The following is a 56,691-nucleotide window of genomic DNA, read 5'->3' on the forward strand; positions in this document are numbered from 1 at the left end:
GATCGCCCTGCTGGTGCTGTTGCTGCTGGGCATGCAGGCGGCCGGCCATGTGGCGCTGCGGGCCTTTGGCGAGCGCGCCGGCATGGTGCTGACGGGCGTGTTCGGCGGCGTGGTCTCCAGCACCGCCACCATCGCCACGATGGGGGCCAAGGCCCGCCACGGCGAGCTGCCCGCACGGGCTGCGCTGACGGCGGCCGTGGCCTCCACGGTGGCCACCTGGACCCAGGCCGAGCTGATCCTGCTCACCCAGTCGCCCGAACTGGCCTGGCATCTGGCGGCCCCCGCCGCACTGGGCACGCTGATGGCCGCGGCCGGCACCCTGACCCTGATCTGGCACGCCACGCCCGACGCCGGCCCCGCGGGGCCAGTGGCGGGTGCGCGCGTGCTGCAGCTGCGCGAGGCCCTGCTGGTGGCCGGTGCACTGGCCGGCGTGTCCTGGCTGGTGCGGGCCGCCTCGCAATGGCTGGGGCCCGAGGCTGTCGTGGCCAGCGCCTCGCTCTCCGGCATGGTCGACGCCCATGCCAGTGCGGCGGCGCTGGGCGGGCTCTACAGCAGCGGTGACCTGGACCTGGCCACGGCCAAAGTCGGTGTCGTCGCGGTGATCACCGCCAACTCGGTGTCGCGGGCGGTGGTGGCGGCCTCGGCCGGTGGGCGCCAATTCGCCCTGCCGGTGGCCGCCACCCTGTTGAGCTCAGCCGCGGCCAGCTGGCTGGGCTGGTGGCTGACCCGCGCTCTCTGAGCCGTCCGCCCTGCGGGACAACGCAGGTCTCAGCGGAACTCGCGCTGACGCAGCCACTTGGTGGCCACCCACTTCTCGCCCGCCTGCACCGGCGCACCGCCGTGCAGCGTGCGGGTGGCGGCGTCCGGCCGCGGGTAGCTGAAGAACACCGCATGGCCCTTGATGGGCGCCACTTCCAGCCCCACGTCCGGGAAGGTGGTGGCGCCGCCCCCGTCGGGCGTGTTCAGGTACATCACCAGCGTGGCCAGGCGCTGCCCGCCACGCGAGAGGATGGTGCTGGCCCCCGGCTGGTGCGGGTCAAAGTAGTCGTGGTGCGGCAGGTACTGGGCCCCCGGCCGGTAGCGCAACACCTGCAGGCCCTCGCCATGGCTGACCGGCCAGTGGACCAGTGCGGCGATGCGCGCCTCGATCCGCTCGCACAGCGCGCTCTCGCCACGCTCGAAGAACATGCCTTCGCTGGTGCGGGCGCTGTTGACCTCGCTGCCCCCGGTATCGGCCACCACGGTCTCGGAACGGGCCAGGCGGCTGTTGGCCAAGGCCACCAGACCGTCGCATTCCTCGTCGGACAGAAAGCCGCCCAGCACGACCACCCGTGGCAGGGCCAGCGTCGCCAGCACGTCCACGGTGCGGTCCGGCAGCACCAGCCGGTTGGGCGCAGTGGACAGCTCGATGTGCGGCATGCCGTCCGGCCCCGCCTCGTCACCTTCCACGTCTTGCAACATGCCCTGCAGCGCCGCCAGGGCGATGGCCCGCTCCCAGCCGCTGGCCTGCATGGCCTGCAGCACGTCGTCTGTCCGGCAGCCGGCCTGGAGCTGCTCGCGTATCCAGTCGCGCAGCTCCGGCGTCACGGTCTGCGAGCTCATGCGGCGTCCTTGCGCCGGAACACCAGCCGGTCGGGGTCGGAGGCGGCGGCGTCGAAGCCATAGCCCTCGCTGGCAAACCCCTGCAGCGCCGCCACCTGGGTGATGCGGTGCTGGATCGCAAACCGGGCCATCAGGCCACGGGCCCGCTTGGCGTGGAAGCTGATGACCTTCCAGCGGCCGCCCTTCCAGTCCTCGAACACGCAGTCCACCACCCGCGCCTGCAGCACCTTGCGGTCCACGGCCTTGAAGTACTCCTGCGAGGCCAGGTTGACGACCACCGGCGCCGGCCCCTCGCCCAACTGCTCGTTGAGGGTTCGGCTGAGCCTGTCACCCCAGTAGCCATACAGGTTCTTCGCGCCGGGCGTGGCCAGCGGGATGCCCATCTCCAGCCGGTAGGGCTGCAGCCGGTCCAGCGGCCGCAGCAGACCGTACAGACCGGAGAGGATCACCAGGTGCTGCTGGGCCCAGCCCAGGTCGTCGACCGACAGGCTGGCCGCGTCCAGCCCCTCATAGACATCCCCATTGAAGGCCAGCACCGCGGGCTTGCTGTTGCGCTCGGTGAAGCGCGTGGACCAGGCGCCGTAGCGGGCCACGTTGAGCTGGGCCAGCGGGTCGGACAGGTCCATCAGCGAGGCCACCTCCTGCACGCTCTTGGTCTTGAGCACGTCGATCAGGGTGGCCGCTTCCTTGACGAAGCGGGGCCGGCTGGCCAGGGCCGCCACCTCGGGCGGCACGGGGGTCTCGTAATCCAGGGTTTTGGCAGGCGAAATCAGGAACAGCATGTCGTCGTCAGGCTCAGGGCGAACAGGTGTCTTCGTCGGCGTCGTCGGCCGCGCCGGGCACACCGGCGCGCGGCCGGGCCGGGGCGGCGCCCAGGGCTTCGGCCCAGGTGCGGTGCGGGATGTGGCTGGTCAGCCGGTGCAGGGCGCAGTTCAGCAGGTGGCCGTTGATCTCGTGGCCCACGCCTTCGGCGATGTCGATCGTTGCATCGCCCTGCAGTTCGGCCAGCCGGTCGATGGCGGCCCGGGCGTGCGCCACCGGGATCACCGGATCGGCCTCGCCATGCAGGAAATGCAGCGTCGTCAGGGCCGGTGCCACACTGGGCAGCGCGGCATAACGGCCGGAGAAGGCCAGCACCCGGCCGGCCAGGCCATCGTGGGCCTGTGCCAGCTCCAACGCCATGATGGCCCCCTGGGAAAAGCCCCAGAGCGCAGTGGCCGCCTCGCCAACCCCCAGCGCTTGCTGGGTCTGGCGCAGCCAGTTGGCCAGGGCCGGCAGCGCGGCCGCCACCCGTTCCGGCCGGTTGGCCTCGGTCACGTCCCGCAGCGAGAACCACTGCCGCGCCTGGCCGGAAGAGTCCACATCCAGCGGCTCGAAACCATCCGGCGCCACGATGGCCGCCTGCGGAAAGGCCCGCTGCAGATGGGCGGCCAGCGGGGCCATGCCCGCAGCACTGTCGCCCACACCGTGCAGCAGCACCATCAGCTGCGCGGGCGCCCCCTGGGCCGGTAGCCATTGCAAAGTCTTGCTCATGGCGCGATTGTCTCCGGGCCGCGGGAACCGAGTGGGGGCTGGGGCCATGCCTGCGGGCCCCCGCTGCAGCGCCGGAGCGACAAACCTAAAATGGCTGTTTCGACGCGACACGCCCCAGACATGACCCGCAAGCTCTTCGTCACCACCGCCCTGCCCTACGCCAATGCGCCCTTCCACATCGGGCACATGATGGAGTACATCCAGGCCGACATCTGGGTGCGGTTCCAGCGCATGCAAGGGTCGGAGGTGCACTTCGTCGGCGCCGACGATGCGCACGGCGCGCCGATCATGATCGCCGCCGAGAAGGCCGGCATCACGCCGCAGCAGTTCGTGGCCCAGGTGGCCGCCGGCCGGTCGAAGTACCTCAACGGCTTCCACATCGCCTTCGACAACTGGCACTCCACCGACGGCCCGGAGAACCACCAGCTCGCGCAGGACATCTACCGCGCGCTGCGCGACGCCGGCCTAGTGGACGTGAAGCTGATCGAGCAGTTCTACGACCCCGAGAAGGGCATGTTCCTGCCCGACCGCTTCATCAAGGGCGAATGTCCCAAGTGCGGCGCGGCCGACCAGTACGGCGACTCCTGCGAGGTCTGCGGCGCGGTCTACGCCCCCACCGAGCTGAAGAACCCGTACTCGGCCCTGTCGGGCGCGACGCCGGTGCTCAAGACCTCGGACCACTACTTCTTCCGCCTCTCGGACCCGCGCTGCGTCGAGTTCCTGGAACAGTGGACCGGCACGCCCGGCCGCCTGCAGCCCGAGGTGCTCAACAAGATCAAGGAATGGTTCACCAAGGACGAAGAGGGCCAGGGTGGCCTGGGCGACTGGGACATCAGCCGCGATGCGCCCTACTTCGGCATTGAGATCCCGGACGCGCCGGGCAAGTACTTCTACGTCTGGCTGGACGCCCCGATCGGCTACCTGGCCTCGCTGAAGAACTACTTCGGCAAGAAGGGCATCGACTACGACGCCTTCTTCGCCGACCCGGCGGTGGAGCAGATCCACTTCATCGGCAAGGACATCACCTACTTCCACACCCTGTTCTGGCCGGCGATGCTGCACTTCAGCGGCCGCAAGACGCCCGACAAGATCAACGTGCACGGCTTCATCACGGTCAACGGCGGCCAGAAGATGAGCAAGAGCCGCGGCACCGGCATCAGCCCGTTGAAGTACCTGGACCTGGGCCTGCACCCCGAGTGGCTGCGCTACTACATCGCCGCCAAGCTCAACAGCCGGGTCGAGGACATCGACTTCAACCCCGAGGACTTCGTCGCCCGGGTCAACTCGGATCTGGTGGGCAAGTACATCAACATCGCCTCGCGCGCGGCCGGCTTCCTGAGCAAGCGCTTCGAGGGCACGCTCTCGGCCGACCTGGGCGTGGAAGGCCGCGCCCTGCTGGACGCGCTGCGCGCCCAGCGGCCCGCCATCACCGAGCTGTACGAAGAGCGCGAGTACGGCAAGGCCCTGCGCGAGGTCATGGCCCTGGCCGACAAGGTCAACGAGTACGTGGACACCCACAAGCCCTGGGAGCTGGCCAAGAAGCCGGAGAACGCGGCGGCGCTGCACGACGTCTGCAGCACCTGCATCGAAGCCTTCCGTCTGCTGACCATCTACCTGAAGCCGGTGCTGCCGGCCCTGGCCGAGAAGGTCGAGGCCTTCCTGCAGGTCGCGCCGATGAACTTCGAGGACATCGAGCGCGCGCTGGGCGCCCACACCATCGGCACCTACCAGCACCTGATGCAGCGTGTTGACGCCCAGTTGCTCGACGAACTGCTGGCGCCGCCGCCCGCGCCCAAGCTCATCCCGGGTGGCGAGGAGCTGGCCCCCGAGATCAAGATCGACGACTTCAGCAAGGTCGACCTGCGCATCGCCAAGATCGTCAAGGCCGAGGCGGTGGAAGGCAGCGACAAGCTGCTGCGCCTGACGCTGGACGTGGGCGAAGGCCAGACGCGCAACGTCTTCAGCGGCATCAAGAGCGCCTACAAGCCGGAAGACCTGGAAGGCAAGCTGACCGTGATGGTGGCCAACCTGGCCCCGCGCAAGATGAAGTTCGGCGTCAGCGAAGGCATGGTGCTGGCCGCCAGCCACGCCGACGAGAAGGCCCACCCCGGCATCTTCGTGCTGGAGCCCTTCCCCGGCGCCCAACCGGGCATGCGGGTGCGCTGAGCCCCGGCGTCCCTCAGCCCGCGCCGGGCATCGCCGGCGGCGGGTGCCCCCGGCGGCGCCAGCGCCGCCGCTGGGTGATGCGCACAGCAACCATGCGGGGGTCGGCGCGGGCCGCCTCCGGGTTCCTCAAGCCGACGGATGGTGCGGGCGCGTTGGGCACTATCACCTGTTTATGGGAGTTGACGCCCGCCGCCGCGGGCCCAAGCATACGCGCCATCTTCCGCTTCCAGCGAGACCGCGCAGACTGCCATGGGTGCTGCACAGTGTCAGAGGGAAACGCCGGCGCTGCAATGGCTGTCATCGCAGCTGGCGGGGCGCTTTCGGGCTGCCTTCCTGCGGGAAGCGCTGGCGGACGACGCCTGGCTGTCCCAGGTCGATCTGGACCTGATGGTCTTCGGCGACGTGCCCGGCTTCCGACCGGAGCGACGGTTCGCGCCCGACGGCACGGCCATCGACCTGGCCTGGTACCCCGCGGCCTGGCTCTCGCAGCCCGAGCGTCTGGCCGCGGCCGGGCTGGCCGCGCACCGTCTGAAGAGTGCCCGGCTGCTGTGGGATGTGACCGGCGACGCCCTGCCCTGCCGTCAGGCCTTTGAAGACCGTCTGTACCAGCCGGCGGTGCATCGGCAGCGCATTGAGGTGCTGCTGGACATCGGCCACCTCACGGTGCGCGAGATCGGTGTCACCTGGGACGAGCCGCCCCTGGCGCTGTTCTGGCTGCAGATGGCGCATGCCAGCTGCCTGGCCGCGCTGGCCGATGCCAGCCGGCTCGGCTGCCCCAACATCTTCACCCGGCCGTTCGCGCACCTGCCGGCCATCGAACAGGCCTGCGGTGCCGCCCTCCGTGACCAGATGGTCAACACCCTGCGGCTGGACAGTGACCCGGCCGAGGCAGAGACCGCCGTGCGCGCCCTGCACGCCCAGGTGAGCGAACGCTACGCCCAGCCCCGCTGGCCCGAGGCCATGCGGGACGTCACGCGGGCCGAGTACGCCTACCACCTGTCCGCCGAGGAACTGGCCTGGCGCCTGGCCGTCGCCCGCGAGATGGTCGCGCAAGGCCAACCCGAGGCGGCGGTGTACTACCTGCGTTTCTGGGCCTACGCGCTGGTGCGGCTGGCGATGGTCTGGCACCGCGCCGCCGAGGGTCAGGACATCGCCTTTCTGCGCCCGGAGCAGCCCGTGCGTCCCGATCTGGCGCGGCACAGCCCGGAGCTGCTGCCGCTGCTGAGCACCGCGCTCGGCGGCCCCCTCGCCCTGCGCGAGCTCCAGTCGGCGCTGGCTCGGCTGCTGTCGCTGCACCAGTTCTGCTGTGCATTCCTGTCGTCCCGTGGGTTGGCGCTTGCCCCGGAACGGTCTTGGCAACCCCACCGCGGGGCCCCGCGGCACGTCGACACCTGAAACCTCCACCGAGGAGCACCCCATGGCCCAGATGCCCGCAGTCTGCAAGACCTGCACGGTTCCCGTGACCTCCCAGTTCGATCCGACCACCGGTGCCCGCGGCACGGTCACGATCAACTCGATGCTGCTGGTCACAGACCAGTGCTTCGTCTACGACACCATCGAATTCCTCGACGGTGGGCAGATCGTCTTCGCCCCGAGGGAACGCGACACCTACCACGACAACTACAACGTCATCTGCCGCAAGCTCTACATCCAGGGCGGCAGCGCCCCCAAGGAGCTCAACCCCTGCCGGCCGACCGATCCGGGCAAGACCTACGACGGCAACAACGTCATCACCTGGCTGGGCCGGCTGCAGACGGCCGCCGATGGCCAGAACGCCCCCACCCCCGCGGCCGATGGCGCGTCCTTTGAATCCAACCAATGGAGTGACCAGGGGCAGGGCAACGATGGCAAGAGCGGCGGCCGCGGCGGCGACGGCGCCACAGGCCAAAGCGGCAGCCGTGGCCAACGCACCCTGAACCTGGAGAACCGCGAGCAGCGCCCGGTTCTCAACATCGTGGCGCTGGAGGTCGAATTCGCCAACCCCGTGAGCCACCTGACGGTGGACTGGAACGGCCAGGTCGGCGGCGACGGTGGAGATGGCCAGGACGGCGGGCGCGGTGGCAACGGCATGGGCGGCCGGGACGGCTCCACCGATGACAGCGTCTGGGGCGACTCCTGCGAGCGCCCGCCCGGCAACGGCGGCAATGCGGGCGATGGCGGCAACGGCGGCCCCGGGGGCAATGGCGGCCATGGTGGCGATGCGGGCGACATCTACGTCATCAGCAGCGCAGCCAACATCGCCGCCGGCGGCATCTTCAAATCCGGCCAGTTCAGCTACATCAATGGCGGCGGCAAAGGCGGCTCGCCGGGCAACGGCGCGCGCGGCGGCCGGGCCGGCGTGCGCGTCGGCAACCGCGGCAAGAAAACCAGCGCCTGCGAGGAGGCCCACGACGGCCAGGCCGGCAACCCGGGCGTGCCCGACCCGCTGGGCTCGGGCAGCACGGTCAAGGGCAGCCCCGGCGCGGCCGGGGTGGCGGGCAAGCTGGGGTTCGAGGCCATCGACCCGCCCAAGAGCGAGACCTGCGCCGACCTGATCCCGATCGCCCTGACCCTCAGCAGCGTCAGCCCCAACACGGGCACGCGCGGCAGCACCGTCACTGTCACCCTCACCGGCACGGGCTTCAACCCCGCCGCGGCCCTGCACACGGTCAATGTCAGCGGGTTGGGGGTCAGCGCCAGCATGCCGGTCGTGGCCAGCAGCACCTCGATGAGCTGTGACCTCACCCTGACCGCCGCGGCGCCGCAGGGGGCCCGCGACGTCACGGTCACCTTCGGCCCGGCGCCGCTGGTCACGGCCACGCTCAGCGGCGGCTTCAGTGTCCTGCCCTGAGGCCACCGCCTGGACACAGGCCCACCAGCGGGCACGGCAGCACCTGCTGCGCGAGGCCGAGGCCGGCTTCCCGGAGGCCGGCCACCGCATGACCTTTCCGCACCAGGCCGGCTTTGGCGGCGCCCGCGAGCAGCACGAAGGCCGGGTCTTTTCGCTGGCCATCCTGGGCGGCCTGCTGCTCGACGCGGCCGAGGCGCTGGGCGGCGACCCGGCGCTGCAGGCCCTCGCCACCGGGCTGGCCGAGCAGGTGGCCGCCCAGCGGCTGGCCGACTGCGCCGGGGGCTGGAGCTACTTCCCCGACCTGCCGGAGCTTCCCCCCGACCTGGACACGCTGGCCGCGGTGCTGTCGCTGCTGGCCCGTGCCGCGCCGCAGCACCTGCCCCTGGCCGCCCCGGCCCTGGCGCTGGCCCGGCAGCAGCGCACGGACGAAGGTTGCATCCCGACCTTCCTGATGAGCGACGCCGACCCGCCCGCACGCCGAGAGGCCATGCAGCGGGGCGTGCGCCTGCACTGGGGCCACACCGCCGATGCCGACGTGCTGGCGCGCTTCTACACCACGATGTGGCGGCTCGACGCCGACACCTGGGGCCCCTCGGCCCCGCTGGATTGGCTGGCCGCGCAGCAAGCGGCCGACGGCGCCTGGCGAACGCCCTGGTACGCCGGTGCCCACTACCCCACCCGGCTGGTCCTGGACCTGTTCGAGGCCCTGGCCCCGCAAGCGCCAGCCGCCCAGGCCGCGCGCGACTTTCTGCGCCAGTCGCCGCCGCCCACCAGCGCCCTGGACCTGGCCGTCACCGGCACGCCCGGCACCGCGCTGCTGGCCCTGCAGCAGGACGACGGCGCCTGGCCGGCCAGCCCCTGGCTGCAGATGCCCATGGGTCGCCCGCAGGGGCAGGTGGTGCGCGTGCTCAGCTGGACCAGCCGGACCCTGACCACGGCCCATGGCCTGCGGCGGGCCGCGCAAGAGGTCGCCCGCCGGGGTTAGGCCAGCCCCGGTCGCTGGAACCCGGTTCTGGCCCGTGCCACCTCGGCACGGGTCACACAGCCCTCGGCATGGTCGTTGACCAGGCCCATGGCCTGCATGAAGGCATAGACCGTGGTCGGCCCGACGAACTTCCAGCCGCGCTTCTTCAGGTCCTTGGACAGCGCGATCGACTCGGGCGAGACCGACACCGTCTGCGGCGTGGCCAGGGCCTCGGCCACCGGTTCGTAGCGCCAGAAGTAGGCCGCCAGCGAGCCCGCCTCCTCGGCCAGGGCCTGTGCGCAGCGGGCGTTGTGGATCACCGCCTCAATCTTGCCGCGGTGGCGCACGATGCCGGCATCCGCCAGCAGCCGGGCCACCTCGGCCTCGCCGTAGCGGGCCATGGCATGGAAGTCGAAGCCATCGAAGGCGGCGCGGAAGTTTTCGCGCTTGGCCAGGATGGTGCGCCAGCTCAGGCCCGACTGGAACCCTTCCAGGCACAGCTTTTCGAACAGGCGGCGGTCGTCCGCCACCGGAAAGCCCCATTCGGTGTCGTGGTAGGCCAGGTACTCCGGCGTGGCCAGGCACCAGCGGCAGCGCAGTTGGCCGTCGGCGGCTTGGTCAGTGGCGCTCATCGTGTCTTTCCCCCTTGTGACGCGGTGGTCCAGGCGCGGACAATCACCCCATGCCTCCACCGCATGCCCACGAAGTGTCGCAGGTCCGCCGCCTCTCGCGGCGGCGCAGCTTCTTCGTGCGCCTGCACCACTGCGGTCCTCCGGCGCAGGTCCTGGCCAACCTGTGTTCCCTCTTTGTTCCGGAGCGTCCATGCCGCTTGCCACCTTGCGGGCTGCGCTGCAGCCTTTCCGTCCCCGCGCCCTGACCGCTCTCAAGGGTCTGAGCCGGGATCAGCTCGTCGCCGATCTGGGCGCGGGCCTCACCGTGGGCATCGTTGCCCTGCCCTTGGCGATGGCCTTTGCCATCGCCTCCGGCGTCAAGCCCGAAGCCGGGCTGTTCACCGCGATCATCGCGGGCTTTCTGGTCTCCGCCCTGGGCGGCTCCAACGTGCAGATCGGCGGGCCGGCCGGGGCGTTCATCGTCATCGTCTACGGCATCGTCGACCGCTACGGCCTGGCCAACCTGCTGATCGCCACCTCGCTGGCCGGGGTGCTGCTGTTCTTGATGGGCCTGTTCAAGCTGGGCGCGCTGGTGCGCTTCATCCCGGTGTCCATCGTGATCGGCTTCACCAACGGCATCGCGGTGCTGATCGGCCTGTCGCAGCTGAAGGACTTCCTGGGCCTGCCGATCGCCAAGATGCCGGGCGACTTCTTCGCCCAACTGGGCACGCTGGCCCAGCACCTGGGCCAGCTCAACCCCTGGGCCCTGGCGCTGGGCCTGGGCTGCCTGGTGCTGGTGGTGGCCTGGCCCAAAAGCTACACCATGCCGGTGGGCATCCGGCTGGGCTGGCGCCACCGCCTGTTGCGTGGCGCCGCCCACCTGCCCGGCACGGTGGTGGCCCTGGCAGGCGCCACCCTGCTGACCAGCGCCTTCCACCTGCCGGTGGAGACCATCGGCAGCCGCTTTGGCGGCATTCCTCAGGGCCTGCCCCAGTTCGCGCTGCCGTCCTTTTCCTGGGAGGGCGTGAAACAGCTCTTCATCCCCACCGTGACGATCGCCCTGCTGGGCGCGATCGAATCGCTGCTGTGCGCCCGGGTGGCGGACAACGCGGCCGATCTCCCCCGCCACGACCCCAACCAGGAACTGATGGCCCAGGGCGTGGCCAACCTGGTGACGCCGTTCTTCGGCGGCATTCCCGCCACCGGCACCGTGGCGCGCACCGTGACCAATGTACGCGCCGGGGGCCGCACCCCGCTGGCCGGCATGGTCCACGCGGCCACACTGCTGGTCATCGTGCTGGTGGCGGCGCCGCTGGCGGCCGGCATTCCGTTGGCGGCCATGGCCGGCATCCTCCTGTTCGTGGCCTGGAACATGGGCGAGTGGCGCGAGTTCACCCGGCTGCGCCACTTCCGCTGGCCTTACCGGTTGCTGCTGGTGGGCACCTTCGTGTTGACCGTGGTCTTTGACCTGACGGTCGCGGTGGAAGTCGGGCTGGTGTCGGCCTGCGCCTTCTTCATCCTGCGCATGGGCTCGCTGTTCCAGGTGCGGCCCACCGCGGCACCCCAGGCGCCTGCCGACGTGCAGGTGTTCGAGCTCTACGGCGCGCTGTTCTTCGGCGCGGTCGACAAGCTGGAAGCCCTGCCCGCCCAGCTGTCGCCCGGCACCCGGCGCGTGGTGCTGGACCTGCGCCGGCTGGTGTCCATGGACACCTCGGGCCTGGAGGCGCTGCGCGTGCTGTGGCACCAGCTGCAGCGCAGCGGCATCACGCTGGACCTGGCCGAGGCCAACGAGCAGCCCTTGTCGCTGCTGGAGCGTTCCGGCTTTGCCGACGAGCTGGGCCGCGAACACCTGCCCGCCACGTTGGCGGCCGCCTGGGCGCGCTGAACCTGCGTCAGTCGAAGGCGGGTTCGGTGCGGGCCAGCTCGCGCAGCACCTGGGCGCACAGCGCCTGCTGCGGCGCGCGCTGCGCCTGCAGCCAGCCCACGGCCCACCAGGCCTGGGGTTCGCGAGCGGCCGCGTCCCGGAACAGGGCCTGGGCCAGCACCAGGTCGTGGTCGTGCCCCAGGGCGTCCTGAGCCCGGCCCAGCACCGCCAGCTGCCGCGCCAGGGCCTTGGCCGGCCACAGGCTGGCGCTCATCTCCAGCCCGTAGCGCAGGCGCTTGATGCGACGGCGCAGGCGGTGGCTGGCCGCATCGTCCAGCGTTGCATACTGCTGCGCGTCCCGCTGCACCTGCTGCTGCAGGGGGGCCAGGCAGCTCCGCAGCCAGCGGCGCAGCGAGCGGGGCGAGGCCGCCTCTGCATCCGGCGTGGCCGGTGACAGCGGGGTCTGAACGAAGCCCAGCAGGTCCAGCAGCAGCGTGTTGAAGCCCGGGCTGCGCAGGCATTCGCCAGGGAGCAGCCCCCCAGTCGGCGGCGTCGACAGTGCGTCGACCCAAGGCGCGCCAGCAGCCTGCAACCCCGGCAACACCGCCTGGGCCAGGGCATCGTGGTCGCGTTGCATCCCCAGAGCCCGGAACACCTCGCCCAGCCGGGGCTCCCAGGCCGCATCGGGCCGGCGGGCCGCCGAGGCCGGCAGCGGCAGCGCCTGCAGCACGGTGCGCAGGCGGCGCAGCCCGATGCGGCACTGGTGCAGGTACTCGGCGCCCTCGGGCAACGCGGGCAGGTCCCCGTCGGCCAGCACGGCCCCATTGGCCAGCACCTGGGTCAGCGCACTGCGCAGCAGACGCTGCAGGCCTTGTTCGGGCGACAAGCGCTTGCGCAGGGTCGCCGCCTCCCCCCGGGTGGGCGGCGACGCCCAGCGGCCACTGGCCAGCAGGTGGCCGCGCTCGGCCTTGCTGCGCACATCCAGCCACAGACCGTGGCGGGCCACCCAGCGCCGGGCCAGCGCCAGCAGCACCGCCGGCTCGCCACGCACCAGTTCGAACTCCAGCTCGCACACCGGCCACTCCCGGCCACCCGCGCGGATGGTTCCTTCATCGAAGGCCAGCTCCACCATCCCCCCCGGCACCCGCACCACACGCTTGAGGCGGCGGATGTCGGTCTCGAAATGCAGACCCAGCCCCTGGGCCTGGCCGTCGCCGGACAACACTGCCATGCCCAGCGCGCGGGCCAGCGCTGAGGCAGCGGGCGTGCCCTGGTGGCGGGCCAGATCCGGCGCCGGCGGCTCGGTGCCAGGGGGCAGCACCACCTCATGCTCCAGGCGCGCCATCGGGTTTTCGCCTTCGGCCTTGAAGGTCTGCACCCAATGGGCGCCCTCGTCACGCAGACGCAGCGCCGCGCGCGCGCGGGCCAGGCGTCGGTCGGGGGTGTCCAGGTACTGGGCCCGCAGCCGCTGCTGGCGGGCGCTGGCGGTGCCCACGGCACGGCGCACGGCGTCCCGGGCGGCGGCCGGGACCTGGAACTTCAACTCGATCTCGAACACGATGGGGCTTTCTGGGGGACGGCCGGAAAAGAAGACACCGATTCTGCCCGCGCGCAGGCGCCGCCAGGATGACACCACGGCCCCGCTACCATACCGCCATGCCCCCGTCTCCCACCGCACCCCGGTCCATCGAACCGGCCACCTGGCAGCGCCTGGAGGCTGCGGCCTGGGCCGCCTGGCCCGCGCTGGAAGAGCACGAACACGCCGGCTGGCGGCTGCGCACGGCCCGCGGCTACACCCGCCGCGCCAATTCGGCCAACGCCGGGCCCGGCGCACAGGCGCTGAGCAACGTCGACCTGGACGCCATCGAAGCCCACTACCGGGACCGGGGGCTGCCGACGATCTTCCGGCTCACCGAGCCCGGCCCCCAGCCCGCCCTGGATGCGCAGCTGGCCCAGCGGGGCTACACACGGCAGGATCCGTCCTGGGTGCTGTGGAAACCCCTGGTGCCGCCGCCCCTCCCGGCGCCGGCCCCCGCACTGCGGCCCTGGCCCGTCTGGCTGGCCGCCTTCCAGCACCTGTCCGGCAAGCTGGGCCCGGAGCAGGCCACCCACCTGGCCATGCTGCAGGCCATCCAAGGGCCCTGTGCGCCCGCGGTGTGGCCGGCCGAAGATCCTCTCTGCTGCGGCCTGGCGGTGCTGCACCAGGGCTGGGCCGGCCTGTTCGACATCGCCACCCACCCCGCCGCCCGCCGGCAAGGCCTGGCCCGCGCGCTCTGTGGACAGCTGCTGGACTGGGCAGCCGCCCAGGGGGCCCACCACGCCTACCTGCAGGTGCTGGAGGCCAACACCGCCGCGCGGGCGCTCTACGCGCAGCTGGGCTTTGTGCCGGCCTACCGCTACTGGTACCGGATCGGCCCGGCGGCCGGGCAGGCGCCCCGGTAGAATCACCGTTTTCAGTCGAACCCGGTGCGCTGCCAGGCGCACCTTGCTGCCATGCCGCTGTTCTGGAAGCCCTACAAGTCCGAAATCACCCAGTTCATCGACGAGATGAAGGCCAAGCGCCCGACGCTGGAAGCCGAGCAGCGCGCTGGCCGCGGCCTGCTGTGGGACCGCCCGCAGGACCGCGAAGACGCGACCGAATTCAAGGCCGCCCGGGTGCCACAACAGCCCTACGTCTACCAGACCCGCGGCCACTGAGCCGCCCCGTCCCTGCGCGGCCTGAGCCTGACGCCGTGAGCGAGCCCGTCCCCGCCAGCCCGGCCCCCGGGGCCCCCGGCCCAGGCGGCGAAGGCTTGCCGAGCGCCGCCGACACCACCGCGGCGCCCACCGAGCTGCCCCCGCCCGTGGCGCCCGAGGTGGACACCCCGGCCACCGTGGATGGCGTGGCGGTGGCGCGCCTGTATGGCGAGCCGCTGTTCTCGCTGCCCAACGACCTCTACATCCCGCCGGATGCGCTGGAGGTCTTCCTGGAAGCCTTCCAGGGGCCGCTGGATCTGCTGCTCTACCTGATTCGCAAGCAGAACTTCAACATCCTCGACATCCCGATGGCGGATGTCACGCGGCAGTACCTGACCTACGTCGACCAGATCCGCGAACACAACCTCGAACTGGCCGCCGATTACCTGCTGATGGCGGCCATGCTCATCGAGATCAAGTCGCGCATGCTGCTGCCGCCCAAGCCCAGCGAGAACGGCGAGGAGCCCGAGGACCCGCGGGCCGAGCTGGTGCGCCGGCTGCTGGAATATGAACAGATGAAGCTGGCGGCGGCCCGGTTGGACGGGCTGCCGGTGATGGGACGGGACTTCCTGCGGGCGCAGATCCACGTCGAGCAGTCGCTGCAGCCCCGCTTCCCGGAGGTGTCGTTGGTGGACATCCAGGAGGCCTGGCGCGACATCCTGCGCCGCGCCAAGCTGAACCAGCACCACCGCATCACGCGCGAACAGCTCTCGGTGCGCGAGTTCATGAGCGTGGTGCTGCGCCGCCTGCAGAACGAACGCTACGTCGAGTTCGAGGAACTGTTCGATGTGAGCCAGGGGCCCCCGGTGATGGTGGTGACCTTCATCGCGATGCTGGAGCTGGCCCGCGAGCGCCTGCTGGAGATCACCCAGGCCGAGGCCTTCGCGCCGATCTACGTGCGCCTGGCCTACCAGCCCACCTGAGCCCCGCGCTCAGCGCGAACCGCCCACCCCGACCGTCATCGGCCCCATCCGCCGGCCCACGGCGAGTTGGTTGACCGCCAGCACCGCCTGGGTGCGCGAATTGACCCCCAGGGCCCGCAGCACGGCCTGCACATGGTCCTTCACCGTCTCGACCGACAGGCCCAGGCGGCGGGCGATCTCCTTGTTGGGCTTGCCCTGCAGCAGCAGGCCCAGCACATCGGCCTGGCGCGGCGTCAGCCCCAGGGCCTCGAAGGAAGGCAAGGTCTGGTAGGTCTCCGGGCCGGCCGAGGCCGACGCCGGGACCGCGGCCGTGGATTCGGACGGGCCCATCGGGGGCACGAAGATGCCCCCTTCCAGCACCAGCCGCAGCGCATCGGCCAAGGCCGTGGTGCTCAGCCGCTTGGGCAGGTAGCCACTCGCGCCCAGGTCGATGGCATGGATCACATCCGCCGGATGGTTGGTCGCGGAGACCACCACCACCGGCAACTCCGGATGCTGCATCCGCAGATCGGCCAGCAGCTCATAGCCGCTGGCCGGATCACCCAGTTGCAGGTCCAGCAGCAGCAACCCGAAGCGGCTCGGCTGGGCCGCCACCGCCTCACGCACCGCGGCCGGGGTGCTCACCGACGTGACCGACACGCCAGGCTGGATCTCCTCCAACATGGCCTGAAAGGCCCAGAGGATCAGGGGATGATTGTCGGCCAGCAGAACGTCCATGGCTCCCAGCGCCAGGGGCCTCGCCCACGGCGCACACCCCTGAAATTTGTTGTTGTGCCGACAGTGTAAGGAAACGCTGTGCCCGGTGCATCCGCATCTCGTGGAGAAAGACCGGTTTCAAGCAGTTCGGCACCACCGCAACAAGGGAGCCCATTGATCCAGGTCACGTTCGACCCGGCTGGGCGTGACGTCCCAGAGCGTCAGGCCCTGCGCCGCCAGGTGCACATAGTTCTGCGTGTCGCGCAGCGTGGCCAGCATCGGGGCCTGCAGCGTGGCGGAGAACTCCTGCAGCCGGTCCTGCGCGATGGTGTGTTCCTTCACGCGCATGCCCACCAGACCCACACGCGGACGGTGCGCCAACGTCAGCTCGGCCAGTTCCTGCAGAAAACCGTGGATCGCCTGGATGTCGAACAGGCTGGGCTGCAGCGGGATCAGCACATGGTCCACATGGGCCATCATCGCGCGCAGCTTCTTGCCGTGCAGGCCGGCCGGCGTGTCCACCACGGCCCAGTCGACCTGGGGCGGCGCGGCCAGGTCGCCCGCGTCGTCCAGCCGCCAGCCCTGGATCGGTGTCACCGATGCCGGCCGCAACGCCAACCACTGGCGCGCCGACTGCTGTCGGTCCAGGTCCCCCAGCGCCACGGCCTGGCCTGGCTGGGCCAGCGCACCGGCCAGGTTCGTCGCCAGCGTGCTCTTGCCCACCCCGCCCTTGGGATTCGCGACGGCAATGACTCGCATCCTTGCTCCTGCCTGCTGCAAACCAAGGTATGGTAGCGAGCGCATGGCCGAAATTGTCATCCTCACCGCCCATCCCCGCCTCGAACATTCCCGCGTCAACCTGGCCCTGATGCAGGCCGCCCAGGCCCAGCCGGCCGAGCGTGTCCAGGTGCGTGACCTCTACGCGCTCTACCCCGACTACCTGATCGACACCGCGGCGGAGCGGGCAGCACTGGCCGAGGCCCGCCTGGTGGTCTGGCAGTTTCCCTTCCACTGGTACAGCATGCCGCCCCTGCTCAAGCTCTGGCTGGACGAGGTGTTCGGCTTCGGCTGGGCCTATGGCATGGGCGGCGCGGCCCTGGAAGGCAAGGACCTGTGGCTGGTGGTCAGCACCGGCGGCACCGAGGCCAGTTACCACCCGGCCGGCCACAACCAGCATTTCATCGACGACTTCTGGGCCCCGATGGCGCAGACGGCCCAGGTGGCCGGCATGCGCTTCCTGCCGCCGCTGGTGCTGCATGGCGCTCACCGCGTCGGCGACGGTGTGGTGGCCCGGCATGCCGCGCTGTTCGCCGACCGGCTGTCCCGCTACCCTTTCTGGCCCGAGCTGGAAGACCTCCCCCCCCAACCCGGCTGCGAGATTCCGGCCGTCGACCGCCCCCACCGCGCCGCCCCATGACGCCTGCCGACGCCCTGCCCCATGCCGCCGCCCCGCTCAGCCACGGCTGGCTGCTGCAAAGCCTGGTCTACCTGGGTGCCGCCGTGCTGGCCGTGCCGCTGGCCCGGCTGGCCGGGCTGGGCGCCATCATCGGCTACCTGGCCGCCGGCATCCTGATCGGCCCCTGGGGCCTGGCCCTGGTGACCGATGCGCAGGACATGCTGCACTTCGCCGAGTTCGGCGTGGTGCTGATGCTGTTCCTGGTCGGGCTGGAGCTGGAGCCACGCCGGCTCTGGGCCCTGCGCCGGCCCATCTTCGGCTGGGGCAGCGTGCAGTTGCTGGCCTCGGCGGCGCTGATGACCGGCGTGGCCATGCTGGCCGGCGTGGACTGGCACCTGGGCCTGGTCGTCGCACTGGGTCTGGCGCTCTCCTCCACCGCCATCGGCCTGGGGGTGCTGGCCGAGCGCAACCTGACCGGCACCACCTCCGGCCACAGCGTGCTGAGCGTGGCCCTGCTGCAGGACATCGCGGCCATTCCCATCCTGGCCATCGTGCCGCTGATGGCGGGCCAGCACCACGCAGGCCAGGGCTGGGTCGGCGCCCTGAAGGCGGTGGCCGTGATCGGCGGCATCGTGCTGGGCGGCCGCCTGCTGCTGCGCCCGGCCCTGCGCTGGATCGCCCGCAGCAAGACGCCGGAGATCTTCACCGCCGCCGCGCTGCTGCTGGTGGTGGCCACCGCCGCGCTGATGGAGGCCGTGGGCCTGTCGATGGCCCTGGGCGCCTTCCTGGCCGGCGTGCTGCTGGCCGAGAGCGAATACCGCCGCGAGCTGGAGACCGATCTGGAGCCCTTCAAGGGCCTGCTGCTGGGCCTGTTCTTCATCGCGGTGGGCATGAGCATCGACTTCTCGGTGGTGCTGCACCGGCCCTTCATCGTGCTGGCCCTGGTGGTGGCGGTGCTGGGCCTGAAGGCCCTGGTGCTGTGGGTGATGGCGCGGGTCATGCCCATTCCGTTGGGCGAGCGGCCGGTCTTCATCGTGCTGCTGGCCCAGGGCGGGGAGTTCGGTTTTGTCGTCTTCCAGGCGGCCCAGCAGCGCGGGGTGATCGACGCACGCACAGCCTCGCTGCTGATCGCGGTGGTGGCCATGACCATGCTGCTCACGCCGGTGCTGCTGCTGCTGGCCGACCGGGTGGCCGCCCGCCGCAGCGCTGATCGCCGCGCCCAGGCGCCGATGAGCGAGCTCAGCGAGGAACAGGACGCCCCGGTCATCATCGTCGGCTTCGGCCGCTACGGGCAGATCGTCGGCCGGCTGCTCCATGCCGGCGGCCTGCGGGCCACGGTGCTGGAACACGATGCCGATCAGGTTGAGAGCCTGCGCAAGTTCGGCTGGCGGGTGTTCTACGGCGATGCCCAGCGCCTGGACCTGTTGCGCATGGCCGGGGCCGCCCAGGCCCGGGTCCTGGTGGTGGCGGTGGACGACATGGCGCAGAGCCTGGCCATCGTGGACCTGGCCCAGCAGCATTTCCCGCACCTGACGCTGGTGGCCCGGGCCCGCAATGCCCAGCACTGGTACGAACTGAACCGGCGCGGCGTGCCGCACATCGAGCGCGAGACGCTGGACTCGGCCCTGATGAGCGGGCGCAGTGTGCTGGAGACGCTGGGCTTGCGGCCCTACCAGGCCCGCACACTGGCCCAGCGTTTTCGGCGCCACAACCTCGCCCAGCTGCACGAGATGGCGCCGCACTACGGCGACGAAGCCCGCCTGATGGCCATGGCCAAGACCGGTCGCCAGCAACTGGAAGCGCTGTTCGCCCAAGAACGGGAAGCCCAGGTGCAAGCCCGCCAGCGCGCCGGGACCGAACCCGAGGGCACCGGATTCGCCCCCTAGGCACAGACGTTCAGACCGAATCTTTCTCGGCATCAGCCTCGCTACACTGGACGTTTGCCCTGCGGCCCGATGAAGCGGCCGCCACACCCCTGTTGTAGGAGTTGTCTTTGATGAAGCCCGTCACCCAGGTGCTGGTGGTCAGCGCCGACGAAACCTGGCGCGACGCCGTGGTCGGAGGGCTCAACGCCGCCGCCGAGCGGCTGGACAACCCCTATGGCCTGAGGGCCCTGAGCTGTTCCTGCGACGAGCAGGCCCTGCAGGCGGTGCTGTCCACCGAGGCCAAGGGTGCCGACCTGCAGGTGGTGTTGATCGACCACGGCGAGCGCAACGCCGACACCCGCCAGCGCGAACGCGCGGTGCGCACCGCCCAGCAGATCATCGAGGCCCGCCCCGAGCTCTCGCTCTACATGCTGCTGGAGGACGACAGCGACAAGCTGCTGGTCGAGCAGTTGGCCAGCGACGCGGTGGACGGATATTTCTTCCGCAGCGAGCTGGACTTCCACGGCTGGTTCCGCATCCTGGCCGCCGAGGTGGCCGAGAAGGCCGACACGCCCTTCTACGACGCGCTGCGCGACTACGTGGCCCAGGCCAAGGACAGCTGGCACACCCCCGGCCACGGCGGCGGCGACTCCTTCAAGGGCAGCCCCTGGGTGGGCGACTTCTACGACTTCGTCGGCGAGGAGATGCTGCGCGCCGACCTCTCGGTCAGCGTGCCGGAACTCGATTCGCTGCTGCACCCCACCGGCGTGATCGCCCAGAGCCAGCGCCTGGCGGCCAAGGCTTTCGGCGCACGCAAGACCTACTTCGCCACCAACGGCACCAGCACCTCCAACAAGGTGATCTTCCAGAGCCTGCTGGCCCCGGGCGACACCCTGCTGCTGGACCGCAACTGCCACAAGAGCGTGCACCACGGGGTGATCCTCTCGGGCGCGCGGCCGGTCTACCTGGACAGCTCGGTGAACCGCCACTTCGGCCTGTTCGGCCCCGTGCCGCAGGCCACCATCCGCGCGGCCATCGAGGCCCATCCCGAGGCCAAGGTGCTGATCCTCACCAGCTGCACCTACGACGGCCTGCGCTACGACCTGAAGCCCATCATCGCGCTGGCCCATGCCGCAGGCATCAAGGTCATCGTCGACGAGGCCTGGTACGGCCACGCCCGCTTCCACCCCGAGCTGCGGCCCACCGCGCTGGAGTGCGGCGCCGACTACGCCACCCAGAGCACGCACAAGGTGCTGTCGGCCTTCTCGCAGGCCAGCATGATCCACGTGAACGACCCGGGCTTCGACGAGCATCTGTTCCGCGAGAACTTCAACATGCACGCATCGACCAGCCCGCAGTACACGCTGATCGCCAGCCTGGACGTGGCGCGCAAGCAGGCGGTGATGGAAGGCTACCGGCTGCTGGACCGCTCGCTGCGCTACGCCCGTGAGCTGCGCGAAAAGATCAACGCCACCGGCGCCTTCCGCGTGCTGGAGCTCGACGACCTGCTGCCCGACGAGGTGAAGGACGACGGCATCCGGCTGGACCCGACCAAGCTGACCATCGACATCTCGGCCAGCGGCTGGAGCGCCGACGAACTGCGCGACGAGCTGATCAACCGCTACAACATCCAGGTCGAGAAGAACACCCACAACACGCTGACGCTGCTGCTGACCATCGGCACCACGCGCAGCAAGGTCTCGCGCCTGTTCGACGCCATGCTGCGCCTGGCCAAGGACCGCCGCCCGCCGCTGACCTACGGCCGCATGCCCGAGGCGCCGCGCTTCACCCGCCTGGCCTGCCTGCCACGCGACGCCTTCTACGAGGCCGGCGAAAAGCTGCCGGTGCTCGACGACAGCGGCCTGCCCAACCCGGCCCTCACCGGCCGCGTCTGCTGCGACCAGATCGTACCCTACCCACCAGGCATCCCGGTGCTGGTGCCAGGCCAGGTGATCGAGCCAGCCATCATCGCCTACCTCGCGCGCCTGCTGCAGACGCAGAAGAGCATCGAGCTGCACGGCCTGGCCCTGCACGACGGCGAATGGCACCTGCGGGTGCTGAAGCCCGAGGAACTGGCCGCGCTGCCAGCCCTCGGCCGCTGAATTCCACCGCTGAAAACGCACACGGCCGGCAGACCCACCTGCCGGCCGTGCTCAAGGTTGGGAGAGTGCAGGCGCTCAGCGCTTGCCGGACATCGGCAGCTGGGCCAGACCTGCGGCCAGCGGCGCCCCCACGGTGTAGGTGCCTGACTGCAGCATCGAACCATCGGGCTGGTAGATGGCCCAGGTCTGGTTCTCGGTGTTCAGCACGTAGATGGTGTTGGGCAGGTGGGCCAGGCTCAGGGTGAACGCCTTGCCTTGCTTCTTGACGCTGCCCCGGGTGCCGACGGCCGGGCCGGTCACGCAGCCGGTTTCGGTGCCGTAGGCCACGCCGTTGCTGATGGTGACGCTGATGCCATCACAGTAGCCATCGAAGGTGGCCGCGAAGGTGCCGGCCTGGGCCGATGCGGTGCCGATCAGGGCCAGGGCCGAAGCGAAAAGGGTGTGCGAGAGTCTCATGGCGGTTTCCTCAGTGTTCTGGGTACATGGGGCCCCGGCCAGCGGGCCGGAACCCTGACGCCGCCCACGCCGTGAACCGGTGTTTGAGCGGTGCCTTGATAGTGCGGAGCTTGATGCCCACTGCCAATCCGCAAACCTGCGGGAGCCGCCCCCTGGACAAGGGACAGCCCCCCTTCGCCTTGGGGGTGTCGCGCACGACACCTGCTGCCGTCGCCCGGCCGAAAACGACGACGGCCGGCAGGACAAACCTGCCGGCCGTGCTCAGGCCAGGGCCGGCGCGGGAACTCAGCGCTTGCCGGACACCGGCAGTTGGGCCAGACCGGCAACCGGCGTTTCACCCACGGTGTAGGTGCCCGTCTGCACCACCGAGCCATCAGCCGCGTAGATGGTCCAGGTCGGGGTCTCGATGTCCACCACGTAGATGGTCTTGGGGGCGTGGCGCAGGCTCAGCGTGTAGGCCTTGCCCTGCTTCTTGACACTGCCCTTGGTGCCCACGGCCACGCCGCTCACGCAGCCGGTCTCGGTGCCATAGGCCACGCCGTTGACGATGGTGAGGCTGACGCCGTCACAGTAGCCATCGAAGGTGGCCGTGAACGTGCTGCTGGCCTGGGCCGACGCGGTGCCGATCAGGGCGAGGGTCGACGCGAAAAGGATGTGCTGGAGTTTCATGGCGATGTCCTCAAGGTTCTCGGTACGTGGGGCCCCGGCAGGATGACCGGAACCATGGAGCCGCCGACGCCGTACACCGACTTCGAGCGGTGCCGTGATGGTGAGGAGCTTCGCCCTCGCTGCCATCCCCAAACCCAACGAGATCCCCCCTAGGACGGACGAACAGACCCCCCTTCTTCTTGGGGGATCAGCGTCGGCTCAGCGCCGTCGGGCCTGATCGAAGGCCTGCCAGAAGCGCGCGTCCTGGCTGGTGGCGAAATTGATGCGCATCAGCGTGCTGGGCCGGCGGGTGGCATGGAACAGATGCCCCGGCGCCAGCAGCCAACCCTGGTCATGCATCTGCTGCGCCAGGGCCTCGGTGTCCACGCCCGTGTCCACCCAGCCAAACAGGCCTTGGGGCGGGGTGACAAAGCGGCAGCCGTGGGCCAGCGCCAGCGGCACCGCGCGCTGGCGGGCCGCATCGAGGCGGGCGTGCACCCGTTCGACATGGCGGCGCAGGCTGCCCTGCTCCAGGCAATAGGCCAGGGCCTGTTCCAGGATGGCCGGCGTGGTCAGCGTGGACAGCAGCTTCACGTCGATCAGGCGCTCGATCAGGCTGGGCGGCGCCGCCACGTAACCCACCCGCCAACCGGGCGTGAGGGTCTTGGCAAAGCCCGAGATGTAGAGCGTGCGCTGCAGGCCGTCGAGCGCCGCCAGCCGCGGCAGGTGTGCGGGGGCCAGATCGCCATAGGTATCGTCCTCGACGACGCGGAAGTCGTGCTGCTCGGCCAGGCGCAGCAACTGGTAAGCCCCAGCGGGGGTGAGCGAGTTGCCGGTCGGGTTGTGCAGCACCGAGACGGTCACGTACAACCGGGGGCGGTGCTCGCGGGCCAGCGTGTCCAGCACCGCCAGGTCGGGGCCGTCGGCCCCGCGGGGCACCGGCAACAGCCGCATGCCCAGCTGGGTGAGGCGGGCAAACTCGACCGCCCAGCCCGGCTCGTCCACCAGCACCGCGTCCCCGGGCGCCAGCAGCGCGCGCGAGACGATGTCCAGGGCGTGGGTGGCCCCGGTCGACGTGACGATCTGATCGGCCGAGGCCTGCAGGCCCAAGCCGCCCAGGCGCAGCGCCAGGGCCTCGCGCAAGCGCCTGTCCCCGGCCGGCTGGCCATACTGCAGCGCCGCGGCCCCCTCAGATTGGGCCAGCACCCGGCGCAGTGCGGTGTTGAGCAGCGAAGGGTCCAGCCAGTCCAGCGGCAGCGTGCCCAAGCCCGGCGCGGGCTGGTCGGTCGCGCTGTGGAACATGCCGCGGATCAGCGCGGTGGCGTCCACCGGCGGCAGGGGCGGACCGGCGGGAGGCCGGCTCGCCGCCCGGGGCTCCGGCGCACGCCGGTCGCGCACGAAGAACCCGCGCTGGCGGCGCGCCTCCACCAAGCCCTGCGCCAGCAGCTGGTCGTAGGCGGCCACCACCGTGTGCGGGCTCACGCCGTGTCGGCGTGCACAGTCCCGCACCGAGGGCAGGCGCGCCCCCGGGGCCAGCAGGCGCTGGCGGATGCGTTCGGCATAGTGCTCGGCCACCTGCTCCGTCAGCGTGCTGCCGGCGGTGCGGGCCAGGGTGCCTGTGGCTGCCTCGGCCCCGCCCCACCCATTGGAGGGCGTCTCGTCGCGTCCCGTCACTGTGTCACCTCACCCGCCAGTACAGAAGCCATCGTGCATCGGAAAACTGTACTGCAACTGTACTGCTTGCAGGCCTACACTGTGGGTTCGCGGCTGCTTCCACCTTCCTGTTCGGAGGACGCCGCCCCCGGAGATTCACGCATGAGCGAACCGACCCCGTCCTCTTCCCCCTGGCGCATGGCGCGCCGGGCCGCGCGGCTCAACCCCTCGGTGATCCGCGAAATCCTCAAGCTCACCGAGCAGCCCGGCGTCCTGTCGCTGGCCGGTGGGCTGCCCGCCCCCGACAGCTTCCCGGTCGAGGCCATGCGCGAAGCCACCACCCGGGTGCTGGCCGAGCAGCCGCAGGCTGCCCTGCAGTACGCCGCCAGTGAAGGCTATGGCCCGCTGCGCGAGTGGGTGGCCGCCCGCCTGCAGGCCCAGGGCATGAAGCATGTGAAGGCCGAGCAGGTGCTGATGACCACCGGTTCGCAACAGGGCCTGGACCTGGTCGCCAAGGTGATGGTCGATGCCGGCGCGCCGGTGGCCGTGGAAACGCCCACCTACCTGGGTGCCCTGCAAGCCTTCACCCCCTTCGAGCCGATCTTCGCCGGCGTGGCCAGCGATGGCGAAGGCGCGCTGCCGGAGGCGATCGCCCGCCTGCCGCACGATGCACCGGGCACGCGCTTCATGTACGTGCTGCCCAACTTCCAGAACCCGACCGGCCGGCTGATGCCCGAGGCGCGCCGCCAGGCCGTCATCGCTGCGGCCCGCCAGGCCGGCGTGCCGCTGCTGGAAGACAACCCCTACGGCGACCTCTGGTTCGACGAGGAACCGCCAACCGCGCTGGCCGCCCGCTGGCCGGAAGGCGTGACCTACATGGGCTCGTTCTCCAAGGTGCTGGCCCCGGGCCTGCGCCTGGGTTATGTGGTGGCCCCGCCCGATTTGGCGCCCAAGCTGCTGCAGGCCAAGCAGGCGGCCGACCTGCACACGCCCGGCTTCAACCAACGCATCGTCTACGAGGTGGTGAAGGACGGCTTCCTGGACCGCCACATCCCGACCATCCGGTCCCGTTACAAGGCCCAGCGCGATGTGATGGCCGAGGCCCTGCAGCGTGAAATGCCGGCCGGCACCGAATGGACGAAGCCCGGCGGCGGCATGTTCTTCTGGGTGCGCCTGCCGGCAGGTTGCCGCGCGTTGGACCTGCTGCCTCAGGCCGTGGCCGAGGGCGTGGCCTTCGTGCCGGGCGAGCCCTTCTATGCCCAGCAGCCCGACCCGCGCACGCTGCGCCTGTCCTATGTGACGCTGACGCCCGACGAGATCCGCCAGGCGGTGGCCGCGCTGGGTCGCGTGGTGCGGCGCCAACTGGAGGACACGCTGCAAAAGGGCACCCCGTGAGCACGGCCCGCCGCTTCAGCCAGCTCGATGTCTTCACCGCCACGCCGCTGCGGGGCAACCCGTTGGCCGTGGTGCACGATGCCGAGGGACTGGACGACGCCACGCTGGCCGCCTTCGCCCGCTGGACGAACCTGAGCGAAACGACCTTCCTGCTGCCGCCGACCGATCCGGCGGCCGACTACCGGGTGCGCATCTTCACGCCCGGCGGCGAGCTGCCCTTTGCCGGCCACCCCACCCTGGGCAGCTGCCAGGCCTGGCTGCAGGCCGGGGGCCAGCCCCGCCAGCCCGGCGAGGTGGTGCAGCAGTGCGGAGTCGGCCTGGTGCGGGTGCGCCGTTGCGGCGCGCGGCTGGCTTTTGCCGCCCCGCCCTGCCGGATGGCCGAGGTCGAGCCCGACCGCTTGGCCGCGGTGCTGCAGGCCCTGGGCCTGACGGCCGGGCAGGTGCTACGGGCCCAGTGGCTGGACAACGGGCCGAACTGGCTGGGCCTGCTGCTCGACAGCGCCGAGACGGTGCGCGCCCTGCGGCCCAACCATGTCGCCCTGGCCTCGCTGGCCAAGGTCGGGGTCGTCGGGCCACAGGCCGCCGGCGCGGACACTGCCTTCGAGGTGCGGGGCTTCGTGGCGCCGATCGGCATCGACGAGGACCCGGTGACCGGCAGCCTGAATGCCAGCCTGGCCCAGTGGCTGATCGGGGCCGGCCTGGCCCCGCGTCACTATGTGGCCGCCCAAGGCTCCCAGCTTGGCCGGGCCGGCCGGGTGCATGTGGACTGCGACGGACCAACGATCTGGATCGGCGGCGACGTGGCCACCGTGATCGAGGGCAGCGTCACGCTCTGAGCAGGTGGCGCCACGGGCGCGATGACCGCGTCCGTGACGCGTTGCGGCGACAATCGCACCATGTTCCAGCCTTCCCAGTACGACGTCCGTCGCTTCTTCTGCGACGTCCTGGCCAAGCAGCGTGCCGGCCAGGTGCTCTCGCCGATCGAAACCCTGGCGGCCGGCTGGATCGACCAGCATCCCGAGTACCACGCCGACCTGTCGGACGTGGACGCGGCCTTGGCCCAGGTCTATGACGTGCAGGAGGGGCGGACCAACCCCTTTCTGCACCTGTCCATGCACCTGACGATCAGCGAGCAGGTCTCGATCGACCAGCCGCATGGCATCCGCCAGGCGGTGGAGCTGCTGGCCATGCGCCGGCATTCGCTGCACGAAGCCCACCACGAGGTGATGGACTGCCTGGGCGAGATGATCTGGGCCTCGCAGCGCAGCGGGCGTCCACCCGACGGGCATGCCTACCTGGACGCGGTGCGGCGCCGGGCCACGCGCTGAACGCCCAGCCGGCCTCCGCAGGGCGGGCTCAGTAAGGCAGGAATTCGCCGGCCCACAGCCGGTCCAGATCCTTGAAGCCCCAGAGATGGGGGTTCTCGCGCGAGACGATCTGGTCGCTGGACTGCGACAGATCCAGCACCACCGGGGTCATGGGCATCTGCGCGTTGATCGAGAAAAAGGCCTTCACGATCGGCGTCACCAGGGACTGCGGGTTCTGCTCCGTCACCACCGCCAGCCGGCCTGACTGCAGACGCACCAGCGAGCCCACCGGGTAGATGCCCAGGCTCTTGACGAAGGACTGGAAGATCAGCGGATCAAAGTGTCCCTTCCAGGACGCCATCTTGGCCACCGAGTTGGCCGGGTCCCAACCCGCCTTGTAGGGCCGGTTCGAGGTGATGGCGTCGTAGACATCGCACACCGCCCCCATGCGGGCCAGCAGCGAGATGCGTTCCCCCGGCAGACGGTGCGGATAGCCGGTGCCGTCCATGCGCTCATGGTGGTGTAGGCAGACGTCCATGGCCGCCTCGGGCGCGCCATGGGCCTCCTGCAGCATCTCGTAGCCCCGCACCGGGTGGCTCTTCATGATGGTGAACTCGTCATCCGTCAGCTTGCCGGGCTTGTTCAGCACCTCCAGCGGCATCACGGCCTTGCCCAGGTCGTGCAGCAGACCGGCCAGGCCGGCCTCCCGGCACTGGCTCTCGCTGAGCGCCAGCTGCCGAGCCAGGGACACCATCAGCGCGCACACCGCCACCGAATGCATGTAGGTGTAGTCGTCCTGGGTCTTCAAGCGGGCCAGGCTGACCAGCGCCCCTGGGTTGCGGAACACGGAGTCCGCGATCTCGTTCACCAGAGGCAGGCACTGCTCCGCGTCCAGGGCCTTGCCCAACCGGGCCTCGGCGAACATCGACGTCACCTGCTCCCGGGCCTCGGCGCAAATGGCCTGGGCCTGATGCAGTTCCTCCGCCAGTGAGCGGTCGGGCGCCGGTGGCGGCCCGGAAGCCGTTCGGACAGACGGAGCAGCAGCCGGTGTCGTCTCGGGGGCCGACGAGGGCGGGGGCCGGCTCTCGGCCGGCGGGGCCACCGCCCGCGCAGGCACCAGCACATCCAGCCCCTTGGAGACATCGATCACCACCGCGGGCACCTGGCTTTCCTGCAGCTTGTGCAGGTCGGCCACATCTTCCAGGACGAAGTGGGTCTGCCAGAACGGATGGTCGATCCAGGCCCCTTCCAGCGCCTGGATGTGCATGCCCAACCGCACCTGGGACACCGGAATCTTCTTCAGCATGGATCAGCAACGTCCTGTACAAGCCGGCGTGCTCGGAATTCACGCCCTCCCTATTCGTTATCGGCCCTGCGCGAGGGGGCTTGAGCAGACGCCCGCGTCATGAGACGTTCAACGTAGCATCGATTGAGGAGCCGTGCGCAGATCACCGGGCAGGCTGGCCAGGAAGGCCGCCACCTCCTGGGCCTGGGCATCGCTGAGCGTGGCCGCCATCCCGACCATGATCGGGTTGCCGCGCCCGACCACCGCATGGCCCTGGGTCTGATAGGCCTTGAGGGCCTGGTAGAGGTAGTCACGGTGCTGACCCGCCAGCCGCGGGTAGCTCGCGTCCAGCGGGTTGTTGAAGTTGGCGCCGTGGCAGGCCGTGCAGGCCGCCAGCTTGTCCTTCAGATCGGCCGGCAGCGCCACCTGGGCCGGCGGCGGGCTGGCCGGTGGCTTGCCCAGCGTGGCGTAGTAGGCCGCCAGGTCGGCGATGTCCTGGTCGGTCAGCGAGCCGGCCACACCGCGCATCGTCGGATGCTTGCGCTCGCCCTGGCGGTAGGCCGCCAGGGCCGCGGCCAGGTACTTGCCGTTCTGACCAGCGATCATCGGCACCTGATAGACCTGCGGAAAGCTGGCCCGGTAGCCCTCAATGCCATGACAGCCGATGCACATCGCGTTGATGCGCGCACCGTTGTCTGCCCGGCCGGTGACCGTCTGCGCCGCAGCCGGCCCAGCCGCCCAGACCAGTGCGGTCGCCAGCACGGCGGCCCTGAGTCTCCACGCCATGTCGCCTCCAGTCGGGGCCTCTGAGGGGCCCATGCCTCTGCCCGGAACGGGACCGGTCGGGGCCCAGCATATACTGCCCTGAACCCCCTTCGCCCCCCCGGATTCCCCTATGAAATTCCAAGGTTCCGACCGCTATGTCGCCACCGATGACCTGATGCTGGCGGTGAATGCGGCGATGACGCTCAAGCGCCCGCTGCTGGTCAAGGGCGAGCCCGGCACCGGCAAGACGATGCTGGCCGAAGAGGCCGCCCAGGCCCTGGGACTGCGCCTGCTGGAATGGCATATCAAGAGCACCACCAAGGCCCATCAGGGCCTGTACGAGTACGACGCGGTCAGCCGCCTGCGCGACAGCCAACTGGGCGACGACAAGGTGCACGACATCCGCAACTACATCGTCAAGGGTGTGCTGTGGCAGGCCTTCGAAGCGGACGAGCCGGTGGCTCTGCTGATCGACGAGATCGACAAGGCTGACATCGAGTTTCCGAACGACCTGCTGCGCGAACTCGACCGCATGGAGTTCCACTGCTACGAGACGCGCGAGACCATCCGCGCCAAGCACCGGCCGCTGGTCTTCATCACCTCCAACAACGAGAAGGAGCTGCCCGACGCCTTCCTGCGCCGCTGCTTCTTCCACTTCATCAAGTTCCCCGAGCCGGACACGATGCAGCGCATCGTCGATGTGCACTTCCCCGGTCTCAAGCAGGAGCTGCTGGCTGCGGCGCTGAAGGCCTTCTACGAGGTGCGCCACCTGCCGGGCCTGAAGAAGAAGCCCAGCACCTCCGAGCTGATCGACTGGCTCAAGCTGCTGGTGGCTGAGGACATCCCGCTGGACGCGCTGCGCAGCACCGACGAGCAGACCAGCCTGCCGCCGCTGGTGGGGGCTCTCTTGAAGAACGAGCAGGACATCAGCCTGTTCGAGAAGCTGCTGACCATGCAGCGCAACCACCGCTGAGTCCCGCGCGATGCTGAACGTCCACCCCGTGACGCTGGCACAGGCACCTGTGCGCCTGGTGCCCCTGGCACTTGAACACGAAGCCGGCCTGAAGGCCGCTGCTGCCGATGGCGCACTCTGGACCCTGCGCGTGACCTCGGTGCCCGAGCCCGAGCAGACCCGGACCTACATCGAGAACGCCCTGGCCGGCCAAGCCGCCGGCCACCGCCTGCCCTTTGCCGTGCTGGACAGCGCCAGTGGCCGCGTGCTGGGCAGCACCAGTTACCACGACATCGTGCCCGCCATCGACAGGCTGGAGATCGGCTGGACCTGGTACGCGCGCTCGGTGCAGCGCAGCGCCGTCAACACCACGGCCAAGCTGCTGCTGCTCACGCACGCCTTCGAGGCCCTGGGCGCGCAGCTGGTGGGCTGGCGCACCGACAACTACAACTTCGCCTCCCAGCGCGCCATTGAGCGCCTGGGCGCCAAGAAGGACGGCGTGCTGCGCCACCATGCGCTGCGGCGCGACGGCACCGTGCGCGACACCGTGATGTACAGCCTGGCTGCCGGCGAGTGGCCCGAGGTCAAGGCCCACCTGAACTGGTTGCTCGCCCGCCCCCGCTGAACCGGGACGCCCCGCGCCATGCTGATCGACTTCTTCTACACGCTGCGCGCCGCCAAGCTGCCCGTTTCCGTGCGGGAGTACCTGACGCTGCTCGAGGCCCTGCGCGCCGGCGTGATCGGCCCCTCGGTGGACCAGTTCTACCACCTGGCCCGCATCACGCTGGTGAAGGACGAGGCCCATTTCGACAAGTTCGACCAGGCCTTCGCCGCCTACTTCCAGGGCGTGGAGCTGCTGACCGACTTCGGCCAGGAGATCCCGCTGGACTGGCTCAAGAAGGTGCTGGAGAAGGAGCTCAGCCCCGAGGAGAAGGCCGCCATCGAGGCCCTGGGCTGGGACGAGCTGATGAAGACGCTGGCCAAGCGCCTGGAGGAGCAGAAGGAACGCCACGAGGGCGGCAACAAGTGGATCGGCACCGGCGGCACCAGCCCCTTCGGCCATGGCGGCTACAACCCGCGCGGCATCCGCATCGGCGGGCCGGGGCGGCAGCGCAGTGCCGTCAAGGTCTGGGACAAGCGCGAGTTCGCCGACTACGACGACAGCCGCGAGATCGGCACCCGCAACATCAAGGTGGCGCTGCGCCGGCTGCGCCGCTTCGCCCGCGAAGGCTCGGACCTGGAACTGGCGCTGGACGACACCATCCGCGCCACCGCGGCCAATGCCGGCCTGCTGGACATCCAGATGGTGCCCGAGCGCCACAACAAGGTGAAGGTGCTGTTGCTGATGGACGTGGGCGGCACCATGGACGACCACGTGGCCCAGGTGGAGGAACTGTTCTCGGCCGCCAAGAGCGAGTTCAAGCACCTGGAGTTCTACTACTTCCACAACTGCGTCTACGACTTCCTCTGGAAGGAGAACCGGCGCCGCTACAACGAGAAGACCCCCACCTGGGAGGTGCTGCGCAAGTACAACAAGGACTGGCGGCTGATCTTCGTCGGCGACGCGACGATGAGCCCCTACGAGATCCTGCAGCGCGGCGGCAGCGTCGAGTACAACAACGCCGAGGCCGGCGCCGAGTGGCTGCAACGCCTCACCCACGCCTTCCCGAAGTTTGTCTGGATCAACCCCGAGCCGACGGCGGTGTGGGAATACCGGCAGAGCATCGCCATCGTCCAGCGGCTGATGCAGCAGCGCATGTTCCCACTCACGCTGGCCGGGCTGGAAGGCGCGATGCGCCTGCTCAGCAAGTGAGGAGACCCCCTCTGTCGCGGGTTCACTTCGGGTCGCTCCTGCCCATCCTGCTGTTGGGCTGCGGGGGCTTGTGCGCCGCGGCCGACGACATCCCGCCCCCCCCACCGGCGGCAGCTGCCTCGGCCGCCGAGCCGGCCCCCCCGCCCGCCCCTGCGACCCAACGGCCCCGGCTGACGGTCGACGCGCCCGGTGCGCTGAAATCCCTGCTGGAGAGCGGCCTGGACCTGGCCCGCGCGATCCAACTGCCCGATGCCGGCGAGCTGAGCGATGCCGAGTGGTCCCGGCTGATCGCCGCGGCCCCCGCCCAGGCCCAGGAACTGGCCCGCACCGCGGGCTACTTCAACGCCCAGGCCCGCATCAGCCAGCTGGAAGGGGGCGGCACCCAGCCCCTGCGCGTCACGCTGACGCTGGAGCCCGGACCGGCCGTGCACATCGGTCGGGTGACACTGCAGATCCAGGGCGAGCTCTATGACCTGGCGGAAGAAGGCGATGCCCCCGCGCAAGCCCTGCGCCAGCAGATCGAACAGCAATGGGCCCTGCCCGTGGGGGCCCGTTTCACCCAGGACACCTGGGACAACGCCAAGACCGCGGTGATCGGCACCCTGCGTTCGGCCGGCTATGCGGCCGCCAGCTGGGCCGGTACCGCCGCGGAGGTCGACCCCGACACCCAGAAGGTGCGGCTCTTCGTGGTGGCCGACAGCGGACCCCTCTACCGAGCGGGCACGATCGAAGTGACTGGCCTGGTGCGCCATGACACCGCGCGCATCCGCGACCTGAGTGGCATCCCGCCCGGCACCGCGCTCACCGAGGCCAAGCTGCAGGACTACCAGGAACGCCTGAGCAAGACCGGCCTGTTCGACCAGGTCAGCGTCAGCATGGACCCCGACGTGGAGAAGGCCGGCCAGGCCCGGGTGCTGGTGCAGGTGCGCGAAACCCCGCTGCAGACCGCCACCACCGCGCTGGGCATCAGCACCGCCAGCGGCCCACGGGCCAGCCTGGAGCATGTGCACCGGCAGGTGTTCGGCTTCCCGGTCACCGCCACCAACAAGTTTGTCTGGGGCAAGAACGAGCAGTCCTGGAATGGCGAAGTCTCCAGCTACCTGAACCAGCACCTGCAGCGCGATCTGGTCGGCGGGCAGGTGGACCGCCAGCTGACCGCCGACGACATGGTGCTGGCCCAGCGCCTGCGCATCGGCCGCTCGACCGAGCACCCGGTGGTCGAACGGCTGGATTACGTCGAGCTGGATGGCTCGCGCGAGTGCACCCGCGAGGGGGCCCATTTCTTCAACTGCGAGACGCTCAAGGCCGCCTCGGTGGCCACCAACCGCACCTGGCGCAAGGTGGACAGCGTGCTGCTGCCCACCAGCGGCTACACGCTGACGGCGCAGTTCGGCACTGGCCTGGCCGACGGCAGCGACACCAAACGTGGCGCCTTCGCACGGGCCTATGGCCGCCTGACCGCCTACTGGCCGGTGGGCGGCTGGTACACCCAGGGCCGCCTGGAACTGGGAAAGGTCATCATGCAGCCCGATGTGCAAGTGCCCGACAGCCTGCGCTTCCGTGCCGGCGGGGACAACTCGGTGCGCGGCTATGCCTGGCGCACGCTGGCCCCCAGCACGGCCGATGGCGGCATCACCGGGGGCCGCATGCTTTTCACCACCAGCCTCGAGGTCGCCCACCCCCTCTCGGAGGCCCTGCCCTCGGTCTGGGGCGCGCTGTTCGTCGATGCCGGCCGGGCGGCCGACAAGATCAGCGAGCTCAACCCCGCGCTGGGCTATGGTGTGGGGGTGCGCTGGCGCAGCCCGGTCGGCCCGCTGGCGGTGGACTGGGCCTGGGGCCAGGAGGTGCACCGTGGCCGGCTGCACCTGAATGTCGGCATCGCCTTCTGAGAACGCCCGCATGAGCGAACTGCCCCCCACCGACCCCACACCGACGCCCGACGTGCCGCCCCCCGCACCGGCCCGGCGCCGGGCCTGGCTGGCCGCCGCCGGGCTCGCGCTGGGTCTGGGCGCCGCCACCGCGGCCGGGCTGGGCGCCTGGGTCTGGCACAGCCAGGACGGCCTGAGCCGTGCACTGGCCCTGGTGCCAGGGCTGACGGTGGAGGGCCTGCAGGGCACGCTGGCCGACGGGCGGCTTCAGGTTGGCCGCCTGCACCTGTCCCTCGCCAGCGGGCAGCTGGAGGTCACGCAGCTGCGGATCGAGACGCTGCACGCGCAGTGGCGCCCGCGGGCCGGCGCCTGGCTGCGGCTGGAGGCCGGGCGCATCGCCGCCGATCGTGTGCAATGGCAGTCCGCCACCAACGCGCCCGCCAGCCCGCCGCCCTCCGACCTGCGTCTGCCCCTGGACCTGCGCGTGGACCGTCTGGCCATCGGCCAGATCGACATCGCCCCGTTGCCGCCGTTGACCCACCTCCAAGCCCAGCTGGAACTGGGCGCCGGGCAAGGTCAGCAGCATCGCCTGACCCTGCAGAACCTCGACACCGACCGCTTCCAGGTCAGCGGCCAGGCCCGTATTGGCACTGCGGGCCCGATGGCCGTGCTGGGACAGCTGGCCCTGCACAGCCTGACGACCACCGACACATCGGCCAGCCTGCCCTGGCAGGCCACGCTGGCCCTGCAGGGACCGCTGAGCGCACTGGACGTGCACGCCCGGCTGGCCGGCCAGGCGGCCCATCCACAGGACACCGCGCCCCAGGCCGAGCTGCGCACCCACCTGAGCCCGTTCGCCGCCTGGCCGCTGGGCGAGCTGAGCCTGCAGACCACCGCCCTGGACCTGGCCGGCCTGAGCAGCAGCGCGCCTCACACCCGGCTGGACGTGCAGGCCCGGGTCCACAGCGCCGGGCTGCACCAGCCCGCCCAGGCGGAGGTGCAAGCCACCAACCAGGCCCCCGGCCGCTGGGACGAAGGCCGGCTGCCGCTGCGCACCCTGAGCCTGACGCTGCAGGGCACGCCCCAGCCCTTGACCGAGCTGTCGCTGCAGCGTCTCGACCTCGAATGGGCCAACGCCAAGCAGTCGGCCGGCCGCTGGAGCGGCAAAGGCCGCTACCGCGTCGACCAGGGACGGGCCGACCTGACGCTGCAGGTGACCCACTGGCAACCTGCCGCCCTGGACCCCCGGCTGCCCGCCATGACGCTGGGCGGACCGGTGACCCTGCAGCTGAGCGAGCTCCCGGTGCCCGGCCAGCCCGCCAGCGGCGCGGCGCCTACGCTGGCCCTGAAAACCGCGCTGCAAGGCCCCCTGGAAACCAGCGCCGGCGGCCACACCACGGCGGCATTCCAGTTCGACGGACAACTGGCCCGCCAGCGCGTGACCGTGCAGACCCTGCAGCTGAACGCCGGGGCCGCCCAGGCCTCACTGAGCGGCGACGCTCTGCGCCTGGCCAACGCCGACTGGCAATGGCAGATCAAAGGTCAGCTGAAGGACCTGGACCTGCGCACCTGGTGGCCCGGCGAGCCCGACAGCGAATGGCGCCGCGCCCCGCAACGCCTGCAGGCCGAGTTGAGCAGCACCGGCAGCCTGCCCGAAGACGTCGCGCCGCAGCCGCTGGCCTTGTGGAAAGCCCTGAAGGGGCAGATCCAGCTGCAGCTGCATCCCAGCGTGGTGGCCGGCGTGCCGGTCCAGGGACGGCTGGAAGTGGACAAGCGCGGCGAGCAACAGCGCGCCAGCGCCGAGCTCCAGCTGGACGACGGACACCTGCAGGCCCGCTGGGCCGGCAACGCCCTGGCCCCGGAACGTGCCCAGGGCGACGCCACGCTGACACTGCCCCGGCTGCAGACGCTGGCCCCCTGGCTGCGCCTGTTCCCGGCGCTGGCGGGCTGGGCCCCCCAGGCCGGCCGGCTGGACCTGAACGCCCGCCTGGGCGGTGAGACCGGCAACGGTCGCTGGCAGACCCGGCTGGACCTGCAGGACCTGCAGGCCGGCACCGTGCAGATGAGCCAGGCCCAGCTGAACGCCCAGGGCGGCCTGCACGAGACCGACCCCTTGCAGGGCAGCCTGAAGATCCGCCAGCTGCGCGAAGGGGGTCGCAGCCTCACGCAGCTGGACGGTCAGCTCAGCGGCAGCCTGCAGCGCCACCATGCCAGCCTGCGGGCCGATACCGGCCTGCATCCGCCGGCCTGGCTGGAGCGCCTGGCGGGCAACCGCGGAGGCGCCCCAACCCAGTTGACGGCCGATCTGGACGGCCAGTGGCAGGCCGACACCGGCGGCCCACGCTGGCAGGGCACGCTGCAGCAGTTGCAGCTGCGCGCCGCCGATGGCAGCGGCCAGCCCTGGCTGGCCCTGCACACGGTCCAGGGCCACCTGCAATGGCGGCCCGACGGCAGCCTGCAGCAGGCCAGCCTGTCGCCCGGCGTGCTGGCCTTGCCCGGCGGCGGCGCGCTGCGCTGGACCGAGGCCAGCTGGCAGGGTGGCGACCCTGCCCGTCCACCGCGGGCCCTGCTGCGGGCCCAGCTGGACCCGCTGGCCGTTGCCCCGCTGCTGGCCAAGACCCAGCCCGGGATGATGTGGGCCGGTGACCTGCGGATGGGCGGCAGCATCGCCCTGCAGTGGGACCGGCAGCTGGACCTGGATGTGGTGCTGGAGCGCCAGTCGGGCGATCTCAGCATCGACGAGGACGGCTTGATCTCCACCCCGGGCCGCCTGGCGTTGGCGCTCAGCGATCTGCGGGTCGGCCTGAGCGCCCACCAGGGCCAGTGGCAGTTCACGCAAGGCCTGGCCGGCCTGCACCTGGGCGTCCTGGGCGGTGCGCTGACCGCCCGCACCGCGCCCGAGCGCTGGTGGCCGGACGTGCAGGCCCCCCTGCAGGGCAGCTTCAGCCTGAAGGTGGCCGAGCTGGGGGCCTGGGCCTCCTGGGTGCCGGCGGGCTGGCGCCTGGGCGGCGCGTTGGAGGCCAATGGCCTGGTGACCGGCCGCTGGGGCGCGCCCGAAGCCTCCGGCCAGGTCAACGGCCAGGGGCTGAGCCTGCGCAACGCGCTGCAGGGGGTGGATTTGAGCCAGGGCCAGTTGAAGCTGCATCTGGACGGCGCCCATGCCCACCTGGACAGCCTGCGTTTCAAGGGCGGAGACGGGCAGATCGAAGCCACCGGCGATGCCGAGTTGGGCGAGCATCCGCAAGCCCGACTGAAGATCGAGGCCCACCAGTTCCGTGCCCTCGGCCGGCTCGACCGCCGCTTGGTGGCCAGCGGCAACGCCACCCTGCTGCTGGACCGTGACCAGCTCGCCCTGGATGGCCAGGTCACCCTCGACGAGGGGCTGATCGACGTCAGCCGCGGCGACGGGCCCTCGCTGTCGGACGACGTGGTCATTGCGGGCACGCCGGCCGCCAGCACTGCCCCCCAGGATCCCAACGGCAATGGTGCCAAGCGGGTCACCCGCCTGAACCTGGCCCTGGACCTGGGCAAGAAGCTGCGGCTCAGAGGCCACGGCATCGACACCACGCTGCAGGGCGCGCTCAAACTCGGCAACCCGCAGCGCAAGCTGGCGCTGCAGGGCACAGTGCGCACCGTGCAGGGCACCTACAAGGCCTACGGGCAGAACCTGCGTATCGCGCGCGGCGACCTGCTGTTCACCGGCCCGCTGGACGACCCGCGGCTGGACATCTACGCGGTGCGCCCCAACCTGGACACCAACGTCGGGGTGCTGATCACCGGCACCGCGCTGAATCCGCGCGTGCGCCTGGCCAGCGACACCGACATGAGCGACACCGAGCGCCTGAGCTGGCTGGTCATGGGCCGCGCGCCGGACAATCTGGGCGAGGCCGACACCGCCATGCTGCAGCGCGCCGCCCTGGCCCTGCTGGCCGGCGACGGCGAGAGCCCCACCGACAAGGTGCTGGGGGCCCTGGGTCTGACCGACTTCGGCATGCGGCGCGACACCAGCACCACCGGTGCCGGCAGCACGGTGCAGTCCACCATCTTCAGCGTGGGCAAGCAGTTGTCCAACCGCTGGTACGTGGGCTACGAACACAGCATCAACGCCACGGCGGGCAGCTGGCAGCTGATTTACCGGGTGGCGCAACGCTTCACGCTGCGGGCCCAGTCGGGCGAGGACAACGCCGTCGACGCGATCTGGTCCTGGCGCTGGAACTGACACGCCGCGCCGGGGCGCCCATGTCACAATCACGGGCTGCACCCAGGCGCCGCCGTAGTTCAATGGATAGAACGGGGACCTCCTAAGTCTCAGATGCAGGTTCGATTCCTGCCGGGGGCACCACATCCCCGCCTGATGGCCGCTGTGCCCGCCCGGTGCCCGCGTGTGAGCCTTCGCTATCGCGCTGAGGCCCTTGTGACGGCGCTTCCCGCCCCCAGATCCAAGCAACTTTCCGGCCAAATCCGGTCTTCTCCGGCGCTGGGAACAGGTGGGCGGCTCTATACTGCCGCCCTGCGTGCATAGAAAGCGGGACGTCACAGATGGGTGCCAAGTTGAAGATGGTGGGGCTGCTCACGATGGGAGCAGTGGCCGGTGCGCTGACCACCATCCAGTTCACGGCCGAGGCCCGGAACAGCTATGGCCCCCTGCCGCTGGAAGAAATGCAGCAACTGGCGGCCGTGTTCGGCATGATCAAGACCGACTATGTCGAGCCGGTCGATGAGAAGAAGCTGATCACCGACGCCATCTCCGGCATGGTGTCCGGGCTGGATCCGCACTCGCAGTACTTCGACAAGAAGTCCTACAAGGAATTCCGCGAAGGCACCTCTGGCCGCTTCGTCGGCGTGGGCATCGAGATCGGCATGGAAGACGGTCTGGTCAAGATCGTCTCCCCGATCGAAGGCTCGCCCGCCTACCGCGCCGGCCTGAAGTCCGGCGACCTGATCACCAAGATCGACGAGGCAGCCGTCAAGGGCCTGACCATGGACGAGGCCATCAAGCGCATGCGCGGTGAGCCCAACACCAAGGTCGTGCTGACCGTGTTCCGCAAGAACGAGAACCGCAGCTTCCCGGTCACGATCACCCGCGAAGAAATCCACGTCCAGAGCGTGAAGGCCAAGACCATCGAGCCGGGCTACGGCTGGATCCGCATCACGCAGTTCCAGGACCGCACGGTCGATGACTTCGCCCGCAAGCTTGAGGAACTGTTCAAGCAGAACCCGCAGATGAAGGGCCTGGTGCTGGACCTGCGCAACGATCCGGGCGGTCTGCTGGAAAGCGCCGTCGCGGTGGCCGCCGCCTTCCTGCCGGCCAACGCGGTGGTGGTGAGCACCAACGGCCAGATCCCCGAATCCAAGGCCACCTTCCGCGCCACGCCGGACGATTACCTCCGCCGCGGCAGCACCGACCCGCTCAAGAAGCTGCCGGCCGCGGTCAAGTCTGTGCCGCTGGTGGTGCTGGTCAACGAAGGCTCGGCCTCCGCCAGCGAGATCGTCGCCGGTGCGCTGCAGGACCAGAAGCGCGCCACGCTGATGGGCGCCCAGACCTTCGGCAAGGGTTCGGTGCAGACTGTGCGCCCGCTGTCGGCCGAGACCGCCCTGAAGATCACCACCGCGCGCTACTACACCCCCAGCGGCCGCTCCATCCAGGCCAAGGGCATCGTGCCCGAGGTCTGGCTGGACGAAACCGCCGAGGGCAATGTCTTCGCCGCCCTGCGCACCCGTGAGGCCGACCTCGACAAGCACCTGACCAACGGCCCCGAGGCCCAACAGGATGCTGCCCGCGAGAAGGCCCGTGAGGAAGCCCGCCAGAAGCTCGAGGAGCAGATCGCCAAGGACAAGAATGCCGTCAAGCCACTGCCCGAGTTCGGCAGCGCCGACGACTTCCAGCTGGCCCAGGCGCTCAACCGCCTGAAGGGCAAGCCGGTGGTGGTCAGCAAGACCATGACCGAGCGCAAGGCCGAGGGCTCCGCGCAGTAAGCACCGCGCCGCCCTCCGCGTGACCGACGACGACCTGCTGCGCTTTTCGCGGCACATCCTGCTGGACGACATCGGCATCGAAGGACAGCAGCGCCTGCTGGACGCCCACGCGCTGGTGATCGGCGCTGGCGGGCTGGGCTCGCCGGTGGCGCTGTACCTGGGCAGTGCCGGTGTCGGCCGCATCACGCTGGTCGACCCGGACACGGTGGACCTGACCAACCTGCAGCGCCAGATCGCCCACGCCCAGGACTGCATCGGCCAGCCCAAGGTGGCCTCGGCCGCCACCGCCATCCACGGGCTGCACCCTGGCGCCCGGGTCGACACCCTGGTCCAGCGCGCCGATGCCGCCCTGCTCGATGCCTGGGTGCCTCAAGCCGATGTGGTGCTGGACTGCAGCGACAACTTCGCCACCCGCCAGCAGGTCAACGCCGCCTGCGTGCGCCACCGCCGGCCGCTGGTCAGCGGCGCGGCCATCGGCTTCGATGGCCAGCTGAGCGTCTACGACAGCCGCCAGCCCGAGGCGCCCTGCTACGCCTGCCTGTTCCCGCCCGATGCCGCGGTGGAGGAAGTCCGCTGCGCCACCATGGGCGTGTTCGCGCCGCTGGTGGGCATCATCGGCGCGGCCCAGGCGGCCGAGGCGCTCAAGCTGCTGACCGGCGTTGGCAGCTCGCTGGCCGGCCGGCTGCAGATGCTGGATGCCCGGCAGATGCGCTGGAGTGAGATCCGCATTCCCCGCGCGCCGGACTGCCCGGTCTGCGCGTCCTTCCACCGCTCCGTTCACGGTTGACCATGGCCCCCCCTCCGCACCAGATCGATCCCCGTTTCCCGTCGGCCGAAGAAGAAGCGGCCCGCCAGAAAACCCCCTCGCCCTACAGCGGTCCGGAAAGCAGCTACCAGCTGGCCTTCACCGACCACGACTTTCTGCTGCGCAAGGACCTGCGGCCGGTGCGCATGCAGCTGGAGCTGCTCAAGCCCGAACTGGTACAGCAGGAACAGGGCGTGGACAGCACCATCGTGATCTTCGGCAGCGCCCGCATTCCCTCGCTGGAGCAGGCCGCCCGCGAGCTGGACGCCGCCCGGGCCAGCGGTGAGGAACAGGCCATCCGCCGGGCCGAGACCCGCCAGCGCATGAGCGCCTATTACGAAGAGGCCCGCCGCCTGGCGAGCCTCATCACCGAGCGTTCCCGCTCGTTGGCCACGCCGGTCTATGTCTGCACCGGGGGGGGCCCCGGCATCATGGAGGCGGGCAACCGTGGCGCGCACGAAGCCGGCGGCAAGAGCGTGGGCCTGAACATCGTGCTGCCGCACGAGCAGGAGCCCAACCCCTTCATCACGCCGGAGCTGTGCTTCCAGTTCCACTACTTCGCGCTGCGCAAGATGCACTTCCTGATGCGCTCGGTGGCGCTGGTGTGCTTCCCGGGTGGCTTCGGCACGCTTGACGAGCTGTTCGAGACCCTGACCCTGACCCAGACCGGCAAGAGCCGGCGCCGCCCCATCCTGCTGGTCGGCCGTGAGTTCTGGACCCGCCTGATCGATTTCGACTGGCTGGTGGAGTCCGGCATGATCAACGCGCAGGATCTGTCGCTGTTCCGCTTCGTCGAGACCGCCGAAGAGGCCTGGCAGGCCCTGGTGCAGGACGAGGGATTGCAGCTGGAAGCCCGCGATCCGGACCCCGCATCGGCCTGACGCCGACGCACAATCGCGCCATGCTGAACCAAGTCACCCTCATTGGCGCGCCCACCGACATCGGGGCGGGCGCGCGGGGCGCCAGCATGGGGCCAGAAGCCCTGCGCGTGGCGAACATCGGCCCCATCCTGGAAAGCCATGGCCTGGCGGTGCGTGACCGGGGCAACCTGGTCGGCCCGTCCAACCCCTGGCAGCCACCGCTGCAGGGCTACCGCCATCTGCCCGAGGTGGCCGCCTGGAACCGCCTGGTCCACGACGCGGTCTACGCCGAGCTGTGCGACGGCCGCCTGCCCATCCTGCTGGGCGGCGACCACTGCCTGGGGCTGGGCTCGATCAGCGCGGTGGCCCGCCACTGCCGCGACACCGGCAAGAAGCTGCGCGTGCTGTGGCTGGACGCCCACGCCGACTTCAACACCAGCGCGCTGACGCCCAGCGGCAACATCCACGGCATGCCGGTGGCCTGCCTGTGCGGTTTCGGGCCCCAGGAACTGATCGAGATCGGCGGCCAGGTGCCGGCCATCAGCCCCAAGTGGGTGCGTCAGATCGGCATCCGCAGCGTCGACGCCGGTGAAAAACGCTTCGTCCACGAGCAGGGCCTGGAGGTGTTCGACATGCGCTACATCGACGAGATGGGCATGCGCCACACCATGGAGCTGGCCCTGGCCACGCTGGACGCCAACACCCACCTGCATGTCAGCTTTGATGTGGATTTCCTGGACCCGGACATCGCCCCGGGCGTAGGCACCACCGTACCGGGCGGCCCCACCTACCGCGAGGCCCAGCTCTGCATGGAGATGATCGCCGACACCGGCCGGCTGGCCAGCCTGGACGTGGTGGAGCTCAACCCCGCGCTGGACGTGCGCAACAAGACGGCCACGCTGGCGGTGGACCTGATCGAGAGCCTGTTCGGCAAGAGCACCTTGATGCGACCCCAGACCTGACGGCCCACGCGCGGGGTAGCATTGACCCTTGTCCGGGAATGCCCAGGGAGGGCCGATGAAACGTTTCTACCGTGTGTCTGTTGCACTGATCGCCACCGCGGCCCTGAGCGCCTGTGGCGGCGGCGGTGACAGCGAGGCGGGTTCCACCACGTCCTACGCCGTTGGCACGGCGTGGGCCAACCTGTATGACGGCGGGGCCCGCAGCTGGTCGCTGTCCGGCACCACCACCTTTCAGGCCGCTGGAGGGGGTTCCGCCAGCTACGCCACCACTGCCAGTTTGGCCCTGACGCCGCTGGCGGATGCGCACTTCCCGGCCAACGATGTGAACGCGCATGTGCTGCAGAGCAGCACCAGCGTCTCACTGGCGGGTTCGACCAGCACCAGCACCAGCAGCTGGTACCTGGACGCCAACCTGCTCTACATGGGCAGCGTGGACAGCGACGGTTACTGCGAAGTGGCCAGCCAGCCAACGCCCCCTGCCGCCTATGCCACGATCGGCAACAGCGGCTCCTTGGCCAGCTACCAGCTGTATGACAGCTGCAGCGCCGGTGCCACCTTGGTGGGTACCGGCACCCTCAGATGGAGTCTGGAGCTGCAGAACGGCCAACCCTTCTTCTGCATGAACAGCCAGACCGACTATGTCAGCAGCGGCAGCTACACCGAGAAGGACTGCGTGGCCATCGACGTCAACGGCACGATCGGCAGCCAAGCCTCCATCACCGCGACAGACATCTCCACCGACGGTGTGGGCACGCTGAGCCTGCGCTCGAACTGAGTCACGCGAACGCTGTTGCGGGGGCCCCCAGGATCCAGCCTTCCAGCGGGTCCGCCGCCTCCGGCCAGCCGCAACGGGGCTGCGCGGCACCCCAGGCGGCCATCATCAGGCACAGCACCGCGTCCAGCGTGTCGCCGCGGGCGTCGTCCACCAGCGCCTCCCGCTGGGCGTGGCTCAGCCGCAGGCGCAGGCCCCAGGGCTGGCGCCCTTGCTCCAAGGCCTCGACCAGGTCCTTACGGGCGATCAGCCGCTCGGGCGTCTGCTTGGCCAGGTCATCGCTCTTGTAGCTGCGCCGCCCCAGCACCGCCCGCGCCAGCAAGCCCGGGTAGGCTTCCAGCGCCAGCCGTGTCGGGTCGCCCGCGGCATGGCCCACCAGCGTCACGCCGGCCGCGCGCAACAGGGGCACCCCGGCGTGGGCCATCCAGGCCACCGGCGGGTTGACCCACTTCATGCTGGGCGAGGAGCCCGCCGGCCGGTCGCAGGCCCGGTGGGCGAACTTGTCCCCCACCGGCCGGGCGGCGCAGAACGCCACCAAGCGGGCCCGCAGCTCGGGGCGCGGCAGGCTGGCGTAGCGCGCCATCGCCGCCGCCCAGTCCAGCGGCCAGCCCCAGTTCACCAGCAGCTCACGCGGCAAGCCGAACGGCAGGTCAAAGCCGCCCAGCCAGGGCCCCGGGGCGGACAGTCGCTCGGCCAGAGCCGCCAAGGTGGCGCAGCGTTCCACCGCATCCAGCCGCACGCTGGCCCCCACCCGCCGCCCCCAGGCCAGAACCACCGGCTTGCGGCGGCTGGGGGCGCTGCTGAAATCCACGCCCAGCAAGGGCAGCTCGGCCCCGGGCGCCCCGGGCAAAGACGGGAACAGCGCCGAGGCCGAGGCGGATTCGGGAAGCGGATGCGACATGCGCCGATTGTGCCGAGACCGCCCAGCCCGCCGCCCCGCTTGGCGACAATGCCGGCATGGCCATATCGAAGATGACGCGGCGGGGCCTCTGGGCGCTGGCCGGCGGGGTGGTGCTGTGTGCCGGGCTCTGGGGCGCCTGGCAGGCGGCCCTGTGGAAGCTGCAGGGCGCGCTACGGCAGGCCCTGGGGCCGCGAGCCCAGGTGCAGGCACTGACGGTGAACTGGAATGGCGTCACCATCACCGGCCTGCAACTGGCCGCCGCCCCCGGCTGGCCCGACCCGGAAGAAGCCTCGGTGCGGCGCATCTGGGTCCAGCCCGAACTGCGCAGCCTGTGGAGCGGCCCCTGGCGCATCCACCAGCTGGTGGTGGAAGACGGCCACATCAGCCTGCTGCGGGACCGGGCTGGCCGGTTGCGGCTGCTGCCCGGCCTGCTCGACACGCCCTCCTCCCCTGCCGCCCCGGCCTCCGCCGCATCGACCCTGGCCGACAGCCCGGACACCCTGGTCATCCAGCAGCTGCGGCTGAGCGGGGTGCGGGTGGACCTGTACGACGACTCCTTGCGCCCGGCGCTGCGCCGGCCCCACCACCTGCAGCTGGACGACCTGTCCGCCCAGGTGGACGGTCTGCACCTGCCCCGGTTGGCCCAACCCGTCCAGCTCGACATGCAGGGCCTGCTGCGCGGCGCCGGGGGCGCGGCCAACCACGACGGCCAGCTGAAGATCGAAGGCAGCCTGACCCCGGCCCGCCACGATGCGCGGCTGAAAGCCCAGCTGCACACAGTGGACCTGCGGGTGCTGCAGCCCTACCTGCTGACGGTCAACGCCGGCGGCATCCGCCAGGGCCGGCTGGACCTGGCGATGCAAGTCGACCTGAAGGCCAACCGCCTGCGCGCGCCGGGCACGGTCACGCTGACCGGACTGGAACTGGCCCACGGCAGTGGCTGGTGGGACCGCCTGGGCACCGCCGGTCGCCAAGCTGTCCTGAACACCCTGGCCGAGAAAGGCCGCATTGAGGTGCACTTCACGCTGGACGGCCGGCTGGACGACCCGAACTTTTCGGTCAACGACAGCCTGGCCCAACGCTTCGCCACCGGGCTGGCCAAATCGGTGGGGGTGAGCGTCGGTGGGGTGGTGGAAGGCGTGGGGCAGATGATCAAGGGGCTGTTTGGGCGCTGATTGATCGGTGCGGGATCACTACCAGTGATAATCCCACCCCCAAATGGGGGTGGCTTTGCCGCTTTTGACGCCGCCGCGTGGAATGTTATCCTGCATCGGACAGAAAATTCTCAACCGCGACAGGAACTTGGCAAACAATGTGCTGGAATGTTATCCGTCTTGTCGGGGTGTTATGCGTCACTTTTGACGTATATGAATAGTTAGGTTTTATGTCCATCGAAAAATCATCCTCATGTGCAAGTGGTGAGTATCTTGTGCTTGGAGAGATGCTCAGGCGAGGATATGAATGCTACTTGGCGAACGGCCCAACTCAAAATGGGTGGGATATTGTTATTCTCAACGAACATGGTGCAAACATAAGGATCCAAGTTAAAACAATCGATTGGCCAGAAAAGAATGCAATTAACGGCAAGCTCGACGATGGGTTCGATATTCTGATTGCTGTTCTTCTTCAGCGAAAAAAACCCCAGGCGAAGTATGTCATTGCCTCGCTCAATGAGATCAAGCCCCATCTTTCAGCAGTCTCGACAGACGAAAGTACCGCAAGGGGGCAAAGGGGCGGCAAAGAACGTACTTTGAACCTTGGCAAAAACTTCGAAACCCAAGATGGCAAGAAAGATCTAAAAGTAGACGAGGCGGGTTGGAGTCACTTAAAAGCATTGATTCACAACCTAACAACTCATTCAACCGGACCTGTGAAAAATACCCCGCAGCCCGGTTAATTCAAACATTGAGGCTGTAGCCAAACCCTGTCTTGCAGCCTCGAACTGACACGGCGCCCCTGGTGGGCGCCGTTTTGCTTTCTGCCCTGCGTTGGGTTTGCAGCGTGGCTTGGTGTCTGGGATATGCCCGCAGGCCCTCCCAGGGGCTACCAACGGGGCGACCAGGCCCCTTGGCTGCGGCCGTCACCTCATCCCATACCCAGCCTTGGCCAGCTTCTCGATGTTGTGCGCCAGGCAGAAGAGCTTGAACTGCCCGTCGACCTTCTTCTGCCCGCGCAGGGTGAAGCGGCGCAAACCCTTGTTGTGGCGCAGGTTGGCGAAGACCGGCTCCACGGTGGCCATGCGCCGGTCGTACAGGGCCCGGCCCTGGGGGCTGTCGATGAGCGCACGCATGCGCTGGGTGTGCGGATGGCCCTGCCCGGTGTTGGCCTGGTGGAAGGCCACCTGGCGTGCGGGCGTGGTCTCGGGTTTCCTCAGGCACTGGGCTTTGAGCGCGCAGGGCCCGCACTGGTTGGGCTGGAAGCGGTAGCGCCGTGAGACATAGCCGCGCTGCTGGGCTTCATGACCGCCTTGCACGGTGTGGCCGGCCGGGCAGGTGCAGCGGTCCTGGGCCGGGTCGTGTTGGAAGTCCTGGGGGCCGAAGAGTTTGGGCTGGTCGGGTTGGGCTGTCTTGTCGTGCAGCGGATCGGGCTGCTGGCGGTGCTTGGCCTGGTCGGTCAGGCGGGGGTCACGCTGGCGGCGCTGGTTGTCGGCGATGACGGCGGCCACGCCCAGCTCGGCCAGGGCCTGCAGATTGGCCTCCGAGTGGTAGCCCGCGTCAGCGGTGATGACCGTGTGCGCTGCCATGTGGGGCCGCGCGGCCTGCACGGCCGGCAGCAGCAGGGCCTGTTCAGAGCCGCTGCCATGGGCCTGAGCCTCGACGATGACCTGGTGGGCCGCATCCACCGTGGCCACGCCGCAGTAGCCCTGGATGACGCCCTTGTCGGTGGCCATCTTGGCCGAGTCGTTGTCGGTGACGTTGCTCTTGCGGATGGCCCCGCGGCTGCCGGGCTTGTCCTGGGGGTGTTCGGCCAGGAAGCGGACGATGCGCTGGGCTTCGTGGCGCAGGCGCTCGACCTGGCGTTGTTCGCGGGCGGCCAGCGTGGGCTCGGGCGTCAGGGGCTCACCATCGCTGGCCTGGTGGCGACGCAGCATGGTGATGGCCGCGTCCAGCATCTTGCCGGCGCGCTGGGCCAGTTCGGCGCGGCTGCCGCTGTGGCGCTTGCTGGCGTTGCCCGGCAGCTTCACGCCGTCGATGGCGAACATCTCGCGGCCGATCAGGCCCTGGGCGTCACAGACCAGCAGCACCTGTTGGAACACCGCGGCGATGGGCCCGGCCAGGCGCGAGACGAAGCGGGCCACGGTGGTGAAGTGCGGGGCGTCCTGCCCGCACAGGGCGATGAAGGTGACGTGGCGCTCACAGGCCGAGGCAATGGCACGGCTGGAGACCAGACCGCGCGAATAGCCCAGCAACACCACCTTGAGCAGCACCGCGGGCGAGACGGCCGGCGCCCCCACCTCGTCGTTGCGGTAGTGGGCATCGAATCCGTCCAGCGGCACCGCACCGGAATCGATCAGGTGGTTCAGGGCAAATTCAAAGGTGCCGGGCAACAACTGCTCGGACAGCACCACCGGCAGGAAGCAGGGTTGGTTGGCAACGGGGCGGCAGCGGGCCATGGGCATCCCCAGTACAAGGCGACACATTCACCTTGCAAGCCCCATGCCGCAACGATAGGCTGGGGCCATTCATCCCACATCCGAACAAAGCACCGACACGGACGTCCCATGCCTGAGATCAACATGCTGCTCGACCGCACCGGGACCGCGATGGGTGGGGTTTTGCTACAGCTTCGTTAGCCCCAAAATGCGCCGCTTCGTGGTGGTCACTGGTCTTCCGGGAAGCGGCAAATCAACCGTTGGCAAAGCGATCTCGCAAGCACTGGGGTTGCCACTGCTCGACAAGGATGAAATCCTTGAGTCCTTGTTCGAGTCGTTAGGTGTCGGCGGTTCGGAGCAACGTGCCAGGCTGAGCCGGGCGGCCGATGCCGTCTTGCAAAGGGTGGCAGAGCAATCGGCCGGCGCGGTGATCGTGTCTTGGTGGCGGCGTCCTGGATCCGAGGCCACATCCGGTACCCCGTCTACTTGGCTGTCCTTCCTGTCGGGGGAGGTGACCGAGTTGTACTGTCGGTGCGCGCCCCAGGTGGCGGTCAAGCGCTTCTTCGGCCGTCTTCGGCACGCGGGGCATCTCGATCATGAGAGATCAGTCGCGGAGGAGCTTCCACGGTTTGAGCAGTACGAGTCGGAAGGCCCGCTTGGCATTGGCCGTCTCGTGGAAGTCAATACAGAGCAGCCAGTGGAGCTTAATACATTGCTTGTGCAGTTAGTCGAGGCCTGGGCTAACCCCTCATTTTGAGGCTGTAGCAAACCCTCTGGAGCCCAGATAATATTCTCTGGCTGAAAATCGACTCTCAGAGAGCTCCAGGATCGCCGATCGAGGTTCGGAGAGGGTTGAAAGTCCTCCCGAGTTTCGGCCAGTTCTTGATGAACGTATTTTCGACAACCTCGTTAGACTTCGCAGCACTTCCGGCACTGCTCCCATGACCATTTTGCACACCACGCGCCTTCGCCTTGAGCCCTTCGCGGGGCATCATCTCGACGGCCTGCACGACATGAATGGGCGTCCTGAGGTCATGCGCTACATCAGTGGTCAGCCTGAAACCCGCGACCAGACTGCGGCGGCGATCGCGCGGGTGCAGCGCTGCTGGGCGGTCTTGGGAACCAGTTGGTGGGCCTTCATTGACTTGGACAGCGGTCGCGTGGCGGGTGCGGGCTGTATTCAGTACCTGCGTCGAGAGGCGAATCCGCCTGATGACCTAGAGAGCCTGCGCAGCAATCCGCTGGAAATCGGCTGGCGTCTCCACCCTGACTTTTGGCGTCAGGGTTTGGCTTCAGAGGCCGCGCAACGGATGGCTGCCTTCGCCTTCGAGTCCCTCGCCGCCAAGGATCTCTTCGCTGTACGGCATCCGGAAAACGTGAGCTCTGGGCGCGTCATGGATCGGCTGGGTATGCGCTACCGCGGCCTGGAGTCTTGGTATGGGACCGAATTGGCCACCCATGTAATCAGCCGCCATGAGTGGCAGACACGCCAGGGCACCGCTGAGTGAGGCATGCCCCCTCGCAGGAGCTGGCTCGCACCGCCATGCCATACAGTCGCCGCGCATTTCTTGCCACATCCCTCCTGACCGCGAGTTGGCAGGCATGGGCTGCGATGCCCAAGGTGATCATCGGTTCCTACGCCCTCGCACAGATGAGGTCGATGAAGGGGCTGACCTTTCCGAGAGTCCATCTGTACAACGCGAACGGCGTTCTGATTGACCGAAGCGTTTGGCCTCATGAATTCGAGGAAGTGAGGGATCACGCCGGTCAGGCCTTCTGTTGTGTCTCGGACAAGCCCAGTTCGCCCGGTGGCCTGGGGCCTCCGCCTGACTGCAAGCGGCTTGTGTATGGGGAAAATGTTCTTGAACACTTCACCGGATTGCGCGACCCGCGTGGTCAGGAGATCAGCTACCCAGGACTCCCGAAGCACAGGTACTTGGTGGTCGAGTACTACGCAGACTGGTGTGCGCCCTGCCAGCCAGCGCGGCAGGCGCTGCAGCGGTTCCTGACCACTCCCGCGGCGGGCGGCTACCTCGCGCTTGTCGTCGACTTCAGCAAGTTGCAGTCCTAGCCGTGCCGGGCCGAATGGCCCTCGGCGAGCGGCTTCGGTGGGCCCGACCGGCCTCCCCGGCTCCGCCTCAGGCCGTGAAGACTTCGCCGGGCCCCCGGTGGGGTTATCGCGCCCCAAGCCGCCAGCGGGGACAATAGGGCCTTCTGCTGCCGGACGAGGCCTTGTTGCCCGCCCGGCTTTCGGCTTTGCCGCCCCCATTTCCTGCTTGCTGTGCCTGGCCTCCACGCCGGGCCGGCTGCCGCCGCCGCCGTGTCCATCACCCTTGACGCCCCCACCTCCCGCGCGCCCGCCAAGCCCAAGGCGCTGACCGCCTACCGGCCGTTCTGGGCCAAGCGTTTCGGCACCGCCCCCTTCCTGCCCACAAGCCGCCAGGAGATGGAGCAGCTGGGCTGGGACAGCTGCGACATCATCGTCGTCAGCGGCGACGCCTATGTGGACCACCCCAGCTTCGGCATGGCGGTGATCGGCCGGGTGCTGGAGGCGCAGGGCTTTCGCGTGGGGATCATCGCCCAGCCGGACTGGCATTCGGCGGACGCCTTCCGGGCCCTGGGCCGGCCCAACCTGTTCTTCGGCGTGGCCGCCGGGAACATGGATTCGATGATCAACCACTACACGGCGGACCGGAAGATCCGCAGTGACGACGCCTACACGCCCGGCGGTGTGGCCGGCAAGCGGCCCGACCGCGCCACGCTGGTCTACACCCAGCGCTGCCGGGAGGCGTTCAAGGAGGTGCCGGTGGTGATCGGCGGCATCGAGGCCTCGCTGCGCCGCATCGCCCACTACGACTACTGGAGCGACAAGGTGCGCCGCTCCATCCTGGTGGACAGCAAGGCCGACCTGCTGGTGTACGGCAATGGCGAGCGGGCCATCGTCGAGATCGCCCACCGCCTGGCGCGACGCCAGCCCATCGAGAGCATCACCGACGTGCGCGGCACCGCCTTCCTGCGCAAGCCGGACGACCCCGCGCTGGCCGGCTGGTTCGAGGTGGACAGCACCGAGGTGGACGCCCCGGGCAAGATCGACGCCCTGCTCAACCCCTACCTGACGACCGAGGAGCAGGCCGCCGCCGAGGGCGTGGCCTGCGCCCAGGCCCAAGACGCGACGGCCGAGCCCGCACCGACCACGCCGGTGGCCCAGCCCATCCGCCTGGTGCGCCAGCCGCTGGCCAAAACCGACGGCCGGGCCGTGACCACGCCGCGCGAGCGCACGGTGATCCGCCTGCCCGCCTACGAGCAGGTCAAGAGCGACCCGGTGCTCTACGCCCACGCCAGCCGCGTGCTGCACCTGGAGACCAACCCCGGCAACGCCCGCGCACTGGTGCAGCGCCACGGCGAGGGCCCGGCCCTGCGCGACGTGTGGATCAACCCGCCGCCCATCCCGCTGACCATGGCCGAGATGGACCATGTGTTCGACCTGCCCTACGCGCGCGGGCCGCACCCGTCCTATGCCGACGAACACGGCAGCCACGACGGCGCGACCAAGATCCCGGCCTGGGAGATGATCCGCTTCAGCGTGAACATCATGCGCGGCTGCTTCGGCGGCTGCACCTTCTGCTCCATCACCGAGCACGAGGGCCGCATCATCCAGAGCCGCTCGGAAGATTCGATCATCCACGAGGTCGAGGAGATCCGGGACAAGGTCAAGGGCTTCACCGGCGTCATCTCCGACCTGGGCGGCCCCACGGCCAACATGTACCGCCTGGGCTGCAAGAGCCCGGAGATCGAGGCGGCCTGCCGCAAGCCCAGCTGCGTCTACCCCGGCATCTGCCCCAACCTGAACACCGACCACGGCCCGCTGGTGAAGATCTACCGGCGCGCGCGGGCGCTCAAGGGCATCAAGAAGATCCTGATCGGCTCGGGCCTGCGCTACGACCTGGCGGTCAAGTCGCCCGAGTACGTCAAGGAGCTGGTGCAGCACCATGTGGGCGGCTACCTGAAGATCGCCCCCGAGCACACCGAGGGCGGCCCGCTGTCGAAGATGATGAAGCCCGGCATCGGCACCTACGATGCCTTCAAGGCCATGTTCGACCAGTACAGCGCCGAGGCGGGCAAGCAGCAGTTCCTGATCCCCTACTTCATCGCCGCCCACCCGGGCACCAGCGACGAGGACATGATGAACCTGGCGCTCTGGTTGAAGCGCAACGGCTTTCGCGCCGACCAGGTGCAGACCTTCTACCCCAGCCCGATGGCCACCGCCACGGCCATGTACCACTCGGGCCTGAACCCGCTCAAGGGCATCAGCCGCGACGCGCGCAAGGGCGAGAAGGTGGACATCGTGCGCGGCGAGAAGCGCCGCCGCCTGCACAAGGCCTTTCTGCGCTACCACGACGCCAACAACTGGCCGCTGCTGCGCGAGGCCCTGAAAGCCATGGGCCGCGCCGACCTGATCGGCAACGGCAAGCACCACCTGATCCCGACCTGGCAGCCCAGCACTGACGGCAGCTACCAGAGCGCGCGGCGCAGCAACTCCACCCCGGCGCCAGCCAAGCCCGCCGCCAAGGGCGCGGCCCGGACACCGGTGAAGGGCCAGATCCTGACCCAGCACACCGGCCTGCCCCCGCGCGAGACGGGCAGCCGGCCCGCGCCGGCCGGCCGGGGCGCCGCGCCCAAGTTCAGCGGCCGCGGCAAGCCGGGGGGACGGGGCTCACGGGGCGGTGGCCAGTGAGCCGGTCAGGCTTCTGACAAGCCGGATGGGCGAGGGCGGGGCAACCTGACTCAGCGCGGGGTGCTCCCGCCGGCCGGTGGCTCGGCCACCGGGAGCGGCCGCCGCAGCCGCAGGCCATTGCCCACCACCAGCAGGCTGGCCCCCATGTCGGCGAACACGGCCATCCACATGCTGGCGTGGTCGAACACCGCCAGCGCCAGGAACACGACCTTGATGCCCAGCGCCAGCGCGATGTTCTGCCACAGCACCACGTGCGTGCGGCGTGACAAGCGCACCAGCAGCGCCAGCCGGCGCGGGTCGTCGTTCATGACGACCACATCGGCCGCCTCCATCGCCACATGGGTGCCGGCACCGCCCATGGCCACGCCGATGTCGGCGCCCGCCAGGGCCGGGGCATCGTTGATGCCGTCGCCCACCATGGCCACCGGGCCGTAGCGCTGCTGCAGCTCGCGGATGGCCGCCAGCTTGTCCTCGGGCAGCAGTTCGGCCCGCACCTCGCGCAGCCCGGCCTGAGCCGCCACCGCCTGGGCGGTGCGGGCGTTGTCCCCGGTCAGCATCACCGGCGTCAGCCCCAGGGATTCCAGCTCGCCCAGCGCCTCCCGCATGCCGGGCCGCAGGGTGTCCGCCACCGCGAACAGCGCGCGCACCTGCTGGTCCACCAGCAGCAAGGTGATGCTGCGCCCTTCGCGCTCATGCACGGCCATGCGGGCCTCCAGCGCCGCCGAGCACAGGCCCAGGTCCTCCACCCAGCGGTGGTTGGCCAGGCGCACGGTGACCAGGCCCTCGGCCCGGGCCTGCACACCCCGCCCCACCTCGGCCGCGAACTCGGTCAGGGCCACCGGGACGGCCGGCACCGGCAGACCGGCGGCGATCGCCTGCGACACCGGGTGGTCGGAACGCGACGCCACCGCCCAGGCCAGGGCCGCCACAGCCGGGTCGGCGGCGCCGTCCAGCCATTCCTGGGCCACCAGGCGCGGCCGCCCCTCGGTCAGCGTGCCGGTCTTGTCCAGGGCCACGGCCCGCAGCTGGCGCGCCTGCTCCAGGAAGAGCCCACCCTTGACCAGCACCCCTTGGCGGGCGGCCGAGGCCAGCGCGCTGACCACCGTCACCGGGGTCGAGATCACCAGCGCGCAGGGGCAGGCGATGACCAGCAGCACCAGCGCGCGGTAGACGCCATCAAGCACCGGCCAGCCGGCCAGCACCGGCCCCAGCACGGCCACCAACAGCGCCAGCACGAACACCAGCGGGGTGTAGACCGCGGCAAAGCGGTCGACAAAGCGCTGGGTGGGCGCACGCGCGCCCTGGGCCTGCTCCACCGCGTGGGTGATGCGGGCCAGCAGGCTGTCGTCAGCCGGCGCGGTGACCTGCAGCTCCAGCGCGGCCGTCAGGTTGATGCTGCCGGCATAGACCGGGTCGCCCGGCCCTTTGTCGACCGGCAGGCTCTCGCCGGTGATCGGGGCCTGGTTCAGGCTGCTGCGGCCCTCGGCGACCAGACCGTCCAGCGGCACGCGCTCACCCGGCCGCAGCCGCACCCGGGCCCCGACGGGCACCGTGGCGGTGCCCACGCGCCGCCAGCTGCCATCCGCTTGCTGCACCTCGGCCTCCTGCGGGGCCAGCGCCAGCAGCTCGCGCACCGCGTTGCGGGCGCGGTCCACGGCCCGGGCTTCGATCCATTCGGCAATGGCGTAGAGCGCCATCACCATCGCGGCCTCGGGCCAGTCGCCGATCACGAAGGCCCCGGTGACGGCCACGGTCATCAGCGCATTGATGTTCAGGCGCAGGCCACGCAGCGCGGCCAGGCCCTTGCGGTAGGTGCCCAACCCGGCCAGCGCGATGGCCAGCACCGCCAGCACCATGCCCGCCACCCGCCACGGCCCATCCGCCGGGGCCAGTACGGCCACCATCTCGGCCCCCACCGCGGCAACCAGCGCCGCCCCCAGCCGGGGCCAGGCCCGCACCGCCTCGTCCGTTTCGGCCGGCGCCTGGGCCAGGCGCTCGCCGGGCATGCCCAGGCCTCGCAACGCGGCTTCGACAGCCGGGAAGACGGTTTCTTCGCCCTGCACGCTCAGCTGGCGCCGCCCCAGGTCGAAGCGCAGCGCCTGGATGCCCGTCAGCGGCTCCAGCGCGCGGCGGATCTCCGCCTCCTCGGCCCCGCAGTCCATCGCGGGCACCCGCAGGTGCAGGACCGGGCCCTCGCCCGGCATCCACGGCGGCGGCAGCGCGCAGGCGGCCGAGCCACAGTCCGCCGCATCGTGCTCGTGCTCGTGCTCGTGCTCGTGCTCGTGCTCGTGCTCGTGATGGTCATGGGCGTGGGGCGCCGGCGCCGACGAGGCCCCACAAGCGCAATGGCCAGCACAGGGCGCCGCGGAGACGGGGGTGGAACGTGGTTCAGAACTCATGGACGGCATTGCAAACCCTGTAGCCAGTGTAGAGTCAAGCCATGAAGATCGGAGACCTTGCTGCCGCCACGGCCACCCCGGTGGAAACCATCCGCTATTACGAGCGCGAAGGGTTGCTGCCGGCGCCGCCGCGCAGTGCCGGCAACTACCGGGTGTATGGCGAGGCCCATGTGCAGCGGCTGGCCTTCATCCGCCGCTGCCGCTCGCTGGACATGGCGCAGGACGAGATCCGGGCCCTGCTGGCCTACCGCGACGCCCCGGCCGCGCACTGCGGCGAGGCCAATGCGGTGCTGGATGCCCACATCGGCCATGTGGAACAGCGCATCGCGGAGCTGCAGACCCTGGCCCGCCAGCTGCGTGAACTGCGTGGCCGCTGCCAGGCCATTCCCGGCAGCGAATGCGGCATCCTGGCCGAGCTGGGCCAGCCAGCCGGCCCGGCCAGCGCGGCCGACACCCCGCCCCATGTGGACGGGGTGCATGGCCGGGCCGCGCACCGCCACAGCGGGCACTGAGCGCCCGGTGCGCGGGCGCGCTCAGGCCACGCAGGTGCGGTTCTTGCCGGTGCGCTTGGCCTCGTAGAGCGCCTCGTCGGCACGCTCGAGCGCCTCTTCCAGCCGCTCGCCGGCGCGGTACTGCGTCACGCCGGCCGAGAAGGTGACGAACACCTCGCGGTTCTCGTGCATGAACAGGCTGGCGCTGAGCTGGCGTTGCAGGCGGGTCAGCACCTGCTGTGCCTCGTCCACCGCGGTGCCGGGCAGCAGCACGACGAACTCCTCGCCCCCGAAACGGGAGACGGCGTCGACCGGCCGCAGTGAACGGCGCACATGGTCGGCCAGGGCCTTGAGCGCCTCGTCGCCGGCACTGTGGCCCAGCGTGTCGTTCAGGCGCTTGAAATTGTCGATGTCCAGCAGGCCGATGGCCAGTTGGCTGCCCTCGCGGGCGATGCGGGCCTGCTCCACCTCGAACTGCTGCATCAGGCCGCGGCGGTTGGCGACCTGGGTCAGGGCGTCGGTGGCCACTTCGTCGGAGAGGCGGCGCAGCTCCGTCTCCAGCGCGCGGACCTGGGCCTCCAGGTCGCTGGCGCGGCGGTGCTCCTCCTGCAGCCGACCGCGGGTCGCGCTGACCAGGCCGTGCACGCTGCGGCTCTCGGCCACCATCTCGCGCACCACCTCGGTCAGGCTCTCCAGCGATTCGGCGTTCTGCACCGTCTCGGCATAGCGCAGCACGCCGTCGCTGAAGCGGCCGGTGTGCTGGTCCAGCTCGCCGAGCTCCGCCAGCATCTGCTGCAGCAGGTCCTTCAGGGCCTGGCGGGCCTGGTCGCGTTCCTGGCGCAGCGTCTGCTGCCGGCGTCGGGTCTCGGCCAGCATCGCGGTGGCGGCCTGCACGCCCCGCGCATTGGGCGTCTCGCCCAGTTGTTCTTTCAGGCCGGTCAGTTGGCCCTGCACCCAGCTGTCGTCCTCGGACAGCTCGGCCAGCCCGCCGGCCAGCTCCTGGCTGAGGCGGTGCACCTGGTCCAGCAGGTGGTGGCGGTGGGCCAGCAGCCGGCGGGCCCGGCCGCACACCTCGGCCACGGAGCCGGCCAGCTCGGCACTGACGCCGTCCTCGGCGAGCCGGTCGGCCAGCGCCCCCAGTTCATCGGCCAGGGCGCTGGCGCGTTCGACATCGGGCGGCAACGCGGCCCGCACGGTGGATTCCAGCGGCTGAACCACCGCCACCCAATGGTCGTGGTCCGCTTGGGACGGCATCCCGTCGGCGACGCTGGCCGGCGCCGCTGCCCCGGCGTCCGACGCCTCCGCAACCGGGGTGTCGTCCTCGGCCAGCGGCGAAGCGCCTTCCGTGTCCCAGGAGCCCACCAGCTGGCTCAGGCGGTGCAGCAGGCGCTGGGCGTCACTGCGGCTGGACTCCAGCACCCGCTGCAGGCTTTCCTTCTTGCGGGCCAGCGTCCACTGCCGGCCGCCGCGTTCCAGGCCACGGCTCAGGCGCTCGATCAGTTGGGCCCAAGCTTGGGCCTGGCCGGCACTGCCGTCCTCGCTGCGGTCCAACAGCCGCAAGGCCTGGTCCCACTGCCCTTGCAGCACCGCCTGCTGCAGTTCGCCCCGCTGGGCGGCGTCCTCGCCAGCACGCTGGGCCAGGCGCTCCAGCACCGGCCGGGCCCGGGTTGGCAGGCTGGACGCGACCGGCCCGCCCTCCTCGGCCCAGGCCTGGGCATAGTTCTCGGGCGTGGGTTCCAGCTGGGCCACGGCCAGGCGACGCAGCGCG

Annotated in this window: 48 protein-coding genes and 1 tRNA gene (2 of these 49 cut by a window edge); 33 read left to right on the top strand and 16 right to left on the bottom strand. The window is 70.0% G+C overall.

Features of this window, described 5'->3' with window-relative positions:
- On the top strand, window positions 1-739 hold the 3' portion of the coding sequence (locus tag KGA65_RS15385; protein WP_225863985.1) for an MgtC/SapB family protein. It extends 536 nt beyond the left edge of the window; only the last 739 of its 1,275 coding nucleotides appear in the window; its start codon lies off the left edge, out of view; it ends in the stop codon at window positions 737-739.
- A 29-nt stretch (window positions 740-768) separates the two neighbouring features.
- On the opposite strand, the gene KGA65_RS15390 is transcribed toward KGA65_RS15385, so the two are convergent.
- The 3 genes from KGA65_RS15390 to ypfH are packed head-to-tail and all read right to left on the bottom strand — an operon-like array spanning window position 769 to window position 3,135.
- Window positions 769-1,602, bottom strand: coding sequence for a 2OG-Fe(II) oxygenase (locus KGA65_RS15390; protein WP_225863986.1), 834 nt, complete (start codon window positions 1,600-1,602; stop codon window positions 769-771).
- On the bottom strand, window positions 1,599-2,384 hold the full coding sequence (yaaA, locus tag KGA65_RS15395; protein ID WP_225863987.1) for a peroxide stress protein YaaA: 786 nt from the start codon (window positions 2,382-2,384) through the stop codon (window positions 1,599-1,601). Before yaaA ends, KGA65_RS15390 begins: the two co-directional genes overlap by 4 nt.
- Before the next feature lie 13 nt (window positions 2,385-2,397).
- Window positions 2,398-3,135, bottom strand: a complete 738-nt coding sequence (gene ypfH, locus KGA65_RS15400) for an esterase (protein WP_225863988.1) — start codon at window positions 3,133-3,135, stop codon at window positions 2,398-2,400.
- A gap of 120 nt (window positions 3,136-3,255) precedes the next feature.
- Here ypfH and metG point away from each other — a divergent pair, with 120 nt between their 5' ends.
- The 4 genes from metG to KGA65_RS15420 all read left to right on the top strand — a co-directional run bounded on the left by metG (window position 3,256) and on the right by KGA65_RS15420 (window position 9,116).
- On the top strand, window positions 3,256-5,301 hold the full coding sequence (gene metG / locus KGA65_RS15405; RefSeq protein ID WP_225863989.1) for a methionine--tRNA ligase: 2,046 nt from the start codon (window positions 3,256-3,258) through the stop codon (window positions 5,299-5,301).
- A 249-nt stretch (window positions 5,302-5,550) separates the two neighbouring features.
- The gene (locus tag KGA65_RS15410) at window positions 5,551-6,696 is read left to right on the top strand and encodes a hypothetical protein (protein WP_225863990.1); all 1,146 of its coding nucleotides are present in this window, start codon (window positions 5,551-5,553) and stop codon (window positions 6,694-6,696) included.
- A gap of 22 nt (window positions 6,697-6,718) precedes the next feature.
- Window positions 6,719-8,131 carry a hypothetical protein gene (locus tag KGA65_RS15415; RefSeq protein WP_225863991.1) on the top strand — a complete coding sequence of 471 codons (1,413 nt, stop codon included), beginning with the start codon at window positions 6,719-6,721 and terminating at the stop codon, window positions 8,129-8,131.
- Window positions 8,118-9,116, top strand: coding sequence for a hypothetical protein (locus tag KGA65_RS15420; protein ID WP_225863992.1), 999 nt, complete (start codon window positions 8,118-8,120; stop codon window positions 9,114-9,116). The genes KGA65_RS15415 and KGA65_RS15420 overlap by 14 nt, the downstream gene beginning before the upstream one ends.
- Here KGA65_RS15420 and KGA65_RS15425 read toward each other — a convergent pair.
- Window positions 9,113-9,727 carry a DNA-3-methyladenine glycosylase I gene (locus KGA65_RS15425; protein ID WP_225863993.1) on the bottom strand — a complete coding sequence of 205 codons (615 nt, stop codon included), beginning with the start codon at window positions 9,725-9,727 and terminating at the stop codon, window positions 9,113-9,115. The genes KGA65_RS15420 and KGA65_RS15425 overlap by 4 nt on opposite strands.
- A 190-nt stretch (window positions 9,728-9,917) precedes the next feature.
- Here KGA65_RS15425 and KGA65_RS15430 point away from each other — a divergent pair, with 190 nt between their 5' ends.
- Complete coding sequence (locus KGA65_RS15430; protein ID WP_225863994.1) at window positions 9,918-11,591, top strand: SulP family inorganic anion transporter; 1,674 nt, start codon at window positions 9,918-9,920, stop codon at window positions 11,589-11,591.
- 7 nt (window positions 11,592-11,598) lie between these two features.
- On the opposite strand, the gene KGA65_RS15435 is transcribed toward KGA65_RS15430, so the two are convergent.
- The gene (locus KGA65_RS15435; RefSeq protein ID WP_225863995.1) at window positions 11,599-13,128 is read right to left on the bottom strand and encodes a CYTH and CHAD domain-containing protein; all 1,530 of its coding nucleotides are present in this window, start codon (window positions 13,126-13,128) and stop codon (window positions 11,599-11,601) included.
- A 98-nt stretch (window positions 13,129-13,226) separates the two neighbouring features.
- Between KGA65_RS15435 and KGA65_RS15440 the strand changes: the two genes are divergently transcribed.
- The 3 genes from KGA65_RS15440 to KGA65_RS15450 all read left to right on the top strand — a co-directional run bounded on the left by KGA65_RS15440 (window position 13,227) and on the right by KGA65_RS15450 (window position 15,229).
- Window positions 13,227-14,012 (top strand): GNAT family N-acetyltransferase, encoded by a 786-nt coding sequence (locus tag KGA65_RS15440; protein WP_225863996.1) that lies wholly within the window; start codon window positions 13,227-13,229, stop codon window positions 14,010-14,012.
- 51 nt (window positions 14,013-14,063) lie between these two features.
- Window positions 14,064-14,267 (top strand): DUF3460 family protein, encoded by a 204-nt coding sequence (locus KGA65_RS15445; protein WP_225863997.1) that lies wholly within the window; start codon window positions 14,064-14,066, stop codon window positions 14,265-14,267.
- Window positions 14,268-14,362: 95 nt separating this feature from the next.
- Window positions 14,363-15,229: a segregation and condensation protein A gene (locus tag KGA65_RS15450; RefSeq protein ID WP_375142646.1), complete on the top strand. Its 867-nt coding sequence runs from the start codon at window positions 14,363-14,365 to the stop codon at window positions 15,227-15,229.
- Between the two features lie 9 nt (window positions 15,230-15,238).
- On the opposite strand, the gene KGA65_RS15455 is transcribed toward KGA65_RS15450, so the two are convergent.
- Window positions 15,239-15,946, bottom strand: a complete 708-nt coding sequence (locus tag KGA65_RS15455) for a response regulator transcription factor (protein ID WP_225863998.1) — start codon at window positions 15,944-15,946, stop codon at window positions 15,239-15,241.
- 117 nt (window positions 15,947-16,063) lie between these two features.
- Window positions 16,064-16,684, bottom strand: coding sequence for a ParA family protein (locus tag KGA65_RS15460; protein ID WP_225863999.1), 621 nt, complete (start codon window positions 16,682-16,684; stop codon window positions 16,064-16,066).
- Between the two features lie 43 nt (window positions 16,685-16,727).
- Between KGA65_RS15460 and kefF the strand changes: the two genes are divergently transcribed.
- From kefF to KGA65_RS15475, 3 genes are all read left to right on the top strand, one after another.
- Window positions 16,728-17,342: a glutathione-regulated potassium-efflux system oxidoreductase KefF gene (gene kefF, locus KGA65_RS15465; protein ID WP_225864000.1), complete on the top strand. Its 615-nt coding sequence runs from the start codon at window positions 16,728-16,730 to the stop codon at window positions 17,340-17,342.
- The gene (kefC, locus tag KGA65_RS15470) at window positions 17,339-19,207 is read left to right on the top strand and encodes a glutathione-regulated potassium-efflux system protein KefC (RefSeq protein ID WP_225864001.1); all 1,869 of its coding nucleotides are present in this window, start codon (window positions 17,339-17,341) and stop codon (window positions 19,205-19,207) included. Before kefF ends, kefC begins: the two co-directional genes overlap by 4 nt.
- Before the next feature lie 110 nt (window positions 19,208-19,317).
- Complete coding sequence (locus KGA65_RS15475; protein WP_225864002.1) at window positions 19,318-21,288, top strand: aminotransferase class I/II-fold pyridoxal phosphate-dependent enzyme; 1,971 nt, start codon at window positions 19,318-19,320, stop codon at window positions 21,286-21,288.
- Window positions 21,289-21,363: 75 nt separating this feature from the next.
- On the opposite strand, the gene KGA65_RS15480 is transcribed toward KGA65_RS15475, so the two are convergent.
- The 3 genes from KGA65_RS15480 to KGA65_RS15490 form a co-directional block, all read right to left on the bottom strand.
- Window positions 21,364-21,744 (bottom strand): hypothetical protein, encoded by a 381-nt coding sequence (locus KGA65_RS15480; RefSeq protein ID WP_225864003.1) that lies wholly within the window; start codon window positions 21,742-21,744, stop codon window positions 21,364-21,366.
- Window positions 21,745-22,029: 285 nt separating this feature from the next.
- The gene (locus tag KGA65_RS15485) at window positions 22,030-22,413 is read right to left on the bottom strand and encodes a hypothetical protein (protein ID WP_225864004.1); all 384 of its coding nucleotides are present in this window, start codon (window positions 22,411-22,413) and stop codon (window positions 22,030-22,032) included.
- Window positions 22,414-22,611: 198 nt separating this feature from the next.
- Window positions 22,612-24,003, bottom strand: a complete 1,392-nt coding sequence (locus KGA65_RS15490; protein WP_225864125.1) for an aminotransferase-like domain-containing protein — start codon at window positions 24,001-24,003, stop codon at window positions 22,612-22,614.
- 204 nt (window positions 24,004-24,207) lie between these two features.
- On the opposite strand from KGA65_RS15490, the gene KGA65_RS15495 reads away from it, so the two are divergent.
- From KGA65_RS15495 to KGA65_RS15505, 3 genes are read left to right on the top strand one after another with little or no spacing between them, the layout of a single operon-like run.
- Entirely contained in the window at window positions 24,208-25,440 is a 1,233-nt protein-coding gene (locus KGA65_RS15495) for an aminotransferase-like domain-containing protein (RefSeq protein WP_225864005.1), read from the top strand.
- Window positions 25,437-26,276 carry a PhzF family protein gene (locus KGA65_RS15500; RefSeq protein WP_225864006.1) on the top strand — a complete coding sequence of 280 codons (840 nt, stop codon included), beginning with the start codon at window positions 25,437-25,439 and terminating at the stop codon, window positions 26,274-26,276. The genes KGA65_RS15495 and KGA65_RS15500 overlap by 4 nt, the downstream gene beginning before the upstream one ends.
- A 60-nt stretch (window positions 26,277-26,336) precedes the next feature.
- Window positions 26,337-26,768: a DUF1841 family protein gene (locus tag KGA65_RS15505; protein ID WP_225864007.1), complete on the top strand. Its 432-nt coding sequence runs from the start codon at window positions 26,337-26,339 to the stop codon at window positions 26,766-26,768.
- Between the two features lie 28 nt (window positions 26,769-26,796).
- On the opposite strand, the gene KGA65_RS15510 is transcribed toward KGA65_RS15505, so the two are convergent.
- Both KGA65_RS15510 and KGA65_RS15515 read right to left on the bottom strand, forming a co-directional pair.
- The gene (locus KGA65_RS15510; protein ID WP_225864008.1) at window positions 26,797-28,053 is read right to left on the bottom strand and encodes a cyclic di-GMP phosphodiesterase; all 1,257 of its coding nucleotides are present in this window, start codon (window positions 28,051-28,053) and stop codon (window positions 26,797-26,799) included.
- A gap of 108 nt (window positions 28,054-28,161) precedes the next feature.
- Window positions 28,162-28,818, bottom strand: coding sequence for a c-type cytochrome (locus tag KGA65_RS15515; protein ID WP_225864009.1), 657 nt, complete (start codon window positions 28,816-28,818; stop codon window positions 28,162-28,164).
- 109 nt (window positions 28,819-28,927) lie between these two features.
- Between KGA65_RS15515 and KGA65_RS15520 the strand changes: the two genes are divergently transcribed.
- The 11 genes from KGA65_RS15520 (at window position 28,928) to KGA65_RS15570 (ending at window position 42,808) form a co-directional block, all read left to right on the top strand.
- Window positions 28,928-29,770, top strand: a complete 843-nt coding sequence (locus KGA65_RS15520; RefSeq protein WP_225864010.1) for an AAA family ATPase — start codon at window positions 28,928-28,930, stop codon at window positions 29,768-29,770.
- A 10-nt stretch (window positions 29,771-29,780) separates the two neighbouring features.
- Complete coding sequence (locus KGA65_RS15525) at window positions 29,781-30,374, top strand: GNAT family N-acetyltransferase (RefSeq protein WP_225864011.1); 594 nt, start codon at window positions 29,781-29,783, stop codon at window positions 30,372-30,374.
- Between the two features lie 18 nt (window positions 30,375-30,392).
- Window positions 30,393-31,562: a vWA domain-containing protein gene (locus tag KGA65_RS15530; RefSeq protein ID WP_225864012.1), complete on the top strand. Its 1,170-nt coding sequence runs from the start codon at window positions 30,393-30,395 to the stop codon at window positions 31,560-31,562.
- On the top strand, window positions 31,559-33,451 hold the full coding sequence (locus KGA65_RS21090) for an autotransporter assembly complex protein TamA (protein WP_225864013.1): 1,893 nt from the start codon (window positions 31,559-31,561) through the stop codon (window positions 33,449-33,451). Before KGA65_RS15530 ends, KGA65_RS21090 begins: the two co-directional genes overlap by 4 nt.
- Before the next feature lie 10 nt (window positions 33,452-33,461).
- Entirely contained in the window at window positions 33,462-37,649 is a 4,188-nt protein-coding gene (locus KGA65_RS15540; protein WP_225864014.1) for a translocation/assembly module TamB domain-containing protein, read from the top strand.
- 48 nt (window positions 37,650-37,697) lie between these two features.
- Window positions 37,698-37,772: transfer RNA gene (locus tag KGA65_RS15545), tRNA-Arg, on the top strand.
- A 197-nt stretch (window positions 37,773-37,969) separates the two neighbouring features.
- Window positions 37,970-39,406, top strand: coding sequence for a S41 family peptidase (locus KGA65_RS15550; RefSeq protein WP_225864015.1), 1,437 nt, complete (start codon window positions 37,970-37,972; stop codon window positions 39,404-39,406).
- Between the two features lie 19 nt (window positions 39,407-39,425).
- Window positions 39,426-40,193, top strand: coding sequence for a HesA/MoeB/ThiF family protein (locus KGA65_RS15555; RefSeq protein ID WP_225864016.1), 768 nt, complete (start codon window positions 39,426-39,428; stop codon window positions 40,191-40,193).
- A gap of 2 nt (window positions 40,194-40,195) precedes the next feature.
- Window positions 40,196-41,092 (top strand): LOG family protein, encoded by an 897-nt coding sequence (locus tag KGA65_RS15560; protein ID WP_225864017.1) that lies wholly within the window; start codon window positions 40,196-40,198, stop codon window positions 41,090-41,092.
- Window positions 41,093-41,112: 20 nt separating this feature from the next.
- Window positions 41,113-42,033, top strand: a complete 921-nt coding sequence (gene rocF, locus KGA65_RS15565) for an arginase (RefSeq protein ID WP_225864018.1) — start codon at window positions 41,113-41,115, stop codon at window positions 42,031-42,033.
- A 55-nt stretch (window positions 42,034-42,088) separates the two neighbouring features.
- Window positions 42,089-42,808, top strand: coding sequence for a hypothetical protein (locus KGA65_RS15570; RefSeq protein WP_225864019.1), 720 nt, complete (start codon window positions 42,089-42,091; stop codon window positions 42,806-42,808).
- Window position 42,809: 1 nt separating this feature from the next.
- Here KGA65_RS15570 and KGA65_RS15575 read toward each other — a convergent pair whose 3' ends face one another.
- The gene (locus KGA65_RS15575) at window positions 42,810-43,706 is read right to left on the bottom strand and encodes a DUF429 domain-containing protein (RefSeq protein ID WP_225864020.1); all 897 of its coding nucleotides are present in this window, start codon (window positions 43,704-43,706) and stop codon (window positions 42,810-42,812) included.
- A 56-nt stretch (window positions 43,707-43,762) separates the two neighbouring features.
- Here KGA65_RS15575 and KGA65_RS15580 point away from each other — a divergent pair, with 56 nt between their 5' ends.
- Complete coding sequence (locus tag KGA65_RS15580) at window positions 43,763-44,881, top strand: DUF748 domain-containing protein (RefSeq protein ID WP_225864021.1); 1,119 nt, start codon at window positions 43,763-43,765, stop codon at window positions 44,879-44,881.
- A gap of 209 nt (window positions 44,882-45,090) precedes the next feature.
- The gene (locus KGA65_RS15585; RefSeq protein WP_225864022.1) at window positions 45,091-45,603 is read left to right on the top strand and encodes a hypothetical protein; all 513 of its coding nucleotides are present in this window, start codon (window positions 45,091-45,093) and stop codon (window positions 45,601-45,603) included.
- 183 nt (window positions 45,604-45,786) lie between these two features.
- Here the strand turns inward: KGA65_RS15585 and KGA65_RS15590 are convergent, their stop codons facing one another.
- Entirely contained in the window at window positions 45,787-47,319 is a 1,533-nt protein-coding gene (locus tag KGA65_RS15590) for an IS1182 family transposase (RefSeq protein ID WP_225864023.1), read from the bottom strand.
- 187 nt (window positions 47,320-47,506) lie between these two features.
- On the opposite strand from KGA65_RS15590, the gene KGA65_RS15595 reads away from it, so the two are divergent.
- The 4 genes from KGA65_RS15595 (at window position 47,507) to KGA65_RS15610 (ending at window position 52,033) form a co-directional block, all read left to right on the top strand.
- Window positions 47,507-48,055, top strand: coding sequence for a P-loop nucleotide/nucleoside kinase family protein (locus KGA65_RS15595; protein ID WP_225864024.1), 549 nt, complete (start codon window positions 47,507-47,509; stop codon window positions 48,053-48,055).
- A gap of 184 nt (window positions 48,056-48,239) precedes the next feature.
- Window positions 48,240-48,806 carry a GNAT family N-acetyltransferase gene (locus KGA65_RS15600; RefSeq protein WP_225864025.1) on the top strand — a complete coding sequence of 189 codons (567 nt, stop codon included), beginning with the start codon at window positions 48,240-48,242 and terminating at the stop codon, window positions 48,804-48,806.
- Window positions 48,807-48,910: 104 nt separating this feature from the next.
- Complete coding sequence (locus tag KGA65_RS15605) at window positions 48,911-49,369, top strand: thioredoxin family protein (RefSeq protein ID WP_225864026.1); 459 nt, start codon at window positions 48,911-48,913, stop codon at window positions 49,367-49,369.
- A gap of 249 nt (window positions 49,370-49,618) precedes the next feature.
- Entirely contained in the window at window positions 49,619-52,033 is a 2,415-nt protein-coding gene (locus KGA65_RS15610; RefSeq protein WP_225864027.1) for a YgiQ family radical SAM protein, read from the top strand.
- 50 nt (window positions 52,034-52,083) lie between these two features.
- On the opposite strand, the gene KGA65_RS15615 is transcribed toward KGA65_RS15610, so the two are convergent.
- Window positions 52,084-54,432 carry a heavy metal translocating P-type ATPase gene (locus KGA65_RS15615; protein ID WP_225864028.1) on the bottom strand — a complete coding sequence of 783 codons (2,349 nt, stop codon included), beginning with the start codon at window positions 54,430-54,432 and terminating at the stop codon, window positions 52,084-52,086.
- Between the two features lie 41 nt (window positions 54,433-54,473).
- Between KGA65_RS15615 and cadR the strand changes: the two genes are divergently transcribed.
- Window positions 54,474-54,944 carry a Cd(II)/Pb(II)-responsive transcriptional regulator gene (cadR, locus tag KGA65_RS15620; RefSeq protein WP_225864029.1) on the top strand — a complete coding sequence of 157 codons (471 nt, stop codon included), beginning with the start codon at window positions 54,474-54,476 and terminating at the stop codon, window positions 54,942-54,944.
- 21 nt (window positions 54,945-54,965) lie between these two features.
- Here cadR and KGA65_RS15625 read toward each other — a convergent pair whose 3' ends face one another.
- On the bottom strand, window positions 54,966-56,691 hold the 3' portion of the coding sequence (locus tag KGA65_RS15625; protein ID WP_225864030.1) for a GGDEF domain-containing protein. The gene runs 44 nt beyond the window's last position; the window shows 1,726 of its 1,770 coding nt (coding positions 45-1,770); its start codon lies beyond the right edge, outside the window; the stop codon is at window positions 54,966-54,968.

It is taken from the genome of Ideonella benzenivorans, assembly GCF_020387415.1.
Taxonomy (GTDB): domain Bacteria; phylum Pseudomonadota; class Gammaproteobacteria; order Burkholderiales; family Burkholderiaceae_C; genus Ideonella; species Ideonella benzenivorans.

Bases quoted from the DNA above. Each gene is read 5' to 3' on its own strand.
- KGA65_RS15390 (WP_225863986.1), bottom strand. From the start codon at position 1,602: ATGAGCTCGCAGACCGTGACGCCGGAGCTGCGCGACTGGATACGCGAG.
- yaaA (WP_225863987.1), bottom strand. From the start codon at position 2,384: ATGCTGTTCCTGATTTCGCCTGCCAAAACCCTGGATTACGAGACCCCC.
- ypfH (WP_225863988.1), bottom strand. From the start codon at position 3,135: ATGAGCAAGACTTTGCAATGGCTACCGGCCCAGGGGGCGCCCGCGCAG.
- metG (WP_225863989.1), top strand. From the start codon at position 3,256: ATGACCCGCAAGCTCTTCGTCACCACCGCCCTGCCCTACGCCAATGCG.
- KGA65_RS15410 (WP_225863990.1), top strand. From the start codon at position 5,551: ATGGGTGCTGCACAGTGTCAGAGGGAAACGCCGGCGCTGCAATGGCTG.
- KGA65_RS15415 (WP_225863991.1), top strand. From the start codon at position 6,719: ATGGCCCAGATGCCCGCAGTCTGCAAGACCTGCACGGTTCCCGTGACC.
- KGA65_RS15425 (WP_225863993.1), bottom strand. From the start codon at position 9,727: ATGAGCGCCACTGACCAAGCCGCCGACGGCCAACTGCGCTGCCGCTGG.
- KGA65_RS15430 (WP_225863994.1), top strand. From the start codon at position 9,918: ATGCCGCTTGCCACCTTGCGGGCTGCGCTGCAGCCTTTCCGTCCCCGC.
- KGA65_RS15440 (WP_225863996.1), top strand. From the start codon at position 13,227: ATGCCCCCGTCTCCCACCGCACCCCGGTCCATCGAACCGGCCACCTGG.
- KGA65_RS15445 (WP_225863997.1), top strand. From the start codon at position 14,064: ATGCCGCTGTTCTGGAAGCCCTACAAGTCCGAAATCACCCAGTTCATC.
- KGA65_RS15455 (WP_225863998.1), bottom strand. From the start codon at position 15,946: ATGGACGTTCTGCTGGCCGACAATCATCCCCTGATCCTCTGGGCCTTT.
- KGA65_RS15460 (WP_225863999.1), bottom strand. From the start codon at position 16,684: ATGCGAGTCATTGCCGTCGCGAATCCCAAGGGCGGGGTGGGCAAGAGC.
- kefF (WP_225864000.1), top strand. From the start codon at position 16,728: ATGGCCGAAATTGTCATCCTCACCGCCCATCCCCGCCTCGAACATTCC.
- kefC (WP_225864001.1), top strand. From the start codon at position 17,339: ATGACGCCTGCCGACGCCCTGCCCCATGCCGCCGCCCCGCTCAGCCAC.
- KGA65_RS15475 (WP_225864002.1), top strand. From the start codon at position 19,318: ATGAAGCCCGTCACCCAGGTGCTGGTGGTCAGCGCCGACGAAACCTGG.
- KGA65_RS15480 (WP_225864003.1), bottom strand. From the start codon at position 21,744: ATGAGACTCTCGCACACCCTTTTCGCTTCGGCCCTGGCCCTGATCGGC.
- KGA65_RS15485 (WP_225864004.1), bottom strand. From the start codon at position 22,413: ATGAAACTCCAGCACATCCTTTTCGCGTCGACCCTCGCCCTGATCGGC.
- KGA65_RS15495 (WP_225864005.1), top strand. From the start codon at position 24,208: ATGAGCGAACCGACCCCGTCCTCTTCCCCCTGGCGCATGGCGCGCCGG.
- KGA65_RS15505 (WP_225864007.1), top strand. From the start codon at position 26,337: ATGTTCCAGCCTTCCCAGTACGACGTCCGTCGCTTCTTCTGCGACGTC.
- KGA65_RS15510 (WP_225864008.1), bottom strand. From the start codon at position 28,053: ATGCTGAAGAAGATTCCGGTGTCCCAGGTGCGGTTGGGCATGCACATC.
- KGA65_RS15515 (WP_225864009.1), bottom strand. From the start codon at position 28,818: ATGGCGTGGAGACTCAGGGCCGCCGTGCTGGCGACCGCACTGGTCTGG.
- KGA65_RS15520 (WP_225864010.1), top strand. From the start codon at position 28,928: ATGAAATTCCAAGGTTCCGACCGCTATGTCGCCACCGATGACCTGATG.
- KGA65_RS15525 (WP_225864011.1), top strand. From the start codon at position 29,781: ATGCTGAACGTCCACCCCGTGACGCTGGCACAGGCACCTGTGCGCCTG.
- KGA65_RS15530 (WP_225864012.1), top strand. From the start codon at position 30,393: ATGCTGATCGACTTCTTCTACACGCTGCGCGCCGCCAAGCTGCCCGTT.
- KGA65_RS15540 (WP_225864014.1), top strand. From the start codon at position 33,462: ATGAGCGAACTGCCCCCCACCGACCCCACACCGACGCCCGACGTGCCG.
- KGA65_RS15550 (WP_225864015.1), top strand. From the start codon at position 37,970: ATGGGTGCCAAGTTGAAGATGGTGGGGCTGCTCACGATGGGAGCAGTG.
- KGA65_RS15560 (WP_225864017.1), top strand. From the start codon at position 40,196: ATGGCCCCCCCTCCGCACCAGATCGATCCCCGTTTCCCGTCGGCCGAA.
- rocF (WP_225864018.1), top strand. From the start codon at position 41,113: ATGCTGAACCAAGTCACCCTCATTGGCGCGCCCACCGACATCGGGGCG.
- KGA65_RS15570 (WP_225864019.1), top strand. From the start codon at position 42,089: ATGAAACGTTTCTACCGTGTGTCTGTTGCACTGATCGCCACCGCGGCC.
- KGA65_RS15575 (WP_225864020.1), bottom strand. From the start codon at position 43,706: ATGTCGCATCCGCTTCCCGAATCCGCCTCGGCCTCGGCGCTGTTCCCG.
- KGA65_RS15580 (WP_225864021.1), top strand. From the start codon at position 43,763: ATGGCCATATCGAAGATGACGCGGCGGGGCCTCTGGGCGCTGGCCGGC.
- KGA65_RS15585 (WP_225864022.1), top strand. From the start codon at position 45,091: ATGTCCATCGAAAAATCATCCTCATGTGCAAGTGGTGAGTATCTTGTG.
- KGA65_RS15590 (WP_225864023.1), bottom strand. From the start codon at position 47,319: ATGGCCCGCTGCCGCCCCGTTGCCAACCAACCCTGCTTCCTGCCGGTG.
- KGA65_RS15595 (WP_225864024.1), top strand. From the start codon at position 47,507: ATGCGCCGCTTCGTGGTGGTCACTGGTCTTCCGGGAAGCGGCAAATCA.
- KGA65_RS15600 (WP_225864025.1), top strand. From the start codon at position 48,240: ATGACCATTTTGCACACCACGCGCCTTCGCCTTGAGCCCTTCGCGGGG.
- KGA65_RS15605 (WP_225864026.1), top strand. From the start codon at position 48,911: ATGCCCAAGGTGATCATCGGTTCCTACGCCCTCGCACAGATGAGGTCG.
- KGA65_RS15615 (WP_225864028.1), bottom strand. From the start codon at position 54,432: ATGAGTTCTGAACCACGTTCCACCCCCGTCTCCGCGGCGCCCTGTGCT.
- cadR (WP_225864029.1), top strand. From the start codon at position 54,474: ATGAAGATCGGAGACCTTGCTGCCGCCACGGCCACCCCGGTGGAAACC.